The 56,379-nt window shown below is 72.1% G+C and carries 51 protein-coding genes, 2 pseudogenes and 1 riboswitch (2 of these 54 running past the window's edge); of the genes and pseudogenes, 18 read left to right on the top strand and 35 right to left on the bottom strand.

The genetic code is table 11. The features are described 5' to 3' along the window. The 19 genes and pseudogenes from OH807_RS26675 to OH807_RS26585 all read right to left on the bottom strand — a co-directional run. A protein-coding gene (locus tag OH807_RS26675; RefSeq protein ID WP_406211201.1) for a putative bifunctional diguanylate cyclase/phosphodiesterase crosses the window boundary here: on the bottom strand, window positions 1–542 show its 5' end (the start). It extends 2,389 nt beyond the left edge of the window; 542 of the gene's 2,931 nt are visible here — the first part of the coding sequence; its start codon is at window positions 540–542; its stop codon lies beyond the left edge, outside the window. Between the two features lie 470 nt (window positions 543–1,012). After that, window positions 1,013–4,045, bottom strand: a complete 3,033-nt coding sequence (locus OH807_RS26670; protein WP_406203340.1) for an AAA family ATPase — start codon at window positions 4,043–4,045, stop codon at window positions 1,013–1,015. Between the two features lie 131 nt (window positions 4,046–4,176). Then, window positions 4,177–4,341, bottom strand: coding sequence for a hypothetical protein (locus OH807_RS26665; RefSeq protein ID WP_406203337.1), 165 nt, complete (start codon window positions 4,339–4,341; stop codon window positions 4,177–4,179). 353 nt (window positions 4,342–4,694) lie between these two features. Beyond that, window positions 4,695–6,197, bottom strand: coding sequence for an Asp-tRNA(Asn)/Glu-tRNA(Gln) amidotransferase subunit GatB (gene gatB / locus OH807_RS26660; RefSeq protein ID WP_406211199.1), 1,503 nt, complete (start codon window positions 6,195–6,197; stop codon window positions 4,695–4,697). An 88-nt stretch (window positions 6,198–6,285) separates the two neighbouring features. After that, entirely contained in the window at window positions 6,286–6,525 is a 240-nt protein-coding gene (locus OH807_RS26655; protein WP_406203334.1) for a hypothetical protein, read from the bottom strand. Further along, window positions 6,522–8,015 (bottom strand): Asp-tRNA(Asn)/Glu-tRNA(Gln) amidotransferase subunit GatA, encoded by a 1,494-nt coding sequence (gatA, locus tag OH807_RS26650; RefSeq protein ID WP_406203331.1) that lies wholly within the window; start codon window positions 8,013–8,015, stop codon window positions 6,522–6,524. Before gatA ends, OH807_RS26655 begins: the two co-directional genes overlap by 4 nt. Window positions 8,016–8,021: 6 nt before the next feature. Then, the gene (gatC, locus tag OH807_RS26645) at window positions 8,022–8,318 is read right to left on the bottom strand and encodes an Asp-tRNA(Asn)/Glu-tRNA(Gln) amidotransferase subunit GatC (protein ID WP_035845952.1); all 297 of its coding nucleotides are present in this window, start codon (window positions 8,316–8,318) and stop codon (window positions 8,022–8,024) included. Between the two features lie 422 nt (window positions 8,319–8,740). After that, window positions 8,741–10,306, bottom strand: a pseudogene (locus tag OH807_RS26640) (putative bifunctional diguanylate cyclase/phosphodiesterase); the annotation flags it as partial. Window positions 10,307–10,679: 373 nt separating this feature from the next. Beyond that, window positions 10,680–13,070, bottom strand: a complete 2,391-nt coding sequence (ligA, locus tag OH807_RS26635; RefSeq protein WP_406203327.1) for an NAD-dependent DNA ligase LigA — start codon at window positions 13,068–13,070, stop codon at window positions 10,680–10,682. A gap of 18 nt (window positions 13,071–13,088) precedes the next feature. Next, complete coding sequence (locus OH807_RS26630) at window positions 13,089–14,099, bottom strand: methionine synthase (RefSeq protein WP_406203324.1); 1,011 nt, start codon at window positions 14,097–14,099, stop codon at window positions 13,089–13,091. 96 nt (window positions 14,100–14,195) lie between these two features. Then, on the bottom strand, window positions 14,196–16,466 hold the full coding sequence (locus tag OH807_RS26625) for a right-handed parallel beta-helix repeat-containing protein (protein WP_406203321.1): 2,271 nt from the start codon (window positions 16,464–16,466) through the stop codon (window positions 14,196–14,198). A gap of 361 nt (window positions 16,467–16,827) precedes the next feature. Then, entirely contained in the window at window positions 16,828–19,080 is a 2,253-nt protein-coding gene (locus OH807_RS26620; protein WP_406203318.1) for a right-handed parallel beta-helix repeat-containing protein, read from the bottom strand. A 229-nt stretch (window positions 19,081–19,309) separates the two neighbouring features. After that, window positions 19,310–19,999 carry an SDR family oxidoreductase gene (locus OH807_RS26615; protein WP_406203315.1) on the bottom strand — a complete coding sequence of 230 codons (690 nt, stop codon included), beginning with the start codon at window positions 19,997–19,999 and terminating at the stop codon, window positions 19,310–19,312. Window positions 20,000–20,011: 12 nt separating this feature from the next. Then, window positions 20,012–20,536: a TIGR00730 family Rossman fold protein gene (locus OH807_RS26610; protein WP_406203313.1), complete on the bottom strand. Its 525-nt coding sequence runs from the start codon at window positions 20,534–20,536 to the stop codon at window positions 20,012–20,014. A 75-nt stretch (window positions 20,537–20,611) separates the two neighbouring features. Then, a complete protein-coding gene (locus tag OH807_RS26605) occupies window positions 20,612–21,250 on the bottom strand; it encodes a Uma2 family endonuclease (protein WP_406203310.1) in 639 nt (212 codons plus the stop codon). After that, on the bottom strand, window positions 21,243–22,256 hold the full coding sequence (locus OH807_RS26600; RefSeq protein ID WP_406203306.1) for a hypothetical protein: 1,014 nt from the start codon (window positions 22,254–22,256) through the stop codon (window positions 21,243–21,245). Before OH807_RS26600 ends, OH807_RS26605 begins: the two co-directional genes overlap by 8 nt. A gap of 184 nt (window positions 22,257–22,440) precedes the next feature. Next, window positions 22,441–22,863 (bottom strand): annotated as a pseudogene (locus OH807_RS26595) (NUDIX hydrolase). 40 nt (window positions 22,864–22,903) lie between these two features. Then, complete coding sequence (locus OH807_RS26590; RefSeq protein ID WP_406211197.1) at window positions 22,904–23,509, bottom strand: HD family hydrolase; 606 nt, start codon at window positions 23,507–23,509, stop codon at window positions 22,904–22,906. After that, on the bottom strand, window positions 23,509–24,021 hold the full coding sequence (locus OH807_RS26585) for an NUDIX domain-containing protein (protein WP_406203303.1): 513 nt from the start codon (window positions 24,019–24,021) through the stop codon (window positions 23,509–23,511). The genes OH807_RS26590 and OH807_RS26585 overlap by 1 nt, the downstream gene beginning before the upstream one ends. 491 nt (window positions 24,022–24,512) lie before the next feature. On the opposite strand from OH807_RS26585, the gene OH807_RS26580 reads away from it, so the two are divergent. Both OH807_RS26580 and OH807_RS26575 read left to right on the top strand, forming a co-directional pair. Continuing rightward, window positions 24,513–24,647 (top strand): hypothetical protein, encoded by a 135-nt coding sequence (locus OH807_RS26580; RefSeq protein ID WP_406203300.1) that lies wholly within the window; start codon window positions 24,513–24,515, stop codon window positions 24,645–24,647. After that, window positions 24,644–25,807, top strand: coding sequence for a methyltransferase domain-containing protein (locus OH807_RS26575; protein ID WP_406203297.1), 1,164 nt, complete (start codon window positions 24,644–24,646; stop codon window positions 25,805–25,807). Before OH807_RS26580 ends, OH807_RS26575 begins: the two co-directional genes overlap by 4 nt. Here the strand turns inward: OH807_RS26575 and mnmA are convergent. Together mnmA and OH807_RS26565 are read right to left on the bottom strand one after the other, a co-directional pair. Beyond that, window positions 25,797–26,933 carry a tRNA 2-thiouridine(34) synthase MnmA gene (mnmA, locus tag OH807_RS26570; protein WP_406203294.1) on the bottom strand — a complete coding sequence of 379 codons (1,137 nt, stop codon included), beginning with the start codon at window positions 26,931–26,933 and terminating at the stop codon, window positions 25,797–25,799. The two genes, OH807_RS26575 and mnmA, sit on opposite strands and share 11 nt — an antisense overlap. Window positions 26,934–26,985: 52 nt before the next feature. After that, on the bottom strand, window positions 26,986–28,167 hold the full coding sequence (locus tag OH807_RS26565) for a cysteine desulfurase family protein (RefSeq protein WP_406203291.1): 1,182 nt from the start codon (window positions 28,165–28,167) through the stop codon (window positions 26,986–26,988). Window positions 28,168–28,374: 207 nt separating this feature from the next. Between OH807_RS26565 and OH807_RS26560 the strand changes: the two genes are divergently transcribed. Beyond that, window positions 28,375–29,130, top strand: coding sequence for an IclR family transcriptional regulator (locus OH807_RS26560; RefSeq protein WP_406203288.1), 756 nt, complete (start codon window positions 28,375–28,377; stop codon window positions 29,128–29,130). Here OH807_RS26560 and OH807_RS26555 read toward each other — a convergent pair. After that, window positions 29,066–29,725, bottom strand: a complete 660-nt coding sequence (locus tag OH807_RS26555; RefSeq protein WP_406203285.1) for a trimeric intracellular cation channel family protein — start codon at window positions 29,723–29,725, stop codon at window positions 29,066–29,068. The genes OH807_RS26560 and OH807_RS26555 overlap by 65 nt on opposite strands. A 147-nt stretch (window positions 29,726–29,872) precedes the next feature. Here OH807_RS26555 and OH807_RS26550 point away from each other — a divergent pair, with 147 nt between their 5' ends. Continuing rightward, entirely contained in the window at window positions 29,873–31,264 is a 1,392-nt protein-coding gene (locus OH807_RS26550; RefSeq protein WP_406203282.1) for an acyltransferase family protein, read from the top strand. A gap of 119 nt (window positions 31,265–31,383) precedes the next feature. Here OH807_RS26550 and OH807_RS26545 read toward each other — a convergent pair whose 3' ends face one another. From OH807_RS26545 to OH807_RS26515, 7 genes are all read right to left on the bottom strand, one after another. After that, the gene (locus tag OH807_RS26545; protein ID WP_406203279.1) at window positions 31,384–32,472 is read right to left on the bottom strand and encodes an ABC transporter ATP-binding protein; all 1,089 of its coding nucleotides are present in this window, start codon (window positions 32,470–32,472) and stop codon (window positions 31,384–31,386) included. 34 nt (window positions 32,473–32,506) lie between these two features. Further along, complete coding sequence (locus tag OH807_RS26540; RefSeq protein ID WP_406203276.1) at window positions 32,507–33,574, bottom strand: ABC transporter ATP-binding protein; 1,068 nt, start codon at window positions 33,572–33,574, stop codon at window positions 32,507–32,509. Beyond that, a complete protein-coding gene (locus tag OH807_RS26535; protein WP_406203273.1) occupies window positions 33,571–34,581 on the bottom strand; it encodes an ABC transporter permease in 1,011 nt (336 codons plus the stop codon). The genes OH807_RS26540 and OH807_RS26535 overlap by 4 nt, the downstream gene beginning before the upstream one ends. A 98-nt stretch (window positions 34,582–34,679) precedes the next feature. Next, a complete protein-coding gene (locus OH807_RS26530) occupies window positions 34,680–36,446 on the bottom strand; it encodes an ABC transporter substrate-binding protein (protein ID WP_406203270.1) in 1,767 nt (588 codons plus the stop codon). A 54-nt stretch (window positions 36,447–36,500) separates the two neighbouring features. Next, window positions 36,501–37,490, bottom strand: coding sequence for an ABC transporter permease (locus OH807_RS26525; protein WP_406203267.1), 990 nt, complete (start codon window positions 37,488–37,490; stop codon window positions 36,501–36,503). Window positions 37,491–37,996: 506 nt separating this feature from the next. Continuing rightward, entirely contained in the window at window positions 37,997–38,938 is a 942-nt protein-coding gene (locus OH807_RS26520; RefSeq protein ID WP_406203264.1) for an enhanced serine sensitivity protein SseB C-terminal domain-containing protein, read from the bottom strand. A 163-nt stretch (window positions 38,939–39,101) separates the two neighbouring features. Continuing rightward, window positions 39,102–39,902, bottom strand: a complete 801-nt coding sequence (locus OH807_RS26515; RefSeq protein WP_406203261.1) for an enhanced serine sensitivity protein SseB — start codon at window positions 39,900–39,902, stop codon at window positions 39,102–39,104. Window positions 39,903–40,062: 160 nt separating this feature from the next. Beyond that, a riboswitch (glycine riboswitch) is annotated at window positions 40,063–40,169 on the top strand. 233 nt (window positions 40,170–40,402) lie between these two features. Here OH807_RS26515 and gcvT point away from each other — a divergent pair. The 6 genes from gcvT to OH807_RS26485 all read left to right on the top strand — a co-directional run bounded on the left by gcvT (window position 40,403) and on the right by OH807_RS26485 (window position 45,688). Next, window positions 40,403–41,524, top strand: a complete 1,122-nt coding sequence (gcvT, locus tag OH807_RS26510; protein ID WP_406203258.1) for a glycine cleavage system aminomethyltransferase GcvT — start codon at window positions 40,403–40,405, stop codon at window positions 41,522–41,524. A gap of 77 nt (window positions 41,525–41,601) precedes the next feature. After that, a complete protein-coding gene (gene gcvH / locus OH807_RS26505) occupies window positions 41,602–41,979 on the top strand; it encodes a glycine cleavage system protein GcvH (RefSeq protein ID WP_406203255.1) in 378 nt (125 codons plus the stop codon). A gap of 83 nt (window positions 41,980–42,062) precedes the next feature. Then, window positions 42,063–43,331: a serine hydroxymethyltransferase gene (gene glyA / locus OH807_RS26500; protein ID WP_406203252.1), complete on the top strand. Its 1,269-nt coding sequence runs from the start codon at window positions 42,063–42,065 to the stop codon at window positions 43,329–43,331. 145 nt (window positions 43,332–43,476) lie between these two features. Next, entirely contained in the window at window positions 43,477–44,844 is a 1,368-nt protein-coding gene (locus OH807_RS26495) for an L-serine ammonia-lyase (protein ID WP_406203249.1), read from the top strand. A gap of 126 nt (window positions 44,845–44,970) precedes the next feature. After that, window positions 44,971–45,240, top strand: a complete 270-nt coding sequence (locus OH807_RS26490; RefSeq protein ID WP_406203246.1) for a type II toxin-antitoxin system Phd/YefM family antitoxin — start codon at window positions 44,971–44,973, stop codon at window positions 45,238–45,240. After that, window positions 45,230–45,688, top strand: coding sequence for a type II toxin-antitoxin system VapC family toxin (locus tag OH807_RS26485; protein WP_406203243.1), 459 nt, complete (start codon window positions 45,230–45,232; stop codon window positions 45,686–45,688). The genes OH807_RS26490 and OH807_RS26485 overlap by 11 nt, the downstream gene beginning before the upstream one ends. Before the next feature lie 126 nt (window positions 45,689–45,814). Here the strand turns inward: OH807_RS26485 and OH807_RS26480 are convergent, their stop codons facing one another. Beyond that, a complete protein-coding gene (locus OH807_RS26480; RefSeq protein ID WP_406203240.1) occupies window positions 45,815–46,186 on the bottom strand; it encodes a VOC family protein in 372 nt (123 codons plus the stop codon). A gap of 112 nt (window positions 46,187–46,298) precedes the next feature. On the opposite strand from OH807_RS26480, the gene OH807_RS26475 reads away from it, so the two are divergent. Next, window positions 46,299–46,571, top strand: coding sequence for an ArsR/SmtB family transcription factor (locus OH807_RS26475; protein ID WP_406203237.1), 273 nt, complete (start codon window positions 46,299–46,301; stop codon window positions 46,569–46,571). On the opposite strand, the gene OH807_RS26470 is transcribed toward OH807_RS26475, so the two are convergent. After that, window positions 46,568–47,302 (bottom strand): S1 family peptidase, encoded by a 735-nt coding sequence (locus tag OH807_RS26470; RefSeq protein WP_406203234.1) that lies wholly within the window; start codon window positions 47,300–47,302, stop codon window positions 46,568–46,570. The two genes, OH807_RS26475 and OH807_RS26470, sit on opposite strands and share 4 nt — an antisense overlap. Before the next feature lie 291 nt (window positions 47,303–47,593). Here OH807_RS26470 and OH807_RS26465 point away from each other — a divergent pair, with 291 nt between their 5' ends. Beyond that, complete coding sequence (locus OH807_RS26465; RefSeq protein WP_406203232.1) at window positions 47,594–48,850, top strand: helix-turn-helix domain-containing protein; 1,257 nt, start codon at window positions 47,594–47,596, stop codon at window positions 48,848–48,850. A gap of 130 nt (window positions 48,851–48,980) precedes the next feature. Here OH807_RS26465 and OH807_RS26460 read toward each other — a convergent pair whose 3' ends face one another. Beyond that, window positions 48,981–50,480, bottom strand: a complete 1,500-nt coding sequence (locus tag OH807_RS26460; RefSeq protein WP_406203230.1) for an MFS transporter — start codon at window positions 50,478–50,480, stop codon at window positions 48,981–48,983. 130 nt (window positions 50,481–50,610) lie between these two features. Between OH807_RS26460 and OH807_RS26455 the strand changes: the two genes are divergently transcribed. Further along, window positions 50,611–51,339: a TetR/AcrR family transcriptional regulator gene (locus OH807_RS26455; RefSeq protein ID WP_406203228.1), complete on the top strand. Its 729-nt coding sequence runs from the start codon at window positions 50,611–50,613 to the stop codon at window positions 51,337–51,339. Between the two features lie 231 nt (window positions 51,340–51,570). Next, entirely contained in the window at window positions 51,571–52,029 is a 459-nt protein-coding gene (locus OH807_RS26450) for a hypothetical protein (protein WP_406203225.1), read from the top strand. A 261-nt stretch (window positions 52,030–52,290) separates the two neighbouring features. Here OH807_RS26450 and OH807_RS26445 read toward each other — a convergent pair whose 3' ends face one another. After that, entirely contained in the window at window positions 52,291–52,416 is a 126-nt protein-coding gene (locus OH807_RS26445) for an LPXTG cell wall anchor domain-containing protein (RefSeq protein ID WP_406203223.1), read from the bottom strand. A gap of 31 nt (window positions 52,417–52,447) precedes the next feature. On the opposite strand from OH807_RS26445, the gene OH807_RS26440 reads away from it, so the two are divergent. Then, window positions 52,448–52,813, top strand: coding sequence for a hypothetical protein (locus OH807_RS26440; RefSeq protein ID WP_406203221.1), 366 nt, complete (start codon window positions 52,448–52,450; stop codon window positions 52,811–52,813). A gap of 964 nt (window positions 52,814–53,777) precedes the next feature. Then, complete coding sequence (locus OH807_RS26435) at window positions 53,778–54,161, top strand: VOC family protein (protein ID WP_406203220.1); 384 nt, start codon at window positions 53,778–53,780, stop codon at window positions 54,159–54,161. Window positions 54,162–54,245: 84 nt separating this feature from the next. Here the strand turns inward: OH807_RS26435 and OH807_RS26430 are convergent, their stop codons facing one another. Both OH807_RS26430 and OH807_RS26425 read right to left on the bottom strand, forming a co-directional pair. Further along, complete coding sequence (locus OH807_RS26430; protein WP_406203218.1) at window positions 54,246–54,713, bottom strand: hypothetical protein; 468 nt, start codon at window positions 54,711–54,713, stop codon at window positions 54,246–54,248. A 59-nt stretch (window positions 54,714–54,772) separates the two neighbouring features. Continuing rightward, window positions 54,773–55,198, bottom strand: a complete 426-nt coding sequence (locus OH807_RS26425; RefSeq protein WP_406203216.1) for an ATP-binding protein — start codon at window positions 55,196–55,198, stop codon at window positions 54,773–54,775. A gap of 162 nt (window positions 55,199–55,360) precedes the next feature. On the opposite strand from OH807_RS26425, the gene OH807_RS26420 reads away from it, so the two are divergent. Beyond that, a complete protein-coding gene (locus OH807_RS26420; RefSeq protein ID WP_406203214.1) occupies window positions 55,361–56,173 on the top strand; it encodes a helix-turn-helix transcriptional regulator in 813 nt (270 codons plus the stop codon). Next, window positions 56,170–56,379, top strand: the 5' portion of a protein-coding gene (locus tag OH807_RS26415; protein WP_406203213.1) for a DUF397 domain-containing protein. Its footprint extends 51 nt past the window's final position; only the first 210 of its 261 coding nucleotides appear in the window; its start codon is at window positions 56,170–56,172; its stop codon lies off the right edge, out of view. The genes OH807_RS26420 and OH807_RS26415 overlap by 4 nt, the downstream gene beginning before the upstream one ends.

The following is a 56,379-nucleotide window of genomic DNA, read 5'->3' as shown; positions in this document are numbered from 1 at the left end:
CTGACCAGCAGGATGTCCAGCACCGGGTAGGCCAGGTTGAGCGCGAGGCGCAGCGGTGAGCCGTCCTCGCCGGCGGCGATCCGGCCGAGCGCCAGGCTCCAGCTGAGGGTGAACAGCGAGCCGGCCACCAGCCAGCCGTCCAGCATCAGGCAGAGCCAGCCGGCGGCGCTGTGCGGGCGCTGGGCGAGGACCAGCACGCCGGTGATGGCGAGCGGGGCGAACAGCAGGAAGGCGTACTCGGCGAGCGAGTCCTGGGGCAGCGGGGTGCGCTCGACCAGCTCGTACCAGCCCCAGGTGCCGTTGCCGAAGGCCACCATCAGCGAGGAGAGGCCGAACAGCAGCCAGGCCGGGCGGGCGTGACCGCCGACCGTGCAGCCGTACGAGAGACAGGACAGCGCGGCCGCGAGTGCGGCCGCGGCCAGGCCGAAGTCACCCATGAAGACGGCGAGTTGACGGGAGCCCCAGCCGAAGGCCGCGCCCAGCGCGTAGGCCGCGCAGAGGCCGCCCAGGGCGGCGCCGGGCAGACTGCGGCTGGAGAGCAGGCGGCGGACCGGGCCGTTCCGGCCGGTCGCGGACACGTCGGCGTCCGGTACGCCCGGCCGTCCGGCCCCGGGCAGCACCGCATCGGTGGAGCTCACTCGGCCTCTCCCCCTCCGGCCGGGGGCCTTGCGCCCCGGCCACGGACCACCGGCCGCGCACCTGGTGTCCGTACGCGGTGACCTGCCGCCCCGTCAGGGCGGTGGCCCAGGGAGTGGACGGCCTGTCGGCCGACGCACCGCACCGATGTTCCCACTCGGGACCCTACACCACTCCGGTCACTCAATGACACGCACATTGAACTTAGAGTAATGGCGCAGGGGTGGGGAATTGCACCCGAATCGGCCGGAACGGGCCGGTTGGCGGGGGCGTGCGGGCGGGGGCTCACGCGGCGCGCACGGGAGCACACGGAGGCGCCCGCCCGTCGACGGCCGGCCGGGGCCGGGTGACGGGCGGGCGCGGGCGGGGGCGGTGGTCAGCAGGCCGCCGACGCCAGATCGTCCGGGAAGAGCCGCAACCGGTGGGCCAGCGCGGCCGCCTCGCCGCGGCCGGCCACCGCGAGCTTGCCGAGGATGTTCGAAACGTGCACGCTCGCGGTCTTCGGCGAGATGTACAGCTCCTCCGCGATCTGCCGGTTGGTCCGGCCGCGCACGAGCAACCGGAGCACGTCCCGCTCACGGGGGGTGAGGCCGAAGGAGTCGCCGGCCGGGGCCGCGGGGGCCGCGACGCGGGCGGTCAGCGCCAGGCCGGCCCGCTCGGCCAGCGCGGTGATCTCGGCCAGCAGCCAGGTGTCACCCCGGGCCCCGGCGAGCTTGCGCGCCTCGCGCAGCCGCTCCGCCCCCGCCTCGCGGCGCCCGGCCACCACCTCCGCCTCGGCGGCCCGCAGCAGCGCGAGCGCCAACGGGTACGGCAGCCCGGTCGGCCGCAGCACGTCGACGGCGGCCGCCCAGTGCGCCGGGGTGTCCGCCCCCCGGGCGCGGGCCAGTTCGGCCTCCAGCAGCCGGGCCCAGCCGTGGTGCACCGGCGCCTTGGGGGTCAGTCCGGCGGCGGTCGCGGCGATCTTCGCCAGCGCCTCGGCCCGGCCGACCTCCGCCCCGGGCAGCCCGCGGTGGTCCGCCTCGATGCCCGCGCCGAGCGTCAGCAGCGGGTACAGCGCGGCCTCGTTGCCGGCCGGCACCCGGTCGTCGATCACGGCGAGCAGTTCGGCCCTGGCCTCCGCCGGGCGCCCGCCGCGGGCCGCCACGACCATGGCGAGCTGGGAGATCGGCACGCTGTGCTGGAACTGGCAGGTGTGCTTGGAGGCCCGGGCCTGGGCCAGCATCCCGGCGGCGGTGGCCAGGTCGCCGCGCAGCAGGGCGAGGTCGCCGCGCAGCCGGTCGAGGAACTCGGCGTGGCTGCCCGGCAGGTCGTGCTGTTCCGAGCCGGCCAGCAGCTCGGCCGCCTCGCCGACCCGGCCGAGGTCGAGCAGCGCCTCGGCGAGGTTGCCGGTCAGGATGGCGCCGCTGTTGCGCAGCAGCCCGTTCCCCCCGGCCGCCTCCAGCCCCTCGCGGGCGAGCGCCACCGCCTCCTCCGCCCGGCCGAGCGACTGCAGCATGCTGGCCAGGTTGTTGATCCCGCGCAGCAGGACGTCGGGGACGCCGAGCCCGCGGGTCGCGGCGACCGCCGCCGTCAGCTCGGCGATCCCGCGGTCCGGGTCGTGGTGGAGGTCGTTGCGCAGCGAGCCGAGGGTCATCCGGGCGTGCTGCTCCACCGAGTCCGCGCCGACCTGCCGGGCGATCGCCACGGCGCGCTCGGCCAGCTCGACGTCCTCCTCGCTGGGGTCGTGCAGGATCGCGATGCCGGCGCTCAGCGCGAACACCTCGGCCTGGACGGCCGACGGCGGGAGCTGCTCGACCAGGCGCCGGGCGTAGGCCGCCTCGTCCTGGTTGCCGGACCGGTTGAGGTGGCCGAGCATCCGGGCCCGGTTCATCCGGAACCAGGCCGCCCGGGCCGGGTTCTCCCCCTCGTCGACCAGCTTCAGCGCCCGCTTGGCCAGGCTCAGCCCGCGCTCGCGGTCACCGCTGCGCCGGGCCGCGACCACCGCCTCGGCGAGCACGTCGACCAGTTGCAGCTGGTCGCAGCCGTCGTCGTGCGTCCCGGGCAGGCAGCCGCACGGCGGGTACGTCTCGGCCCAGTCGTACGGGCGCAGGGTGGTCGCGAGCACGTCCTCGGAGACTTCGTCCCACAGCTCCAGCGCGCGTTCCAGCATCCGCAGCTGCTCGGCGAAGGCGTTGCGCCGGCGGGCGGCCCGGGCGGCGTCCAACGCGCTCGGCAGGGCGCGGGCCGGATCGTGCGCGTGGTACCAGTAGTTGGCCAGCCGGGCCGGTCGGACGTCGGCGCCGACCAGGTGCGGGTCCTGCTCCAGGGCGGTGGCGAAGCGGCGGTTGATCCGCTGCCGCTCGCCGGGCAGCAGGTCGTCCGAGACCGCCTCGCGGACCAGCGCGTGCCGGAACCGGTAGCCGTCGCCGTCGGTGTCCGGGCGCAGGATGTTGGCGCCGACGGCCACCCGCAGCGAGCCGATCAGCTCCTCCTCGTCGTCCAGCACGGCGGCCAGCAGCGCGTGCTCGACGTAGGAGCCGCCCTCGGCGGCGATCCGCAGCACCCGCTGGGTCTCCTCGTCCAGCGCCTCGACCCGGACCAGCAGGATGTCCCGCAGCGAGTCGGTGAGCCCGACGAAGCAGCCGTCCTGGAAGGAGGTGGCGAGCTCCTCGACGAAGAACGGGTTGCCCTCGGAGCGGCGGTGGATCCGGTCCACCAGGTGCCGGTCGGGGTCGCTGGTGCCCAGGATGCCGGCCAGTTGGGCGGCGACCTCGCCGGGGCCGAACCGTTCCAGCTCCAGGCGCTGGACGGTGCGCAGCCGCTCCAGCTCGGCCAGGAACGGCCGGAGCGGGTGGCGGCGGTGCAGGTCGTCGCTGCGGTAGGTGGCGATCAGCAGGACGCGGGCCCGGTGCAGGGTGCGGACGAGGTAGGCGAAAAGCTCCCGGGTGGAGCGGTCGGACCAGTGCAGGTCCTCGACGGCGAGGACGAGGGTACGGTCCGTGCCGAGCCGTTCGAACAGCCTCGCGGTGTGCTCGAACAGCCGGGCCCGGCCGTACTCGTCGTTGGGTTCGCCGTCGGCCTCGCCGAAGTCGGGCAGCAGCCGCGCGAGATGGCCCTCCAGGCCCGCGGCGGCGGCCTCCAGCTCGCCGCCCAGGCTGCGGTGCAGCCGGCGCAGTGCGGTGGCCAGCGGCGCGTACGGCAGGCCCTCCGCGCCGACCTCCAGACAGCCGCCGACGGTCACGACCACTCCCCCGTCGGTGCCGGCCCGGGCGAGGAACTCCTCCAGCAGCCGGGTCTTGCCGACGCCGGCCTCACCGCCGATCAGGACGGCCTGCGGGCTCCCGGCTCCGGCCCGGCGCAGCGCATCGGTCAGTTCGGTGATCTCCGTGCCGCGGCCGACGAAGACAGGACTCACCGATATCTGCTGCATGGAGGCGAGCATGCCATAAGCCGACCGGCCCGGCCGAGGGGTTATCACGCCCCCGGAACGCCCGGAAGGGGAGGCGCTGGTCGGCGCCTCCCCTTCCGGAATCCCCCCGGCACCCTGCGGGTGCCGGTCCCTCAGCATTCGCGCAGACGCGCGGCGCGCCGGTCGGTGCGGGTGGTGACCAGCCGGCGCAGGCCGAGGCCGGTGCGCGGGGCGGCGGCCTCGCGGACCATCCGCTCGTGGTCGGCGCGGTGGCGCAGTTCGCGCTGCTGCTGCTGGATGAGCTCGTACTCGATCACGGTGTTTCCCCTTTTTGCGGTGTGTCCTTCGTTCTGAGGTAAAGATTCCTCTCCCAGTGGGGGGTGCCGCATCGGCCGCTTGCCGCATGTTCGGCGCGCCCCCTGCCCTAGATCGGGCCCCGGACACGACGAAGGCCCGGACCCACCCCCCTTATGGGGGGTGAATCCGGGCCTAGACCGACCTAAGGTGCCTTAGATGGCCTTAGATGCCTTAGATCCCCAGCCATCTGAGCCTCAGACGGCTGGCTTTCACAGGCTGTGCACGCTGCGTTCCCGGGCAATGCCACTGCCGTTCCTCCGACCGTGCCCACCGCCGTTCGCAGGCGGTGGGCACTGCCGTTCCCGGGCGGTGCCTACTGCCCCGTGACGCCGAGCTTCTCCAGGATGAGGTCCTTCACCCGGGCCGCGTCGGCCTGGCCGCGGGTGGCCTTCATGACCGCGCCGACCAGCGCGCCCACCGCGGCGACCTTGCCGTCGCGGATCTTGGCGGCGATCCCCTCGTTCTCGGCAATGGCCTGGTCGACGGCCGCACCGAGCGCGGAGTCGTCCGAGACGACGGCCAGGCCGCGCTTCTCGACGACCTCGTCCGGCTCGCCCTCGCCGGCCAGCACGGCCTCGATGACCTGGCGGGCCAGCTTGTCGTTCAGCTTGCCCTCGGCGACCAGCGCGGCGACCCGGGCCACCTGCGCCGGGGTGATCGGCTGCTCGCTCAGGTCGGTGCCGGTCTCGTTGGCCCGGCGGGCCAGCTCGCCCATCCACCACTTGCGGGCCTGGTCGGCCGGGGCACCGGCGGCGATGGTCTCCAGGATCGGCTCGACGGCGCCGGCGTTCAGCACCGACTGCATGTCCTTGTCGGAGAGGCCCCACTCGCCCTGCAGCCGGGCCCGGCGCACCCGCGGCAGCTCGGGCAGACCGGCGCGCAGCTCCTCCACCCAGGCGCGCGCGGGCGCGATCGGGACGAGGTCCGGCTCGGGGAAGTAGCGGTAGTCCTCGGCGTTGTCCTTGATCCGGCCGGCGGTGGTGGAGCCGTCCTCCTCGTGGAAGTGCCGGGTCTCCTGAATGATCGTGCCGCCGTCGCCCAGCACCGTGGCGTGCCGCTGGATCTCGAACCGGGCGGCCCGCTCGACGCTGCGCAGCGAGTTCACGTTCTTGGTCTCGGAGCGGGTGCCGAAGGTCTCGGTGCCGTTGGGGCGCAGCGACAGGTTGACGTCGCAGCGCATCTGGCCCTTGTCCATCCGGGCCTCGGAGACGCCCAGCGCCTTGATCAGCTCGCGCAGCTCGGCCACGTACGCCTTGGCGACCTCGGGGGCGCGCTCGCCGGCCCCCTCGATCGGCTTGGTGACGATCTCGATCAGCGGGATGCCGGCCCGGTTGTAGTCGAGCAGCGAGTGCGTGGCGCCGTGGATCCGGCCGGTGGCGCCGCCGACGTGGCTGGACTTGCCGGTGTCCTCCTCCATGTGGGCGCGCTCGATCTCCACACGGAAGGTCGAGCCGTCCTCCAGCTGCACGTCGAGGTAGCCGTTGAAGGCGATCGGCTCGTCGTACTGCGAGGTCTGGAAGTTCTTCGGCATGTCCGGGTAGAAGTAGTTCTTCCGGGCGAACCGGCACCACTCGGCGATCTCGCAGTTCAGCGCCAGGCCGATCTTGACGGCCGACTCCACGCCGATCGCGTTGACGACCGGCAGCGAGCCCGGCAGGCCGAGACAGGTCGGGCAGACCTGGCTGTTCGGCTCGGCACCCAGCTCGGTCGAGCAACCGCAGAACATCTTGGTCTTGGTACCCAGCTCGACGTGGACCTCAAGGCCCATCACCGGGTCGTACGACGCGAGAGCGTCCTCGTAGGAGACCAGGTTCATGACGCTCACAGCGTCCCCTTCGCTAAAAGTCTGTGGAGGTACGGGCCCGGCCGCGCACCGCGGGTGCGTGGCCGGGCCAAGGGCTTGCTCAGCCCAGCAGCACGTCGTCGTCGCCGAGGCGGCGCAGCTCGCGCACCAGCAGGGCGGTGCCGGTGACCAGCGCCGCGGCGCCGACCAGGGCGTTGATCAGCTTCAGGGTGTCGCTCTCGTCGCGGGCCTTCCGGACGTCCTTCACCACGGAGAACGCGCCGAAGGCGCTGGTGCCGATGGACAGCCAGAGACCGGGCTTGGAGTGCTTGAAGCCTTTGGCCTTCTCGATCTTGCTCACAGTGCCGGTGCCTCCTCCAGCAGGGTGTGCCCCCACTTGTCGTTGAGTGCGGCCTCGACGGCGCCGCCCACGCGGTACAGGCGGTCGTCCGCCATCGCGGGTGCGATGATCTGCAGGCCGACCGGGAGATTGTCCTCCGGGGCCAGTCCGCAGGGCAGCGACATGGCCGCGTTGCCCGCGAGGTTCGACGGAATCGTGCAGAGGTCGGCCAGGTACATCGCCATCGGGTCGTCGGCGCGCTCGCCGATCGGGAAGGCGGTGGTCGGCGTGGTCGGGGAGACCAGCACGTCCACACCGGCGAAGGCCGCGTCGAAGTCCCGCGAGATCAGGGTGCGGACCTTCTGGGCCGAGCCGTAGTAGGCGTCGTAGTAGCCCGAGGAGAGGGCGTAGGTGCCGAGGATGATGCGGCGCTTCACCTCGGGGCCGAAGCCCGCCTCACGGGTGAGGGCGGTGACGTCCTCGGCGGAGCGGGTGCCGTCGTCGCCGACCCGCAGGCCGTAGCGCATCGCGTCGAAGCGGGCCAGGTTGGAGGAGGCCTCGCTCGGCGCGATCAGGTAGTACGCCGGCAGCGCCAGGGTGAAGGACGGGCAGGAGACCTCGACGACCTCGGCGCCCAGCTCGCGCAGCAGCTCCACGGACTCGTTGAAGCGCTGCATCACGCCGGCCTGGTAGCCCTCGCCGGCGAACTCCTTGACCACGCCGATCCGCATGCCGCGGACGTCGCGGCGCCTGGCGGCCTCGACCACGGCCGGCACCGGCGCGTCGATCGAGGTGGAGTCCAGCGGGTCGTGCCCGGCGATGGCCTCGTGCAGCAGGGCCGCGTCCAGCACGGTGCGGGCGCAGGGGCCGCCCTGGTCCAGCGAGGACGAGAACGCGACCAGGCCGTAGCGGGAGACCGAACCGTAGGTCGGCTTCACGCCGACCGTGCCGGTGACGGCGCCGGGCTGGCGGATCGAGCCGCCGGTGTCGGTGCCGATCGCCAGCGGCGCCTCGTACGCGGCCAGCGCGGCGGCCGAACCGCCGCCGGAGCCGCCGGGGATCCGGCTGAGGTCCCACGGGTTGCCGGTGGCGCCGTAGGCCGAGTTCTCGGTGGAGGAGCCCATCGCGAACTCGTCCATGTTGGTCTTGCCGAGGATGACCACGCCGGCGTCCTTGAGACGCGTGGTCAGCGTGGCGTCGTACGGCGGGATCCAGCCTTCGAGGATCTTGGAGCCGCAGGTGGTCGGCACGCCCTTGGTGGTGAAGACGTCCTTCAGCGCGAGCGGGACGCCGGCCAGCGGGCCGAGCTCCTCGCCCTTGGCGCGCTTCTCGTCGACGGCCCGGGCGGCGCTCAGCGCGCCCTCGGTGTCGACGTGCAGGAAGGCGTTGACCTTCTTGTCGACGGCGTCGATGCGGTCCAGGTGCGCCTGGGCGACCTCGACCGCGGAGACCTCGCCCTTGGCGATGGCGCTCGCGGTCTCGGCCGCGGTGTACTTGATCAGCTCGGTCATCTTCGGTCAGTCCTCCCCGAGGATCTGCGGCACACGGAAACGCTGCTCCTCGGCGGCGGGGGCACCGGCCAGCGCCTGCTCGGGAGTGAGCGACGGCCGCACCTCGTCCGCGCGCATGACGTTGGTCAGCGGGAGCGGGTGGGAGGTCGGCGGGACGTCCTGTCCGGCGACCTCGGAAACGCGGGCGACCGCGCCGATGATCACGTCGAGCTGCTCGGCGAAGTGGTCCAGCTCTTCGGCCTGCAACTCAAGACGCGACAGCCGAGCGAGGTGGGCGACCTCCTCGCGCGTGATGCCAGGCATGCAGCGATCCTCAGGGTGAGTTCTGGTGAGGCCCGGCGGCGGTGACGCAGTGCCGGGCCCGGGCAGGAGCAGCCGGCTCGGCGCTCCCGTCCTCTTGGTCTGTGGGCCCCATCCTATGGGGCCCGGCCCGGCCACCGGCCAACGAGTGACGCGCGGGCGCGGTCACTGCGGCCCGCCGCGCCGCCGCGCCGCGGTGCCGGCGGCCGCTACTGCGGCCTGGTCGGTGCCCAGTTCGGGGTGCAGGGCGTCTGGATCTCCAGTTGCGCGGCCTGCGCGGCCTGGATCACCGGCGGCAGCACCGACGGGGCGACCGGCTGGATCACCTGGGGGATCACTTGCGGGATCACGGGCTGGATCATTTGGGGGAGCACCGGCGGGACGACCGGCTGGATCACCGGCTGGACGATCGGTTTGATCACCGACGGCAGCTGCTGGACGGCGGACGGCAGCCGCGCGGCCGTTCCGAGCCGCTCCACCGGCGGGGCGCCGGTCCGGTGCACCCGCAGCCAGGCGGTGGCCTGGTCGGCCGGCAGCGCGGCCGAGACCAGCCAGCCCTGGACGGCGTCCACCCCCATGCAGTGCAGCCGCTCCCAGGTCTCGTCGTCCTCGACGCCCTCGGCGACCACGGTCAGGCCGAGCGAGTGCGCCAGCTCCACCGAGCAGCGGACCACCGCGGCGTCGTGGTCGTCGGCGACCATCCGGGAGACGAAGGAGCGGTCGATCTTCAGCTCGCCGACCGGCAGGCTGCGCAGCCGCACCAGCGAGGAGTGGCCGGTGCCGAAGTCGTCCAGGGACATCCCGACGCCGTAGCCGCGCAGCTCGGCCAGGGTGTCGGCGGCGCGCCGGGAGTCGTCCAGCAGCAGCCGCTCGGTGATCTCCAGCTGGAGCGCGTGGGCCGGCACCTGGTGGCGCACGAGGTGGCCGGCCACCCGCTGGGCGAAGCCCGGGTTGAGCACGTCGCGCGGCGAGACGTTCACCGCGACCTGCACCTGGAGGCCCTGTTCGCGCCAGTAGGCGAGCTGGCCGACGGCCGCCTCCAGCACGTAGTCGGTCAGCCGGGGCATCAGGCCGCTGGACTCGGCGAGGCCGACGAACTCGTCCGGCGACACCTTGCCCTGCCCGGGCCGCTCCCAGCGCAGCAGCGCCTCCAGGCCGACCACGCGGCCGTCGAAGGCCACCTTCGGCTGGTAGTGCAGCTGCACCTCGCCGGTCTCCAGGGCCCGCCGCAGGTCGCCGAGGAGCCCGATCCGGTAGGGCGTGTCGGCGTCCTGGGTCTCGTTGTACTGCTCGACGGACGTCCGGCCGCGCTGGGCGTGGCCCATCGCCACATCGGCCCGGCGCAGCAGCGATTCGGCGTCCTGGGCGTGCTGCGGGTACACGCAGACGCCCGCGCTGGCCTCCAGGACGAGCAGCAGCCCGTCGAGGCGGATCGGCGCGGCCAGTTCGGCGATCAGCGCGTTGGCGACCTTCTCCAGGGTGTCCGGACAGCCGACCCCGGGCAGCAGGACGGCGAACTCGTCGCCGCCCATCCGGGCCACCAGCGGCCGGCCGGCCCGGTAGTGCCGGGGCAGCCCGGCGAAGATGTCGTCGATCGACTCCCGGGTGGCGCTGCCCGCCGGGCCGCCGGAGCGCAGCGCCCGGTGCAGCCGGCGGGCGATGTGCACCAGCAGCCGGTCGCCGGCGGTGTGGCCGAGCGTGTCGTTGAGCGACCGGAACCGGTCGAGGTCGAGCAGGATCAGCCCGACGCTGTACCCGGGGCTGTGCTCGGCGATCGCCTCCTGGGCGGCCAGCAGTAACGCCTGACGGTTGGGCAGGTCCGTCAGCGGGTCGGTGAGCTGGTCACGGGCACGGTCGCGGGCGATCCGCCAGGCCGCGACCAGCACGGCCAGCGGCACCGCGAACAGCGGCAGCAGCTCGGGCTCGTACCGGTAGACCAGGACGGCCAGCGGAATGAGCGGCGCGGCGCCGGCCAGCAGCACGCCGAGCAGCAGGACCGCACCCGCCACCCCCTGCGGCGGGCGTGTGGGCGCACCGCCGGTCGTACGATCCATAAGCCCTGTCCTCCGTCGGGCCCGCCCCGGTCAGGCCGCCTTACGGTGAGGCACCGTGCTGGTGCCGGCAGCTGCCGGGCATGAGCGACCCCGCGGAGACCGGCTCAGCCGGTGCCCCCACCCCTGCTGACACTCTGTTGCGCTCCAGGGTATTCCGGGGTCCACCCGGCGGGCAGACTTTCGGACAACCGGGAACGCGCCACCGCGTTCGGGTGTCGCACAGTGACACAATGCCCGCTTTCACTGTGCAGCACCGGGTGACGTTGCATCAGGACGATAACAAGACGGATTCGGCGCTTCCGCGCGCGGGTCAGTCTTCGGCGGGCGCCTCCTCGGCGGGGATCTCCTCCGCGCCGCTCCCGGCGTCGCCCTCGGCACCGCTCTCGGCACCGCCCTCGACGGGCTTCTTGGCGGCCTTCTTCGCAGGTGCCTTCCGCACCGGCTCGACGACCTCCGGCACCTCCGGCAGCCCGAGGTGCACCCGGGCCGCGCCCGGGCCGCGCTCCAGCAGCACGGCGAAGCCGGCGTCGTCCAGCACGGGCAGCCCGAGCTGCACGGCCTTGTCGTACTTGGAGCCGGGGTTGTCGCCCGCCACCACGAAGTGGGTCTTCTTCGACACCGAGCCGGTCACCTTGGCGCCCCGCGAGGTCAGCGCCTCCTTGGCGCCGTCCCGGGTGTGCCCGGCGAGGGTGCCGGTGACCACCACGGTCAGGCCCTCCAACGGGCGCTCGCCCTGCTCCTCGGCGGCCTCCTCGGTGAACCGGACGCCGGCCGCGCGCCACTTCTCCAGCAGCTCCCGGTGCCACTCCACCTGGTACCACTCGACGACCGAGCGCGCGGTGCCCGGGCCGACGCCCTCGGTGGCGGCCAGCTCCTCCTCGGTGGCGGCGAAGATCCGGTCCAGGTCGCGGAACTCCCTGGCCAGCTCCTGTGCGGCGACCGGGCCGACGTGCCGGATGGACAGGCCGTTGAGAAAACGCCAGAGCGGGCGGTCCTTGGCCTGTTCGATGTTGTCGAGCATCAGGCCGGTGTTCTTCTTGGGCACCCCCGCGGTGGTCGCGAAGAAGAACACCTCCTTCTCCTCGCCGGTCTCGTCGTCGAGCTTGGGCATGCCGGTCTTCGGGTCGCGCACCAGCACCTTGATCGGCAGCAGCTGCTCGACGGTCAGGCCGAAGATGTCGCCCTCGTTGCGCACCGGCGCCTCGGCCGGCGCCAGCGGCTGGGTCAGCGCCGTCGCCGCGACGTAGCCCAGGCCCTCGATGTCCAGCGAGGAACGGCCGCCCAGGAAGGCGATCCGCTCGCGGATCTGGGCCGGGCAGTACTGCGCGTTCGGGCAGCGCAGGTCGATGTCCCCCTCCGCCATCGGCCGCAGCCCGGTGCCGCACTCCGGGCAGTGCGAGGGCATCACGAACTCCTGCTCGGTGCCGTCCCGCAGGTCGTAGACCGGGCCGAGGATCTCCGGGATGACGTCGCCGGCCTTGCGCAGCACCACCGTGTCGCCGAGCAGGACGTCCTTGGCCTTGACGATCTGCTGGTTGTGCAGCGTCGCGTACTGCACCATCGAGCCGGCCACCTTCACCGGCTCGGCCAGCACCGCGTACGGGGTGGCCCGGCCGGTGCGGCCGATGCCGACCTTGATCGCGGCCAGCCGGCCGGTGACCTCCTCCGGCGGGTACTTCCAGGCGATCGCCCAGCGCGGGGACTTGGAGGTGGCGCCGAGCCGGCCCTGCAGGGCGATCTCGTCCACCTTGACCACGACGCCGTCGATCTCGTGCTCGACGGAGTGCCGCTGCTCGCCGAAGTGCCGGACGAACGCGCGGACCTCGTCGAGGGTGCCGACCACCCGGTTGTGCCGGGCGGTGGGCAGGCCCCAGTCGTGCAGCAGCCGGTAGGCGTGCGACTGGTTGTCGATGTCGAAGCCGACCCGGGCGCCGATGCCGTGCACCACCATGTGCAGCGGCCGGGAGGCGGTGACGTGCGGGTCCTTCTGGCGCAGCGAGCCGGCGGCGGCGTTGCGCGGGTTCATGAACAGCCGGATCATCGCCCGGGGCCGTCTGCCCTCCTCGGCGCGCTCCTCGTTCTCCTGCCGGCGGCGCTCGTTCTCCTCCGCGAACGAGGCGTTCAGCGCCTCGAACGCCTCGGTCGGGAAGTACACCTCGCCGCGGATCTCCACCAGCTCGGGGAGGTCCTCCCCCTTCAACTGGTGCGGGATCTCCTTGATGGTGCGGACGTTGGCGGTGATGTCCTCGCCCACCCGGCCGTCGCCGCGGGTCGCGGCCTGCACCAACTGGCCGTTCTCGTAGGTGAGGTTGACGGCCAGGCCGTCGACCTTGAGCTCGCACAGGTAGTGGTAGTCGATGCCGTCCAGTTCGCCCGCGACCCGCTCGGCCCAGGCCGCCAGCTCCTCGTCGTCCATCGCGTTGTCGAGGCTGAGCAGCCGCTCGCGGTGCTCGACCGCGGCGAACTGCTCGGTGACGGCGCCGCCGACCTTCTGGGTCGGCGAGTCGGGGGTGCGCAGGGCCGGGTGCGCGGCCTCCAGCGCCTCCAGCTCGCGCATCAGGGCGTCGAACTCGGCGTCGCTGACGACCGGGGCGTCCTGCTCGTAGTAGCGGGCCCGGTGGTCGGTGATCTCGGCCGCCAGCTCGGCGTGCCGCCCGCGCGCCTCCGCCGGAACGTCCTCCCAGCCCTCGACAGCGACCACCGCAAGCCTCCTGTGTTCCTACTCCGGGTTGTCCACCAGGCTCTGCGCCGCCCGCGCACTGAGCGACAGCGCCTCGCGCGCGTACGCCGGGGAGGCCCCGGCCAGCCCACAGGTCGGCGTCACCAGCACACGGCGGCCCAGCAGCTCCGGGGCGAACCCGAGCCTGCGCCACAACGTCCTGACACCCTGGACACTACCGGCCGGGTCGGACAGTCCCTGGTCAGTGGGGGGGACGACACCCGCGAGGATCGCGGTGCCGCCCTCGACGGCCTCGCCGAGGTCGTCGTCCGCCCGGTCCGTCAGGAGCGAGAAGTCCAGCGAGATCCCGGCCACCCCGGCCCGGCGCAGCAGCGGGATCGGCACGTTCGGCGCGCAACTGTGCACGACGACGGGCGCGTCCAGGCTGCGGATCAGCTCGCGCAGGTTCTCCTCGGCGACCTGCCGGTCGACCGAGCGCAGCCGCTGGAAGCCGCTGGCGGTCCTGACCTGGCCGGTCAGCACGGCGGGCAGCGAGGGCTCGTCGAGCTGGAGCACCACCTCGGCGCCGGGGATCCGGCGGCGGACGTCCTCCAGGTGGCGGCGCAGGCCCTCGGCGAGCGAGCCGGCGATGTCACGGCAGGCGCCCGCGTCGGCGAGCGCCTTCTCGCCGTGCTTCAGCTCGATCGAGGCGGCCAGCGTCCACGGGCCGACCGCCTGCACCTTGAGGGCGCCGCGGTAGCCCTGGGTGAACTCCTCCAGGGCGTCGAGGTCCTCGCCCAGCCAGGAGCGGGCGCGCCGGGTGTCCCGGCCGGCGTGGTCGGTGAACCGCCAGCCGCTCGGCTCGGTCTGCGCGAACAGCTCGACCAGCAGGCCGGCGCCGCGCCCGATCATGTCGGCACCCGGGCCGCGGGCGGGCAGCTCGGGGAGGAACGGCAGGTGTTCCAGCGCCCCGGTGGCCGTTTTCGCGGCCTCCCGCGCGTCGGTGCCGGGAAGCGAGCCGACGCCGGTCGCGGCGCCGATCAGGTCGGGGAAGGCGTGTCCGTTGCTCACCCCGGAAGCCTACGAGATCGGGAACGCCCGCGGCCCCGGTGCCGAGCGCGGGGCTCGGCACCGGGGCCGCGGGGAGAGCGGTAGTCAGCGGGTCGCTCAGTACCCCTGGTAGCCGAACATGTCGACCACGACGTGCACCGGGGCGCCGCTGTTGTTGCGGATCGAGACCCCGCCGTTCTTCACCGACACGACCACCTGGTTGGGGATGGTCTCGCCGGGCAGGAAGTTGAGGTTCGAGGCGTTCGGCGCCTGCTCACCCTTCGGGTACACGGTGAGGAAGCCGTCGCGGCCGGGCTCGGTCACGGTCACGTTGAGGGTGACCGCGGTGGAGTTCGGGGCGTCGATCGGGATGTCCAGCGTCTCGCCGGCCCCGACGGTGCCCGCCGGGCGCGCCCCGGACTCGTAGTTCATGTCCTGGCGGGTGTCGGCGATCCGCCACGGGCCGACCGGGTGGTAGCTGACCTCGCCCTGGGCGGAGTAGTAGCCGGCCAGGTCGGCGATCACCTCGACGGTGCCGCCGGAGGAGTTGTGGAAGGACACCTTGCCGTCCTTGACCGGGACGGTCACCAGGTTCGGGATCGTCCGCCCGGCGGTCCAGTTCAGGTTGGAGGCGTCCGGCAGCGCGTCACCGTGCGGGTAGACGGTCAGGAAACCGGCCTGGGTCGGCTCGGTGACCGTGACGTTCATCGTCGCGGCGGTGACGCCGGAGGCCGGGACGCCCGCCACGCCGGCGACCTGGAGGTCGACGGTGCCGCCGGCCGGAACGGGCTGCTTCTGCGCGACGCCGATCGGCTCACGGGTGTCCAGCAGACGGGTCGGGCCCTGCGGGTGGAACAGCTGGCCCTTGGCCGAGTAGTAGCCCGCGAGGTCCGCGACCACGTGGGTGGTGCCGCCCGAGGCGTTGCGGAAGGAGACCTTGCCGTCCTTGACCGGGACGGTCACCAGGTTCGGGATCGTCCGCCCGGCGGTCCAGTTCAGGTTGGAGGCGTCCGGCAGCGCGTCACCGTGCGGGTAGACGGTCAGGAAACCGGCCTGCTGGGTGTCGGTCACCGTCACGTTCAGGGTGACGGCGGTGACGCCCTCGGCGGGGACGCCCGCGACGCCGGCGACCTGGAGGTCCACCGTGCCGCCGGCCGGAACGGCCGTCTTCCCCGGGACGCCGATGGCCTCACGGGTGTCCAGCAGACGGGTCGGACCGGCCGGGGTGAACGCCGAACCGAGGTCGAGGTCCTCGTAGGCGCCGCGGTCCCGGTAGCCCTTGCCGGTACCCGTGTTGGGCACCAGCGGGTTGTCCGCCGGGGTCCAGTTGCCGCGGTCGGTCGGCAGCATGCCGGGCGCGTTCTCGTCGGCCGAGTCGGCGCGGTGGTCGACCGGCGCGCCCGGGCCCTTCTGGACGTGGTCGAGCGCGATGAAGTCGTGTGCGCCCTGGCCGCTGGCCGCCGTGAACTCCGGCTGGCTCCAGAACTTGCCGCCGCCCCACTGGTAGCCGGCGCCGCCACTGCGCGGGTCGATCAGGTTGTAGTCGACCTTGGTGCCGGCGGTGGCACTCGCCTCGACGGCGATGGCGGTCGGCCGGGCGGTGTCACTGCACTTCTGGCTGGAGTACTGCGCGGTGTTGACCACGTTGTTCTCGACCACGGCGCCGCCCGAGGCGCCGCTGAGGACGATCCCGGCGAAGCAGGAGGACGTGACCGTGTTGCTCACCACGACGGTGCCCGGCGCGTCCTTGACCAGGATGCCGGTCATCTCCGGGACGTAGTTGGCCTGGACCGCGTTGGTGGTCACGACCGTGCCGGTCGAGCCGCCGTCCACGGTGAAGGCCGGGCCCTGCACGTAGCCGAAGTCGCCGCGGCCGTAGGTCACCTTGCTGGAGTTGTTGGTGATGCGGACGCCCGAGCCGCCGCCGACGGCCACGTTGTTGAACGTGATGTCCTGCGCGCCGTCGACCAGCACGGTGGGCTTCTGGAAGGCCGAGTTCACCCGGAGGTTCTCGAACCGCAGGTGCTGGGCGCCCTTGACCTGGATGCCGCCGCCCGGCTTGTCCCACGACCCGAGCTGCGCGAGACCGCCGGAGGAGTTCTCGACCGGGGTGCTGCGGAAGGTGATCGGCGCCTCGGCGGTGCCGGAGCGGGTGAACGCGAGGTCCGGCTCGATGTAGGCGCCCTCGGCGATCTCCACCGTCTGGCCGGGCTGCGCCACGGCCGCCGCGGCACCGACGGTGCAGTACGGCGCGGCCTGCGTGCCGCTGCCGCCGTCGGTGCAGTTCGCACCCGCGGCGTTGTTGACGTACAAGGTGCTGCCTGCGGCAACCGCACCAACCTGGCCGAGGGCCGGAAGTCCGACCGAGCCGATCAGCGCGGCGCCCACGGCCAGCGCTATGCGAGTCCTGGAAATGGGATGCCCCCCTGGGCAGGAAAGCGGCAGAACGCCGCATACGGGCCCTCGACTTCCGGAGCTGTCCCGGTGGAGGGCGAAGCGGATCATCCCACATCGGTTCGCGTGCCGCCAACCCCTTTGTCAGGCCCACTGGCCTGGGGAAACGGCCGCGGCCCCGGCTCCGGGCGGAAGGCTCGGAACCGGGACCGCGAGGGCGTGCTCAGCGTGTCCGGGGGGCTGCCCACAGTCATCCGCGGGGCCGTTCCCGGTCACCCACGGGGCTGTTCTCAGTACCCCTGGTAGCCGAAGAGGTCGACCACGATGTGCACCGGGGCGCCGCTGTCGGGCACAGTCAGTACATCTCGAAGCCGAAGGTGTCGACGACGATGTGCACCGGGGCGCCGCTGTTGTTGCGGATGGAGATCTTGCCGTTCTGGCCGATCGGCACGACCACCTGGTTGGCGATGGTCTCGCCGCGCTCGAAGTTGAGGTTCGAGGCGTTCGGCGCCTGCTCACCGAACGGGTAGACCGTCAGGAAGCCGCCGGTGCCGGGCTCGGTCACGGTGACGTTCAGCGTCACCGAGGCCAGCAGGTTGACGTCGGCGACCGGGATGTCCAGCGTGCCGCCGGCCGGGACGGTGCCCGCCGGGCGCTCCTCCAACTCGTACCGGATGTACTCGCGGGTGTCCGCGACGCGCCACGGGCCCACCGGCATGAAGGTCAGCCGGCCCTCGGCCGTGTAGTAGCCGGCCAGGTCGGCGATCACGTGGACGGTGCCGCCCGAGGAGTTGTGGAAGGAGACCTTGCCGTCCTTGACCGGGACGGTCACCAGGTTCGGGATCGTCCGCCCGGCCGGCCAGTTCAGGTTGGATGCGTTCGGCAGCGCGTCACCGTGCGGGAACACGGTCAGGAAGCCCTCCTGCGTGGGCTCGGTGACGGTCACGTTCATCGTCACGGCGGTGACGCCGGACGCCGGGAGGCCGGCCACGCCCGCGACCTGGAGGTCCACCGTGCCGCCCGCCGGGACGGCCGTCCGCCCGGGGACGCCGACCGCCTCACGGGTGTCCAGCAGCCGGGTCGGGCTGTGCGGGTGGAAGAGGAAGCCCTTGCCGCTGTGGTAGCCGGCGAGGTCGGCGACCACGTTCACGGTGCCGCCGGAGGAGTTGTGGAAGGAGACCTTGCCGTCCCGGACCGGCACCGTCACCAGGTTGGGGATGGTCGTCCCCGCGGTCCAGTTGAGGTTCGAGGAGCTCGGCAGCGGGTCCCCGTGCGGGTAGACGGTCAGGAAGCCGGACTGCTGGGTGTCGGTCACCGTCACGTTCAGCGTGACGGCGGTGATGCCGGACGCCGGGACACCGGCCACGCCCGCGACCTGGAGGTCCACCGTGCCGCCCGCCGGGACGGCCGTCCGCCCGGGGACGCCGACCGCCTCGCGGGTGTCCAGCAGCCGGGTCGGACCGGCCGGGGTGAAGGCGGAGCTGAAGTCCTGTGCCTCGTAGGCGCCGCGGTCCCGGTAGCCCTTGCCGGTACCGGCGTTGGGCACCGTCGGGTCGTCGGCCGCCTCGACCCCGTAGGCGTCGGCGGTCAGCATGCCCGGGGCGTTCTCGTCGGCCGAGTCCCGCCGGCGGTCGAGCGGCGCGTCCGGGCCCTTGGAGACCCAGCTGTCCGCGAGGAAGTCGTGCGCGCCCTGGCCGGTGGCCGCGGTGAGGGCCGCCTGCGTCGGGTACGCGGTGCCGGCCCAGCCGTACGGCAGGCCGCCGCTGCGCGGGTCGATCAGGTTGTAGTCGGCCTTGGTGCCCGCGGTGGCGCTCGCCGCCACGCTGATTCCGGTGGCCCTCACCGGGTCGGCGCACGGCTTGTCGTAGCCGTCGGTGGTGTCGACCACGTTGTTCTCGATCACCGCGCCGCCCGACGCGCCGCTCAGCGCGATTCCGGCGTTGCAGGACGAGTGGACGGTGTTGCTGACGACCACGGTGCCGGGTGCGTCCTTGACCGCGATGCCGGTGACCCCCTCGGGGCCGGCGCTGATCGAGTTGGTGGTCAGGAGCGTCCGGCTGGAGCCGTCGTCCACCAGGATCGGCGACCGCCCGTGCACCGGGCTCAGCGCACCTGCGGCGAACCGGACGTCGCTGGAGGCGTTGGTGATGTGGAGGTCGGCACGGGAGAGGTCGACGCGCATGAAGTCCACGTCGTGGCCGCCGTCGACCACCACGCTGCCGTCGATGCCCGGCGCCACCGAGAGGTGGTCGAACCGGAGGTTGGACGCGTTGCGCACGGTGATGCCGTCGCCCGCGGTGCTCCGCAGGCCGATCGTGGCGTAGGAGGAGCCGTCGCCGCCGCTGCGGAAGGTGATCGGCGCCCCGACGTTGCCGGAGCGGGTGACCAGAACGGCCTCCCGGTAGGTGCCCGGCTGGATCTCCACGGTCTGGCCGGGCTGGACCACGGCCGCCGCGGCGTTGACCGTGCAGTACGGCGCGGCCTTGCTGCCGTTGCCGGCGTCGGTGCAGTTGGCACCGTCGTTGTTGTCGACGTAGAGGGTCGCGATGCCACCGGCGACCGCGTCGGCCGATCCGATGGCCGGCAGGCCTATCGAACCGATCAGCACGGCGCCGACGGCCAGCGCTGTACGAGTCCTGGAAATAGCAGTGCCCCCCTGGGCGGAAGAGCCGGACGGACCGGCTGGACGGCCCTCGGGACACCGGGTCACGGTGGAGGGCGAACGGATGATTCCACAGGGGGATTCCGTGCCGCCACTGGGATTTGCGGGGCAGCGGAGGAGCGGGAAGCCGGCCGGGCCGACTTCCCGCTCCGGGCGTGGACGGAGGCGCGGTGCGTCAGCGACCCGGGCGGACGGTGATGTCGGTGATCTCCGCGTCCCGCGGCAGGTCGATCGCGGTGAGCAGGGCCCTCACCACCGACTCCGGCTCGATCCAGCGGGCGGCGTCGTACTCCCGGCCCTCCTGCTGGTGCACCTTCACCTGCATCGCGGTGGCGGTGCGGCCCGGGTAGACGGAGGTGACCCGGACGCCGTGGCCGTGCTCCTCGTGGCGCAGCGAGTCGGCGAGCGCCCTGAGGCCGTGCTTGCTCGCCGCGTACGCCGACCACTCGGCGTGCGCGTTGAGCCCGGCCCCGGAGTTCACGAACACCACGTGGCCCTTGACCAGCCGCAGCGAGGGCAGCATCAGGCGGGTCAGCTCGGCGGGCGCGACCAGGTTCACGTTCAGCGTCTCCTGCCAGGCCTTGACCGGCAGTTCACCGACCTGCCCCAGCTCGACGACGCCCGCGACGTGCAGCAGGGAGTCCAGCTCGACCGGCAGCGCCTGCTGACCGAAGGCCCAGGACAGCTTGGCCGGGTCCTTGAGGTCTCCCACGAGGGTCCGGGCCCCGGGGAACCGCTCGCGCAGCGCGGCGGCCCGGCGGGCGTCGCGGGCCAGCAGCCAGAGGTCGTCCCCGCGCTCCGCGAGACGCTCGGCGAGGACGGAGCCGATGCCGGAGCCCGCGCCGGTGATCAGATGTGCAGCCATGGGGTGATCCTCTCAGGCCTTGAGCTGCTCGAAGACCTGGGCCGGGGTGTCGGCGAAGGTGATCAGCTCGCCGAGCGGGCGCGGCAGGAAGCCCTCGGTGTCCATCCGCTCCAGCTGGGTGCGCAGGCCCGCGTAGAAGCCCTCGGTGTCCAGCACGATCACCGGCTTGTCGTGCAACGCGTGCTTCTTCAGCTCCAGCACCTCGGTCACCTCGTCCAGCGTCCCGAGGCCGCCGACCAGCACGACCACGGCGTCGGCCCGCATCAGCAGCTGCGCCTTGCGCTCGGCGAGGTCGGCGGTGGTGATCAGCTCGTCGGCGCCCTGGTACGCCTTGTGCCGCAGCAGCTCGACGGAGACCCCGACCAGCCGGCCCCCGGCCGCCTTCACGCCGTCCGCGAGCAGCCCCATCAGCCCGGCGTGGGAGCCGCCCCACACCAACGTGTGCCCGCCCTCCCCGAGGAGCCGGGCGAACTCGGCGGCGGGGGCGGTGTAGCGGTCGTCGAGGGAGTACGCGGAGCAGAAGACAGTGATGTTCATAGTGCTCCCCGGTCTATCACGGCCCGAGGATCCTTCTCACCGGCATTACGCGCTGCTGTCGGCCGGGCGGCGGGGTCAGTCCTTGTACGGGACGAGCTTCGACAGGCCCAGCGTGAAGCCGAACGGCTCCGGGATGCCGATCGCGTCGCCGAACTTCCGGTTGCTCCGGGTGTGGTACCGGTCGTGGTTGGGCTCGGAGAACAGGGTCACCGTCTGCTGTCGCGGGTCCACGATCAGGTACAGCGGGATGCGCATCGCGGCGTAGTCGTGGAGTTTGTCCATCCAGTCGTTGCCCGGATTGGACGGCGAGACGATCTCCACGGCGATCAGGGCCTCCTCGGCAGGGGCCTGGTTGCCGGACCGGAAGAGGACTTCCAGCGGCAGGTAGGTGAGGTCCGGCTCGCGCCCCTTGGAGACGTCCGGGCTGACGATCTCGCCCCGCTCGCTGGGGAGGTAGCCGTCGGGAGCGTGCTGCTCGAACTGCCTGCGCACCTGCGCGACGTTGAGCTGATGGATGTTCGACGGCGACGCCTGGATGATCAGCGCGTCCCCGGACCACTCGATCCGGACGCCTTCCGGCGCGATCCGCTCCAACTCCTCGACGAAGTCGCGGTGCTGCTCGTAGAAGCTCATGCCGCCCTCGCGTACGACGACCCCTGCGACGGACACCGAGTGGAGCGGCGTCGGCGGGGGCTCGCCGGCGCCGTCACTCATGCGCAGGACGACGGAAGCCCCGGCCCGCGCGGGCATGCCGGTCCGAGAGGGCGCACAGGACGGCCACCAGAGCGACGGCGAGCCGGTCCGCCGGGGCCGCGTCGGGGGCATCCTCCAGCCGGTGGGACGCCAGGCGGGCGGCGAGCCGGCCCGGGGACGCCCAGCCGTCCCGGAGAGCCGTGGTGGTGACCCGGCGCAGCAGGTCGTCCTCCGGGACGGCGCGGGCGGGTGCCTGGAGGTCGGGCGGCAGGTGCTCGGTCATCCGCCCCCAGCCCGAGAGGTCGGGCGGCGGCGTGACCCGCGCGGGCGCTTCGCCCGCGCGCGGAGTGGCAGCTGTCACCACAACAGCAACCATCTGCTCTACCTGGTAAGGGACTTCCTGGTTGTGTCCGCACGTGCGGAGCGTCGATCCCGTACGTGCGGACTTCGCCGACTCCGCACCTGCGGACTTCCGCTCGCCGCAGCGGGGTTGCGGCAACACCGCACGTGCGGACCTAACCGACTCCGCACGTGCGGGCTTCCCGGCGTCGCAGCGGAGCAGCTCCTGCTTGACGCGCCGGGCGTCGGCGCGCAGGACGGCGAGGGCGGCGTCCCAGTCGGGGACGCCGCCCAGGGGCATGGTGACGGCGTAGCCGCGCGCCCGGGTGCCGGAGGGGCCGTGGACGAGGGCCAGCACTCCGGCCGCCTCGGCGGCGCGGTAGAAGCCGGGGACGGAGTCCTTGGAGACCCGGCAGGCGCGGGAGAACCAGAGGTTGGACGGCGGGCAGTGGAGGTTGGTCCCGTCCGCGTCGGCCTTCTGCGCGGCGTGCATGAGGAAGAGGACGAAGGACGGACCGAGGGACTTCCAGGGCCCGCCGGTCGGGACGCTCTGCATCCACTGCCCGACCCTGATCCGGAACTCGTTCGCGGGCGGGGTGCCGGTGGGACGGGCGAGGGCAAGAGCCTCGGTGGTGACGACGTGCACGTTCAGCCTTTCGTGGCCGATATGCGAGCCGGAAGACAGCACGGCTGGCATACTGGCCGAGTGAAGTGAGCGTGCGCCGGAACCGCCAAGTTGTAGGCGTACGCGTTTAGATGGCCACCGCCCGACTGGGCGGTGGCCATTGAAGTTTATGCCACGAGAGCAGCAGATTTGACGGACAGTCATAGATTCGCTGCGGTGAGTGCTCGCGCATACTGCCTCGTTGGCTTCAGTTGCCGCTCTGCTCACCGAGCAAGCGCCAGCCGTCGTGCGTGCGGATGGCTGGCTCGGCATCGCCCCGAAGCGCGTCCAGGACGCGCGCGGCGTACACCTCGGCCATGCGGCCGGAGACTTCGGCCGGCGTGAGCCAGTCGATTGCAGTCGATTCGGCCGAGAGCTGCTCGACACCGCCCTAAGGACGGCAGCGGAACACCAGCACAACGATGCCGCGCGCCACGTTCTTGCACACGCCGGTCAGCCGCTCCACGCCGACCTTGATCCCGGTCTCCTCGTGGATCTCTCGGCGCACCCCATCCTCGATGGTCTCGGTCAGCTCCAGCACACCGCCCGGCGGCTCCCACGTGCCGTTGTCAGCTCGGCGGATCACCAACACCCGGCCGTCCTCGCGCACCACCGCGCCCGCGACAGACACCGAGTGAAGCGGAATCGTGACACCTTCCTCCGGGTCGCGGTCAGGGGAGATATACCTTCTGCCACTCCAGCGAGGTCATCGAGAGCGCCGCCTCGGCAAGCTGCCGAGCGGACTCGGTCTTGAGGCTGCCAAGACTGCTGTCGATCCAGGGCTGGACGTTCTGGTACCCCTGTTCCCGGTACTCGACGGCCTGGAGCAGGCATTCGAGCTTGTCGGCATCGTGCGCCACAGTGACTTCTCGGCTGTCCGCGTTCTCGTACTCCTCCACGATTGCCTGGACGCCGGAGACCACCGCCGGGTGCGCGGCGCTGACCTGGTCGGCCGTAACCCGCTCGTTCGAAGCGGTGGTCAGGTATCGGCGGCCGATGTGCGGGATGTCGCCGATCCGCGTTTCCTGTGTGTCGTGAAAGAGACACAGCAGCGCGACCTTCGCAGGGTCGGCGCCCTCCATCATCGCGAGCACCGCGCCGACGACCCCGGTGCGGAAGGAATGCTCCGCGATGGTCTCCGGATCCTTCACCCCAGCGATCCACCAGCCCGACCGCTTGGCGCGCTTGAGCATGCCCACCTCGAAGAGGTAGCCCGCAGTGCCCTTCGTCTGCCCGTCCTCCGACATGGCTGCCCCATTCCCATCCGCCGGCTCCATCACCATGCCTCCACCCCGTCACGCAGATAGCGCGTACTGCCGTCGTTGAGCGCCCTGACTGCGGCGTTCAACCGCTTCTGCTGGCGAGGTCGGAGCCGGTCGGCAACGTCCGTCTCCGACAGGAACACCGCCTCGGACAGCTCGTCGTCGTGTGGGCGCACCTTTACCGCCAGCTCGGGCGTGAGGGTGCCCGCGTCGAAGATGAACGCGATCTGGTCGTCCCAAGGACCGTGCGGCGCGACCCAGTCCACCACCAGTAGACGGTGAACAGTGATGTCCAGCCCCAGCTCCTCGCGCAGTTCCCGCACGGCCGCCTCGTCCGGCGGCTCATTGGCCTCCGCCATCCCGCCAGGCAGGTCCCAGCCCTCCTTGTAGGTGGGATTGACCGTCAGGATGCGACCGGCCTGGTCGCGAATGATCACGTCCGCCGAGACGCGCTTCCGTGCCTGCCGGGCATTGCCCTCGGCGAGGTAGGCGTTCCAGGCGTTGGTATCGGTGGGTGCAGGCCTCACAGTGAACCTCCCCGGGGCGACGGGATGATGTCGGCGAGCAGGAGCAGCCAGGTTCTGCGTGCCTCGTCGAACCGTGCCAGGTACTCGCACACCGGACCGTACTCCCGATGCCGCGCGAGCAGCTCACCAAGGTCGTCGACGTTCGGCAAGGTCGTCCACGCCGACATCTCCCGGTGACGGAACCGCCGGCGCGGCAGGGCTCCGAAGCCGCCGCCCCCTCCCGCTCTGGACCGCCTGCGCCGTGTCGGCGGCGGCCCTGTTCCACCTCATCGCGGCCGCGCTCGTGCTGGTCGAACACACCCGCTGATGCCCCGCGGGCGCCGCCGTCGCGGCGGCGCCCGCGGGATCCCACCGATCGAGAGGAGCACCAGCATGTCCGCCACCGAACCCCCGCCGCCTCGGCCGAAGCCCGACAACCGGCCGTCGCCCCGGCCACCGGACCGGTAGCACCGCACACGACGACCAGCGACGAAATCAATCAGGAGGACCGAATGGCTTGGGAAACCGACAAGGACAGCGGCGGCAAGCACGGGGGCAAGAAGGACCCGGGCACCAGCAAGCCGTCGCCCGACAGCGCGCGGCCGGTGCCCGCGCCGAAGCACAAGAAGGACGACGAGAAGAAGTGACGGACCCTGTGAACACCTCGCAGCAGGCCGCCGTGGGCGGTCTGCTGCGGGCCGTCGGCGATGCGCTCGGCGGCCCCGTCCCAGCGAAGTGGGGGGATGCGATCGGAGCTGTCCCGCGCCACCGCTTCCTGCCGGAGCGGATCTGGCTGGAGGACGGCAAGGGCGGCTACGAGCCGTGCGACCTTCAGGCCGACAGCGGCCGCTGGTTCGAGGCGGCCTACGCGGACGTGCCGATCGTCACCCAGGTCAACGACGGCGAGACGCCCGAAGACCCGGCTGATGCCTGGCCGTCCTCGTCTGCGTCGGCGCCCTCGATCGTGGTCAGGACGCTCCGCGAGCTCGACGTCCGACCGGGCATGAACGTCCTGGAGATCGGCACCGGGACAGGATGGAACGCGGCGCTGCTTGCGCACCGCCTCGGCGCGGGGCGCGTCGCCTCGGTCGAGATCGATTCCGACGTTGCTCGTCAGGCGTGGGCCTCGCTGAATGCGGCGGGTCTGGACGTGGACGTGCGCTGCGGGGACGGCGCAGAGGGCTGGAACCGCCGCGGGCCGTACGACCGGATCATCTCCACCTGCTCGGTCCGACACGTGCCGTGGGCGTGGATCGAACAGACCCGGTCCGGAGGCATCGTCCTCACGCCCTGGGACAATCCGATGCTCTGCTGGGGGCTGCTCAGGCTCACCGTCGAGCGTGACCGTGCGCAGGGGCGGTTCAGCCCGCACTCCGCGTTCATGCTGATGCGCGACCAGCGGCACGACCTGAGGATCTTCCGCGATGTCGTGCGGGACGAGCACGTTCCGGCGGAGTCCGGGACGGCGCTGTCGCCGTGGAAGGTCACCGGCGACCAGTGGGACGCCCGGTTCGCCCTCGGCCTGCGGCTCGGCGATGTGTGGACGGCCTGGGAGGACGACGAGGAGCGTCTCTGGGTCGCGACGACGGACGCTCGGTCGTGGGCGGCCGTCGACCGCAACGGCGGACAGTTCACCGTCGGGCAGTACGGCCCGCGTCGGCTGTGGGACGAGGTCGAGGCCGCCTACCGGTGGTGGGAGGGGCACGGAAGACCGGCGCCCGAGCGCTTCGGCCTGACCGTCACCGGCAGACGGCAGTGGACCTGGCTGGACCACCCGAGCCGGGTGGCCGGCGCGGTCAGGCGCTGACGCCGGCGCGCTCCGTCGTCGCGATGGTGGCGGAGCCGACGACGCGGGTGCCGTCGTACAGCACCACGGCCTGGCCGGGGGCGATGCCGCGGACGGCGGTGTCCAGGCTCACGTGCAGCTCGCCGTCGACGACCGAGGCCGTGACCGGGACCTCCTCGCCGTGGGCGCGGAGCTGGGCGGCGTAGCGGCCGTCGGCGGCCGGGGAGCCGCCGCACCAACGGGGGCGGATCGCGGTCAGCGCGGTGACATCCAGGCCCTCGACCGGGCCGACGGTGACGGTGTTGTTCACCGGGGAGATGTCGAGCACGTAGCGCGGCTTGCCGTCGGCGGCCGGCCGGCCGATCCGCAGGCCCTTGCGCTGGCCGATGGTGAAGCCGTGGGCACCGTCGTGCTCGCCGAGCTTGGTGCCGTCGGTGTCGAGGATGTCGCCGGTGGCGCTGCCGAGGTGCTTGGCCAGGAAGCCCTGGGTGTCACCATCGGCGATGAAGCAGATGTCGTGGCTGTCCGGCTTCTTGGCGACGGCGAGGCCGCGGCGCTCGGCCTCCTCGCGGATGACGTCCTTGGTGGTGTCGCCGAGCGGGAAGAGCGAGTGGGCGAGCTGGCCGGCGTCGAGCACGCCGAGCACGTAGGACTGGTCCTTGGCGGCGTCCGCGGCTCGGTGCAGCTGGCGCTCGCCGGACGGCAGGTCGACGATCCGGGCGTAGTGGCCGGTGCAGACGGCGTCGAAGCCGAGCGCGACCGCCTTGTCGAGCAGCGCGGCGAACTTGATCTTCTCGTTGCAGCGCAGGCACGGGTTGGGGGTGCGGCCGGCCGCGTACTCGGCGACGAAGTCGTCGATCACGTCCTCGCGGAACCGCTCGGCGAGGTCCCAGACGTAGAACGGGATGCCGATCACGTCGGCGGCGCGGCGGGCGTCGCGGGAGTCCTCGATCGTGCAGCAGCCGCGAGCGCCGGTGCGGAAGGACTGCGGGTTGGCCGAGAGCGCCAGGTGCACGCCGGTCACCTCGTGGCCGGCTTCGGCGGCACGGGCGGCGGCGACGGCGGAGTCCACTCCGCCGGACATCGCCGCGAGCACACGCAGGCGGCCAGTGGAGGGAGCGGTCGGGGCACCGGGGAAGTCAGTCATGATGCCCACAAGAGTACGTGGTCGCGCCCGCCGGGCGGCCTGGGTTTCCGGGCTACCGGCGGACGGCGGCGAGCCCCGCGTTGCGGGCCCGGAGAACGGCCGGCCCGATGGCGCCGGCCAGTGCGGTGACGTCCTCCCGGGTCGACGTGTGGCCGAGCGAGAAGCGCAGCGAGGCGCGGGCGAGCAGCGGGTCGACGCCCATCGCCAGCAGGACGTGGCTGGGCTGCGGAACTCCGGCCGAGCAGGCCGAGCCGGTGGAGCACTCGATGCCCTGGGCGTCGAGCAGCATCAGCAGCGCGTCGCCCTCGCAGCCGGGGAAGGAGAAGTGCGCGTTGGCGGGCAGCCGGCCCGCGGCCGCCGGGTCGCCGTTGAGCACGGCGTCCGGGACGGCGGTGAGCACCGCGGCGGTCAGCTCGTCGCGCAGGGCGCCGAGGGTGACGGCGTGGTCGGCGCGCCGTTCGACGGCGAGGGCCGCGGCGGCCGCGAAGCCGGCGGCGGCGGGCGCGTCGAGGGTGCCGGAGCGGACGTCGCGTTCCTGGCCGCCGCCGTGCAGCAGCGGGACGGGGGTGGCGCCGCGGGAGAGCAGCAGGGCGCCGATGCCGTACGGGCCGCCGATCTTGTGGCCGGTGACGGTGAGCGCGGTGAGGCCGGACTCGGCGAAGGAGACCGGCACCTGGCCGAGTGCCTGGACGGCGTCGGCGTGCATGGGGATGCCGTACTCGGCCGCGACGGCGGCGAGTTCGACGACCGGCTGGACGGTGCCGACCTCGTTGTTGGCCCACATCACGGTGACCAGCGCCACGGACGCCGGGTCGCGTTCGATCGCCTCGCGCAGCGCCGCCGGGTGGACCCTGCCGAGGGCGTCGACCGGCAGGTACTCGACGGTGGCGTCCTCGTGCTCGGAGAGCCAGTGCACGGCGTCCAGCACCGCGTGGTGCTCGACCGGGCTGCTGAGCACCCTCGTCCGGGCCGGGTCGGCGCCCCGGCGGGCCCAGTACAGGCCCTTGACGGCGAGGTTGTCGGATTCGGTGCCGCCACCGGTGAGGACGATCTCGCTCGGGCGGGCGCCCAGCGACTCGGCGAGCGACTCGCGGGACTCCTCGACCACGCGGCGGGCCCGGCGGCCGGCCGCGTGCAGGGAGGAGGCGTTGCCGACGACCCCCAGGTGCGCCGTCATCGCGGCGATCGCCTCGGGCAGCATCGGCGTGGTCGCCGCATGGTCCAGGTATGGCATAACCAGTCGATTGTAGGGGGCAGCCCGCCACCGCCAGGGCCATCGGCGCAATCCGGCCACGGCACCGCCCCCGGGGCACCGGCCGGCGGGCGCCGGCGCACCGACCGGACGTCCGCGTCCGGTTCCGGTTTGGCCGGTCACCGGGGCGAGCGGTTAGCCTTGCGGCCCACCGCAAAAGAGGCCGAACGGGACAGGACTGGGGGCGCCATGTCGCAGTCGGTCGATCGCGCGCTCACCCTCCTCGGCTCCCTCGGCGACGGCCCGGTGACCCTCGAACAGGCCGCGAACAGCATCGGTGTGCACAAGTCCACCGCGCTGCGGCTGTTGCGCACGCTGGAGGAGCACGGCTTCGTCCACCGCCAGTCCGACCGCCGCTACCGGCTCGGCGGCCGCGTCCTCTCGCTCGCGCACCGGGCGCTGGAGGAGATCGACGTCCGGCAGATCGCGGCGCCCTACCTGGCCGCGCTGAACCGCCGGTTCGGGGTGACCGTCCAGCTCGCCGTGCTGCAGGACGGCGAGGTGCTCTACCTGGACGAGCTGGCCGGCCGGTGGCGGGCGGGGGCGGCGCGGCCGTCCCGGATCGGGCGGCGGGCGCCGGCGGCCGGCACCGCGATCGGCCGGGTGCTGCTGGCGGGGCTGCCCGAGGACGGGGTCCGCGAGGAGGAGCTGCCGGCCGAGCTGGCCGCGGTGCGCCGCCAGGGCTGGGCGGCGGAGTCGGCGGAGCACCGGGAGCCGGTGGCCTGCGTGGCCGCGCCGGTGGCCGGCAGCGCCGGGCTGCCGGTGGCCGCGTGCGCGGTGAGCGCCCCGACGTACGAGATGGCCCCGTTCGAGCTGGTCCGGCTGCTGCCGGAGCTGCTCTGCACGGCCGAGGCGATCTCGCTGGCGTACGGCGGCTCGCCTACTCCTCGCTGGTGCGCGAACCATTGCGGTGCCACGCCCGCGGTGCGCGCCAGCCGTACTTGAGGGCGAACATCCGGAGCAGGAAGGCGGTCAGTGCGGCGGCCGTGCCGGTGAAGGCGGTGAGCCGGTCGAGGCCGATCAGCACGACGACCATGGCGGAGCCGACCAGGGCGGGGACGGCGTAGATCTCCCGGTCCCAGCGGAGCAGCGAGGGGATCTCGCCGGCCAGGACGTCGCGCATGACGCCGCCGCCCGCGGCCGTCACCATGCCGAGCGCCATCGCGGCCACCGCGCCGAGGCCGTAGTCGTGCGCCTTGGCGGTGCCGGTGACGCAGAACAGGCCGAGGCCGAGCGCGTCCAGGGTCTGCACGGCGCGGTTGATCCGCTCGACCTCGGGGTGCAGGAAGAACACCACCAGGCCGGCGCCGAGCGGGGTGACGAAGTACCCGAGATTGGTGAAGGCGGCGACCGGGGTGGCGCCGATGACGAGGTCGCGCATCACGCCGCCGCCGAGGGCGGTGACCTCCGCGAGTACACAGATCCCGAAGATGTCCATGTTCTTGCGGACGGCCAGCAGGCCCCCGGAGAGGGCGAAGACGAAGATGCCGACCAGGTCGAGGGACTGCTGGACGTCGGAGGGGAAGATCTGCGAGCTCACCGTCCATGTGTACCTGATCGTCCGGGAGGCCCCCGGCACCGGACGGCACCCGGGGCCTCGTCACGTTCCGGACACGATGTAGTGGAGGCGGCGATTCCGCGGCTTCCCGCTCGTTGGCACCGGTTCGATTTCGGCTAGCCTCCGCCTGTGAACCTGATCGAACGCGCATCTACCTGGCGTAATGGCCGCGCGGCGGCCTCCGGCGCTCCCTCCCCCGCCTCGGCGCGGCTCGGCTGGCTCGACGCCCTGCGCGGGATCGCCGCCCTGTCCGTCGCGGTGTACCACCTGGCTCTGCCGTTCCTCTGGATACCGCACGGCCGCCGGGTGCCGTACTACCTCGACCCGGGCATCTTCGGCGTGATGCTGTTCTTCCTGGTGAGCGGATACATCATTCCCGCCTCGCTGGAGCGGCGCGGTGACGTCCGGGGCTTCTGGGCGGGCCGGTTCTTCCGGATCTACCCCGTGGTGATCCTGACCGTGGTCGGCAGCCTGCTGATCCTGCCGCGCAACTACGCGGTGGTGCAGGGCTGGGCGTTCGACCACCCGCTGCTGACGCTGGCGGGCAACGGGATGATGATCCAGGACATGATGGGCGTCACGAACGTCATCGGGGTGATGTGGACGCTCACCTACGAGATGCTCTTCTACTACTTCGTGACGGCCCTGTTCGTGATGGGCTGGCACCGCCGCAGCGCCCCGATCGCGATCGGCTTCGCGGCCTTCGCGCTGGTCCTGGGCTCCTGGCTGGCGCTGGGCACGATCTCGGTCGACCTGGCCGCGACCAGGCACCTGGTGGCGGCGGGCGGCGCCGTGGTGGTCATGGCGATGGTCTGCATCTTCTCCGGCCGGGCGGACCTGGCCCGTTGGGGCGGGATCCTGCTGGGCTCTCTCGGCCTGGTGCTGATCCTGCTCAACAGCCGGTCCACCGCCTTCGAGACGATGATCATCTTCGCCACGATGTTCGCCGGGACGGTGCTCTACCGGATGGAGCACGGCCAGATCGACCGGCTGCCGGCCATCCTCTGCTGCGTCTTCGTGGCCGCCGCGGGCTTCCTCTCCGGCTACCTGTACAACTTCGGTCCGGCGCTCTGGCGGACGTGGAGCGAGTCGTGGATGTCCTTCTCGTACGCCTACCTGGCGGCGTGGGTGGTGTTCGCGGTCGGCATGCTGCTGCGCAAGCGGCGGTTCCCCCGGGCGCTGAGCTGGCTGGGCGCGGTCAGCTACTCGGTCTACCTGCTGCACAACCCGCTGATCCACGGGATGAACTGGATGCTGGAGGGCCACGCCCCGATCACCGGCTGGAAGGACAGGAGCCTCCAGCTGATCGGCTTCACGGTGGCACTGCTGGTCATCAGCTACCTCAGCTACCGGCTGGTCGAGATCCCGTTCCAGAACCTCGGGCGCCGCGTCATGAAGGCCGTCAACCGGCGCTTCCCGGCGGAGCTGCCGGCCTCCGCGGCCACGCCCGCCGCCGCCCGGACCGCCGTGGTGCCGGCCGCGGCCACCGAGCGCGAGCCGGAGCCGGCCGGGCGCGGCTGAGCGCGGCCGGGACGCCGGAAGGCCGTCCGCCCGGAGCTTCGGTGCTCCGGGCGGACGGCCTTCGTGTGTCGGTACGGGCCCCCGCACTTGGCCCCGGCGCTGGGGCCCCGGCGCTGGGCTCAGGCGTGCGCCGCGACGGCCGCAGCACCTGCCGAGGGCGCGTTCTCGGGGAAGTGGCACGCCACCTGGTGCCCGGTCTTGAGCGCCGCGAGCGGCGGCTCCTGGCTGGCACAGATGTCCTGGGCCTTCCAGCAGCGGGTGCGGAACCGGCAGCCGGACGGCGGGTTGATCGGGGACGGCACGTCGCCCTTGAGCAGGATCCGCTCACGCCCGCCGCTCTGCCGGCGGCGCGGGTCCGGCACCGGCACCGCGGACATCAGCGCGTTGGTGTACGGGTGCATCGGGGTGGCGTAGAGCGAGTCCCGGTCGGCGATCTCGACGACCTTGCCGAGGTACATCACGGCGACCCGGTCGGAGACGTGCCGGACGACCGAGAGGTCGTGCGCGATGATCAGGTAGGTCAGGCCGAGTTCGCGCTGGAGGTCGTCCAGCAGGTTGACCACCTGGGCCTGGATCGAGACGTCCAGGGCCGAGACGGGCTCGTCCGCGACGACCATCTTGGGCCGCAGGGCGAGCGCCCGGGCGATGCCGATGCGCTGGCGCTGGCCGCCGGAGAACTCGTGCGGGTAGCGGTTGTAGTGCTCGGGGCTGAGCCCGCAGAGCTCCAGCAGCTCCTGGACGGCCTTCTTGACCCCGCCGGCCGGCGCGGCCTTCTGCAGCCTGAACGGCGCGCCGACGATGGTGCCGACGGTGTGCCGGGGGTTCAGCGAGGAGTACGGGTCCTGGAAGATCATCTGGATGTCGCGGCGGAGCGGCCGCATCCTGCCGACGCCCAGGTGGGTGATGTCGGTGCCCTCGAACTCGATCTTCCCGCCGGTGGGTTCGTCGAGCCTGGTGACGAGCCGGCCCATCGTCGACTTGCCGCAGCCGGACTCGCCGACCACGCCCAGGGTCTCCCCCGCGTTGACGGTGAAGTCGATGCCGTCGACGGCCCGCACCGCACCCGTGCGGCGGCGCAGCAGGCCGCCGTGGATCGGGAAGTGCCGGGTCAGCCCGGTCACCCGGAGCAGCGGCTCGCGGTCGGAGGCGGGCGCGGGCGCGGGCACCTTGTTGAGGGGTTCGGGGGCCGCCGCCTGAGTGTCCGTCATCGGTTCTCTCCAGAATGGTGGTACGAGGCCGGGCTCACAGCCGGGGCGCGATCTCTTCGGTGAAGATGCGGTGCCGGTCGGCGGCGGCGAGGTGGCAGGCCGCGTGGTGACCGGGCGTGGCCTCGGTCAGCACCGGGGTCTCGCTCGTGGAGCGCCCGCCGGTCAGCTCGGCGTAGGGGCAGCGCGGGTGGAAGGCGCAGCCGGACGGCACGTTGATCAGGCTGGGCGGGGTGCCCTTGACCGGGACGAGCCGGTCCTGGAGCTCGCGGTCGAGGCGCGGCATCGAGCCGAGCAGGCCCCAGGTGTAGGGGTGTTCGGGCGCGTCGAAGAGGGTGTCGGCGGGGCCGCGCTCGACGCACTTGCCGCCGTACATGACCAGGATGTCGTCGGCGAGTTCGGCGACCACCCCGAGGTCGTGGGTGATGATGATGACCGCCGAGCCGAACTCCTGCTGGAGGTCGCGGATGAGGTCCAGGATCTGCGCCTGGACGGTGACGTCCAGGGCGGTGGTGGGCTCGTCGGCGATCAGCAGCGAGGGGTCGTTGACCAGTGCCATGGCGATCATGGCGCGCTGGCGCATGCCGCCGGAGAACTGGTGCGGGTAGTCGTCCACCCGGCGGTCCGGCTGCGGGATGCCGACCCGGTCGAGCAGTTCGATCGCGCGGGCCCGGGCCTGCTTCTTCGTGGCCTGCGGGTGGTGCACCCGGTAGGCCTCGATGATCTGCGCGCCGACCGAGTAGTACGGGTGCATCGCGGTCAGCGGGTCCTGGAAGATCATCGCCATCTCGCGGCCGCGCAGCTGGCGGACCCGGTCCGGGCCGGCCGCGATCAGCTCCTCGCCGTCGAGGTGGATCTCGCCGGTGATCCGGGCCCGCTTGGAGCGGTGCAGGCCCATGATGCCGAGCGAGGTGACGGACTTGCCGGAGCCGGACTCGCCGACGATGCCGAGGGTCCGGCCCTTGTGCAGGTCGAAGCTGACGCCGTCCACCGAGCGGACCAGGCCGTCGTCGGTGTCGAAGTGGATCCGCAGGTCCCGGACGGAGAGGAACGGGTCCCCGGTGGGGGCGGCCGCGGGTGCCGGGGTCTTCTGGAGCTCGGTCACGACAGCCTCACCCGGGGGTCGACAGCGGCGTACAGGAGGTCAACCACGAGGTTGCAGAGAACGATGAAGAAGGCGGCGAGCAGCGTGACGCCGAGGATCTTCGGGAGGTCGTTGTCGGCGATCGCCGAGACGGCGAACGCGCCGACGCCCTGGAGCGAGAAGACCTGCTCGGTGATCAGCGCACCGCCGAGCAGCAGGCCGAGGTCCATGCCGAAGATGGTGACGACCGGGGTGAGCGCGGAGCGCAGCCCGTGCCGGACGACGACCTTGCGCTCGGCCAGGCCCTTGGCCCGGGCGGTGCGGATGTAGTCCTCGCTCATCGTCTCCAGCATTCCGGCGCGGGTGAGCCGGGCGTAGAGCGCGGAGTAGAGGAAGGCCAGCGAGATCCACGGGAGGATCAGGTTGCGGGCCCACATCAGCGGGTCGGCGGTGAAGTCGACGTACTGGAGGTTGTCCAGGATCGGCCACTCGTAGCTGAACAGCGTGAGCAGCAGCGCGCCGGTGAAGAAGACCGGCAGCGAGACGCCGGCGAGGGCGACGCCCATGGCGAGCCGGTCGAAGATCGAGCGCGGCTTGAGCGCGGAGACGACGCCGGTGGCGACGCCGGAGACCAGCCAGAGCACGGCCGCACCGACGGCCAGCGAGAGCGTGATCGGGATGCGCTTGGTCAGCTCGGGCCAGACCTCCAGGTGGTTCTTGAAGGAGTAGCCGAAGCAGGGCACGTGGCAGGTGGCCGCGTCCGGGCCGAACTTGTACTCGGCGCCGGTGACGAGGGCCTTCAGGAAGCGCCCGTACTGGACGTAGATCGGCTGGTCGAAGCCGAGGTTCTTCTTGACCGCCAGGACCGCCTCGGGGGACGGGTTCTTCCCGATGTACTGCGTGGCCAGCTGGTCGGTGGTCTCCCCGGCCAGGCGCGGCAGCAGGAAGAAGATCGCGAAGGTGACCGCGCTGACCACCAGCAGCAGCACCACGGCCGCGAGCGTCCTGCGGATGATGTAGGCAAACACAGTTGGGCGGCTCCGGCGGCCCGCCGCCGTCCGGGATCTTCCGGACGGCGGCGGGCGCCGCTGCCTTCACCTGCCTTCAGGGATGTGGAGCCAGGCTCTTACTTGGTCGTACCGATGTTCAGGTAGTCGTACTCACCCGAGAAGGCCGAGGTGGACACCAGGTTGGTGGCGTTGTCCGGGCGGTACAGGAAGACCTTGAAGTAGGTGAGCGGGACGTAGACCGCGCTCTCCATGACCTTCTTGTCGATCTCCGCGTAGATCTTCTCGCGGGCCGCCTTGTCGGTGTTGACCGCGGCGTCGTCGATCAGCTTGTTGATCGCGGGGTCGTTCAGCGAGGCCAGGTTGTTGTTACCGGCCTCCTTGATGGCGCGGCCGTCGACGATCTGCTGCAGGAAGCCGTAGCCGGTCGGCCAGTCGGCGCCCCACTGCATCATCATCAGGCCGATGTTCTTCTCCTTGTTCTTCGCCGGCACGCCGACGTTGTCGGAGAGGTACTTGCCCTGCGGGAACTGCTGGATCTCGGCGTTGATGCCGACCTTCTTCAGCGCGGCCTGGATCGAGGTCGCCGCGGCGATCTCGGTGGCGCGCTCGGTGCGGGCGCTCAGGACGGTCGAGAAGCCGTCGGGCTTGCCGCAGGCCTTGAGGGCCTCCTTGGCCTTGGCCTCGTCACCCTTGTTGTCCTTGGTGGCGTACAGGTTGGTGTCCTGGTGGCCCGGGATGTCGGCCGGGAGCACCGTGTTGGCGATCTGGCCGCGGACCGGGCCACCGATCGCGGTCTGCACCGAGACCTTGTCGATCGCGAACTGGACGGCCTTGCGGCAGTCGACGTTGTCGAACGGCGCCACGTGGCTGTCGATCGCGGTGTAGACCAGGCGGCCGCCGTAGGCGTTGTCCGTCTTGGCCTTCAGCTTCGGGTTCTGCAGGATCTGGGCCTGGGTCTGCGGGTCGACGCCGCCGCCGACGAGGTCCACCTGGGCGTTGCCGGCCAGCAGGTCCTTGTCGATGGTGGACTGCTCGATGTTCATCTTGAGCACGATCTTGTCCGCGAGCTGCTTGCGGATCGTGTCGGTGCCCTGGTCCCAGTTGGTGTTCGGCACCAGCGTGAGCTGCTTGCCGTCCTCGTAGGACTCGAACTTGTAGGAGCCCGAGGCGAGCGGGTGCTTGACGTAGTCGGCGCCCTTGTCCTTGTCCTTGGGGACGGGGACGGTCTGCGGGGCGGAGACCAGGTAGTCGAAGTCCGCGAAGGCGTGCTTCAGGTGGAAGACGACGGTGGTGTCGTCCGGCGTCTCGATCGACTTCAGGTCGCCGGAGGCGTCCTTGTACGGGCCCTCGTAGGGGGTCGGGTTGTCGACCAGCAGCTCCTTGAAGTACGTCGGGCCGTTGGAGAACACGTCCGGCGCGAAGTTGGAGCGCTCCACGGCGTACTTGACGTCCTTGGAGGTGATCGGGCTGCCGTCCTCGTACTTGAGGCCCGCGCGCAGCTTGTACGTCCAGGTCAGGCCGTCGGCGCTGGGCTGGCCCAGGGACTCGGCGAGGTCCGGGACGAGCTTGTTGCCCTCGTCGCCGGGGCCCGGCGCGAAGGTCGTCAGCGGACGCCCGTACAGGCGCGAGAAGTTGTAGATGTAGGCGTAGTACGTGTTGCCCGGGTCGAGGGAGTCCGGGGTGCCCTTCATCTCGTAGGTGACCGTCCCGCCCTTCTTGTCCGAGGCGTTGACGACCCCCTTGGTGGCCGCGTCGGCGCCGGCACCGGAGGCGGCGGAGGACGAGCTGGAGTCCCCGCTCTTGGAGGAACTGGAACAGCCGGTGACGACCAGGACAGTGGCGGCGGCCACTGCGGTCAGCGCGACGGTACGAGACCTACGCATGGTGGGATCAACCCCTTGAGGAGTGGTGGCGTATCGGAGGGTCCTGACGAGAGGTCAGTTGCTCTTGGGATCGAGGGCGTCACGCAGCCCGTCGCCGAGCAGGTTGAAGGCGAGCACCGTGAGGAAGATCGCCATACCGGGGACCACCATGTACTGGGGGTCCACCTGGTAGTACTTGATCGCGTCGTTGAGCATCCCGCCCCAGGAGGCCTGCGGGGCCTGGATGCCGACGCCGAGGAAGCTGAGGCCTGCCTCGAAGAGGATGTTGGTCGGGATCAGCAGGGTCGAGTAGACCAGGATCGGACCGACCAGGTTGGGCAGCAGCTCCTTGAACAGGATGAACGGCCCGCGGGCGCCCAGGCTGCGGGCGGCGTAGACGAATTCGCGCTCGCGCAGCGAGAGGGTCTGGCCGCGCACGATCCGGCCCATGTAGGGCCAGTTGAAGAAGCCGATCACGAAGATCAGCACCATGATGTGCAGCGGGAGGCCGTGCAGGCCGAACGCGCCGCCCTGGAGCGAGGCGGAGATCGCGATGGCGAAGAGCAGCAGCGGGAAGGCGAGGAAGACGTCCATCACCCGGCTGATCAGCCCGTCCACCCAGCCGCCGTAGTAGCCGGCCATCACGCCGAGCACGGTGCCGATGGTGTTGGAGAGCAGGGTCGCCCCGAAGGCGACGAGCAGCGAGACCCAGGAGCCCTCGATGACGCGGGAGAGCAGGTCACGGCCCTGGAGCGGGTCGACGCCGAGCGGGTGGTCCATGCTCATGCCGCCCCAGTCCCCGAACGGCAGGCCGCCGAGGTTGGCGTCGAGCAGGTCCTGGTTGAGCGCGTCGGGGTCGAGGCCGAAGACGGACTCGATCGGCTTGGCCAGCACGGCGAGCAGGATCAGCAGGATCACCACGACGCCGCCGGCGACGGCGGCCTTGTCCCGCTTGAAGCGGGTCCAGGCGATCTGGCCGAGCGAGCGGCCCTCGATCTTCTTGGCCGGGCCTGCGGTGGCAGCTGCCTCCGGTGCGTTCCCGGTGGTCTTGATGGGTGCGGTCATGGTCAGTTCGGTCCCCTCGCCGACGGTGGCCGGCCCACGGGTGCCGGTCGCCGGATCGGCGCTACGGCTGGTGCGGACGTGCGGAGGTGCAGAGGTGCGGACGTGCGGAGGTACAGGGCGTCGTTCACGGCGGTACGTCGTGCGGTGCTGCGTGCTCGGGTACTGCCGCCACGCGGGATGGGCATCGCGTGGATCAAGCGGTCCGCCTGCGCGTTCGCCTTTGTGAGGCGCCAACCACGCGCGGTGCGTTGCGCAGAACTCTCTGCCATGCGAACTGGCTTGCGCCAGCCCTGACAACCGACAGATGCCCAACTGTGATCTGTGGGCATGCACCTCCGGATCTTCGGCATATCGGTCTTCACACAGGTGTTACAAGCATGTCAAGAGGTAGGACTGAACTTCCCCGGGAATGGCGCGGAAAACACCACGGGGCCGGTCCGACATGACGTCAGACCGGCCCCGTGGAGGGGGTTTCGCGGTGGTACACCCTGGCGGGGCGGCGGCGCTCAGCGCCCCGGGTAACCGGGCCACGGCTGCTGCGGCGGCGCCTGCTGCCCCGGCCAGGCCGGGCCGGGCGGCTGGGTGCCGTAGGCGTACCCCGGCCCCGCCTGCGAGGCGTAGGGCGGCGGCGGCACCGGCGGGTAGGTGGCGGCCGGCGGCCGGCCCTGGCCGCCCGCCTCGCGGTCGTAGAACGGCCGCGCGTTGGCGCGCATCCAGAGCGCCACCGGGTCGTACTCGTCCCCCATCGCGACCGTGGAGACGGCCAGCCCCTCGGGCGCGACCGCGATCGCGCGCTGCATCAGGGCCCGGACGGCCTCCACCGCCGGCGGTGAACTCTCGTACAGCTCAAGGCCGATGGCCAGGTACGGTTCGCCCACGGAGGGCTGTACCCAGGCCCGGCGCAGCGCCTTCACGGCGCGCACCTCGACGGCCTGCCGCTCCAGCAGCGCGAAGAACTGCTGGGCCGGCACCTGCGGTTCGCTCAGCTTCAGCGGTCCGGCCGGCAGCCGGTCCAGGCCGGCCGCGATCCGCCGCAGGTCGGCCCAGGGCACGCCGACCCCGCCACCGGGCGCGTGCGGGTTCAGCCAGAGGCCCCAGCGGGTGCGGTACAGCGAGGCGGCGATCTCGCGCCCCGGGATCACCTCGTGCGCCCGCGCCCAGCCCGACGCCGCGAGCTGCTCGGGCGAGGTGACCGCCGGCGCGTACCCGTGGCCGCCGATGTCCATGTTCCCGTACTGGGCGTCCGGGCTGCCCGGCGTGCCGTGCCAGAGCAGCATCCAGACCTGCCCGTCGGCCAGGGCGTGCAGCAGCGCCTCGTACGCCTCCCAGCGTTCGGGCGCGACCTCGCGCAGGGCGTGCTCCAGCGCTCTCGGATCCGCGCCCGGGCGCCCGGCGGATGCCTGGCCCCAGGGCCCCGGTGCACCGCCCGCTACCGCTCCCGCACTCATGCGCCCACCTCGCTGCGCCTCTTCTTTCCCTCGCCTGCCGCCGGCCCGGCGGGTGTCTGCACGCACCCTATGGGGCGCCACCGGCCACCGCCACGCCGACGTGCTGCCCGGACCTCTCCGACCCGTCCGCGGGCCGCCCGGCGACGGGCCGGGAGGGTCGGGCTCACATCCGTGCGTAGAACGGCCGGACCTGGTTGAGCATCCACTCGACCACGGGGTCCTCCACGAGGTCGAGCAGTACGAGGTGGACGCCGCCGGGCAGCGGCGCGGTTCCCAGCGCCCGGCCCAGCGCGTCGTTCACGGCGGCCGGGTCGGCCGGGGCCGACCGGTCCAGCTGGACGCCGAGGAACATCACCGTCGGCTCGCCCTCGACGCTGGCCAGCGCCCGCCGGGCGGTGAGCACGCCGGGCAGCAGGGAGAGTTCGGCGCGGCAGGCGGCGAGGAAGGCCTCCGGGTCCTCGCCCGGCACCGGCTCGCGCAGCGCCACCCGGCCGCCGGTCGGGCCGCCCGCCTCCTCGGCGGCCGCCCAGCGGTCCTCGCGCGGCCCGCGCCGCAGCTCGGCCACGCCCTGCGGCGGCACCGGGATGCCGACCGCCGCCTCCGGGTTCACCGCGATGCCCACGCCCAGCGGCAGGCCGCGGGCGAACTCCCAGACCGGCGCGACCGCGAAGGCCATCCCGGGCGCCTGCTGCAGGAACACCTCCTGCGAGGAGAAGACCGGTACGTACGGCTCGCCGGCCAGCTCGACCGTCGGCAGGTTCAGCGCCTGCCCCTGCGGGTCGGCCCCGGCCGGCAGCGGCACCCAGACGTGGCTGCGGGCCAGCACCTCGAACACCCGCGGCGTCGCGCCCGGATCGCCGAGCGCGGCGGTGAGCACCTGCTCCAGCTCGTTGGCCGGCCATCCGCCGCCCGGCACGGACCCCTCCGGGCCGCCCCACCCCTGCTGCTCCACCGGGTACCCCATGCGCCCCTTGTACCGCCTCACTGGCTCGTCGACGCGTGCAGCCTAGCGGGCCGCCCGGGGCCCCTCTCCCGCACGGGCGCCGGACGTGCCATGATGTCCGCGTCCCCGCGTGCTTCCGTGTGTTTCGCGCAGGGGCCCTCCTAACTCCATACCGGCCGTTCGAACCCGCGCGGGAGAGTCCGGAGTGCCGCCCCCAGGCGGCAGGACCGGCGCCGAAGGAGCAAGTCCTCCCCGGAATCTCTCAGGCACCCCTACCGCACGGATTAGGCACATCTGGAAAGTGGCGCACGGCCCTGTCGTGCACCCACCCACGGTGCAAGCCGCCATGCTGTCCTGTTAGCTGTAAAGAGCTGCGGGCCCGCGTGCGGTGAAGCTCTCAGGTACGACGACAGATGGGGAGACCCAGCCGCCGCATGCCCGCGCGCAGGCCAGGTCCCTCTCCGAGCGGGGCCGGTCCGGCGTGCGCACCCCTGAGTGCCCAGACCGAGGAGTTCCAGGCCATGTCGTCCCTCCGCCTCACCGCGCTCGACGCGCTGCACCGCAGCCTCGGCGCCACCATGACCGACTTCGCCGGCTGGGACATGCCGCTGCGTTACGGCAGCGAGCGCGAGGAGCACCTCGCCGTCCGCACCAAGGCCGGTCTCTTCGACCTCTCGCACATGGGCGAGATCACCGTCACCGGCCCGCAGGCCGGCGAGATGCTGGACCACGCGCTGGTCGGCTTCGTCTCCGCGCTGGGCGTGCTGCGCGCCCGCTACACCATGATCTGCGCCGAGGACGGCGGCATCCTGGACGACCTGATCGTCTACCGCCTGCGCGAGGACGCCTTCCTGGTCGTCGCCAACGCCTCCAACGCCCAGCTGGTGCTGGACGAGCTGATCGCCCGCGCCAAGGGCTTCGACGCCGTCGTCACGGACGACCGCGACACCTACGCGCTGATCGCCGTCCAGGGCCCGGAGGCGACCGGCATTCTCGCCGACACCACCGAGGCCGACCTGCCGGGCCTCAAGTACTACGCGATCCTCCCGGCCCAGGTGGCCGGCCGCGACGTGCTGCTCGCCCGCACCGGCTACACCGGTGAGGACGGCTTCGAGATCTTCTGCAACCCGGGCGACGCCGAGCACATCTGGCAGGCGCTGACCGGGGCCGGCGCCGACCGCGGCCTCGTCGCGTGCGGCCTGTCCTGCCGCGACACGCTGCGCCTGGAGGCCGGCATGCCGCTGTACGGCCACGAGCTCTCCACCGAGCTGACCCCGTTCGACGCCGGTCTCGGCCGGGTGGTCCGCTTCGACAAGACCACCAACGAGGGTGCGTTCGTCGGCCGCAAGGCGCTGGAGAAGGCCGCCGCCGAGGCCGAGGCCAACCCGCCGCGGGTGCTGGTCGGCCTGGTCTCCGAGGGCAAGCGCGTGCCGCGCGCCGAGTACACGGTCGTCTCCGCCGACGGCGAGCCGATCGGCCGGATCACCTCCGGTGCGCCGTCCCCCACCCTGGGCAAGCCGGTCGCCATCGCGTACGTGGACGCGGCGCACGCCGCTCCCGGCACCGCCGTGGCGGTCGACGTCCGCGGCAAGCACGAGCCGGTCCAGGTCGTGGCGCTGCCGTTCTACAAGCGCGCCCGCTGACCCACACCCCTTCCCGAGGCACGTCCGGCTCACGGGCCGCTTCGTCGTACCCGCTTCCCATCCTGGAGAATGACGCCATGAGCAACCCCCAGCACCTGCAGTACACCAAGGAGCACGAGTGGCTGACCGCCGCCGAGGCCGGTGTCTCCACGATCGGCATCACCGCCCACGCGGCCGACGCCCTCGGTGACATCGTCTACGTGCAGCTTCCCGAGGTCGGCGACGCCGTGACCGCCGGTGAGACCTGCGGCGAGCTGGAGTCCACCAAGTCGGTCAGCGACCTGTACTCGCCGGTCACCGGTGAGGTCACCGAGGTCAACCAGGACGTCCTGGACGACAACTCGCTGGTCAACAGCGCCCCCTTCGAGGGCGGCTGGCTGTTCAAGGTGCGCGTCGAGGCCACCGACGAGCTGCTGAGCGCCGACGAGTACAACGCCCTCACCAACCCGGCCTGAGCCTCCCGCCGGGGCGGCCGCAGCGCGGCGGCCGCCCCAGCACCGGCCGCCCCCGTACTCCCTCCTCCCGGGAAGACCACACCATGAGTGTTCTCAACCAGTCCCTGCACGCTCTCGACCCCGAGATCGCCGCCGCGGTCGATGCCGAGCTGCACCGCCAGCAGACCACCCTGGAAATGATCGCCTCCGAGAACTTCGCCCCGGTGGCGGTCATGGAGGCCCAGGGCTCGGTGCTGACCAACAAGTACGCCGAGGGCTACCCCGGCCGCCGCTACTACGGCGGCTGCGAGCACGTCGACGTGGTCGAGCAGATCGCGATCGACCGGATCAAGGCCCTGTTCGGCGCCGAGCACGCGAACGTCCAGCCGCACTCCGGCGCGCAGGCCAACGCCGCCGCCATGTTCGCGCTGATCCAGCCGGGTGACACCATCCTGGGCCTGTCGCTGGCCCACGGCGGCCACCTGACCCACGGCATGAAGATCAACTTCTCCGGCAAGCTCTACAACGTGGCCGCGTACCACGTCGACGACAAGACCGGCCAGGTCGACATGGCCGAGGTCGAGCGCCTCGCCAAGGAGCACCAGCCGAAGCTGATCATCGCCGGCTGGTCCGCCTACCCGCGCCAGCTGGACTTCGCCGCGTTCCGCCGGGTCGCCGACGAGGTCGGCGCCCTGCTGATGGTCGACATGGCGCACTTCGCCGGTCTGGTCGCGGCGGGCCTGCACCCGAACCCGGTGCCCTACGCGGACGTGGTCACCACCACCACCCACAAGACCCTGGGCGGCCCGCGCGGCGGCGTCATCCTCTCCAAGGCCGAGTGGGCCAAGAAGATCAACTCCGCGGTCTTCCCCGGCCAGCAGGGTGGTCCGCTGGAGCACGTGATCGCCGGCAAGGCCGTCGCCTTCAAGGTCGCCGCCACGGAGGAGTTCAAGGAGCGCCAGCAGCGCACCCTGGACGGCGCCCGCATCCTCGCCGAGCGCCTGCTCCAGGCCGACGTGGCCGAGGCCGGCGCCTCGGTGCTCTCCGGCGGGACGGACGTCCACCTCGTCCTGGTCGACCTGCGCAACAGCCAGCTGGACGGCCAGCAGGCCGAGGACCGCCTCCACGAGGTCGGCATCACGGTCAACCGCAACGCCATCCCGAACGACCCGCGCCCGCCGATGGTCACCTCCGGCCTGCGGATCGGCACCCCGGCCCTGGCCACCCGCGGCTTCCGGGCCGAGGACTTCCGCGAGGTCGCCGACATCATCGCCGAGGCGCTCAAGCCCGCCTTCGACGAGACCGTCGCCGCTTCGCTCAAGGCCCGGGTCACCACCCTCGCCGACAAGTACCCGCTCTACCCGAACCTGTAGTTCGGCCGCAGGTGACCGGCCTCACCCCGCCGGGCCACCTGGGATTCCGGGGCACCGCGCACACTGGAGAGTGCGCGCGGTGCCCCGTTCCGTGCCGGTACCCCGCCTGCTCGCCCCTCCACGAGACCAGACAAGGACGTCCTCCGTGGCCATCAGCGTCTTCGACCTCTTCTCCATCGGCATCGGCCCGTCGAGTTCCCACACCGTCGGCCCGATGCGCGCCGCCCGGATGTTCGCCCGCCGGCTGAAGTCCGAGGCCCTGCTGACCGAGGTGGCGGGCGTGCGGGCCGAGCTGTTCGGCTCGCTGGGCGCCACCGGCCACGGCCACGGCACCCCGAAGGCCGTCCTGCTCGGCCTGGAGGGCCACTCCCCGCGCACGGTCGACGTCGACCGGGCCGACCAGGACGTCGAGCGGATCACCGCCGAGAAGCGGATCAACCTGCTCGGCGTGCACGCCATCGACTTCGACCGCGACACCCAGCTGATCCTGCACCGGCGCCGCTCGCTGCCGTACCACGCGAACGGCATGACCCTCTGGGCCTTCGCCGCCGACGGCACCACGCTGCTGGAGAAGACGTACTACTCGGTCGGCGGCGGGTTCGTCGTCGACGAGGACGCCATCGGCGCCGACCGGGTCAAGCCCGACGACACCGTGCTGAAGTACCCGTTCCGCACCGGCGACGAGCTGCTCCGGCTCAGCCGCGAGACCGGCCTGTCCATCTCCGGCCTGATGCTGGAGAACGAGAAGGCCTGGCGGACGGAGGAGGAGATCCGGGCCGGCCTGCTGGAGATCTGGCGGGTCATGCAGGAGTGCGTCCGGGCCGGCATGTCCCGCGAGGGCATCCTCCCCGGCGGGCTCAAGGTCCGCCGGCGCGCCGCCTCGGGCGCCCGCGCGCTGCGCGCCGAGGGCATCGGCCCGGCCAACGCGATGGAGTGGGTCACCCTCTACGCGATGGCCGTCAACGAGGAGAACGCCTCCGGCCGCCGCGTCGTCACCGCGCCCACCAACGGCGCCGCCGGCATCATCCCGGCCGTCCTGCACTACTACCTGAACTTCATCCCCGGCGCGGACGACGACGGCATCGTGCGCTTCCTGCTCGCGGCCGGCGCGATCGGCATGCTCTTCAAGGAGAACGCCTCCATCTCCGGCGCCGAGGTCGGCTGCCAGGGCGAGGTCGGCTCGGCCTGCTCGATGGCGGCCGGCGGCCTCGCCGAGGTCCTCGGCGGCAGCCCCGAGCAGGTCGAGAACGCCGCCGAGATCGGCATCGAGCACAACCTCGGGCTCACCTGCGACCCGGTCGGCGGCCTCGTCCAGATCCCGTGCATCGAGCGCAACGGCATGGCGTCCGTGAAGGCCGTCACCGCGGCCCGGATGGCCCTGCGCGGCGACGGCCGGCACCACGTCTCCCTCGACAAGGCGATCAAGACCATGAAGGAGACCGGCGCCGACATGAAGATCAAGTACAAGGAGACGAGCCGCGGCGGCCTCGCCGTGAACGTCATCGAGTGCTGATCGAGGCTCACCGCTGATCCTCACCAGCCCCCCGGACGCGTGCCGTCCGGGGGGCTCGTGCGTTCCGCTCCCCGCACGGTGTGCCACCCCGTAGCACACCGTGGCACACCCGGCTAGGCTGATCCCATGACCGTGCAGCCTGAGATCACCCAGCGGGACCTGCGCAGCAGGTCGAGAGAGATCATGGACGCCGTCGAGGCCGGCCAGTCGTTCACGGTCACCCGTGACGGCCACCGCATCGGCGAGTTGATCCCACTGAAGCGCCGGAGGCGCTTCGTCCCCCGGGCGGAGTTCGCCGCGATGTCACGCAGCGCGCCCGGGATCTCCCTGGATGCCTTCCGGGCGGATCAGGACGCCACCGCCGCACAGGAGACGGACGATCCCTATGCCCGTTGAACACCCGCGGGGTCTGCTCGACACCAACATCATGATCCTTCGCCGCTGGGTGGACCCGGCCGAGCTCCCGATCGAGATGGCCATCAGCGCGATCACCCTGGCCGAGCTCTCCGCCGGACCGCACGAGGTCCGGCGGAACGAGGAGCAGCCGGGCTACGACGAGTACGCGGAGCGGGCCCGCCGGCTCGATGTCCTCCAGCGTGCCGAGAACGAGTTCGACCCCATCCCCTTCGACGCCGAGGCGGCACGCGTCTACGGCCGGATCTGCGCCGCCGTGATCGGTGCCGGACGGAAGCCCCGAAGGCGCGTGGCCGACCTGATGATCGCCGCGATCGCCGTCGCCGAGGACCTCCCGCTGTTCACCACCAACCCGGACGACTTCAAGGGCCTGGAGACACTCCTGACCGTCGTCCCGGTGACGCGCCCGGCCGTTCCGCACGATCGCTGAGCAGGCGCCGGTTCGCGCTGCCACCGGAGCGGCTGCCGGGCACCTGCGGAAGCCCTCGGGACGTCGCACTTGCGCCCCCGGACGCGTGCCGTCCGGGGGGGCTGGTGCGTTCCGCCCCCCGCTCCCTCAGGCCAGGGTGGCGGCGGCCTCGGCGTGGAACTCAACGTACTCGACGGTGGCGCCGCCGGGGTGGCGGGCGGTGAGGTTGCGGCCGGTGGGGACGGCGTTGGGCCCGTCGAGGATCTCGCCGCCGTGGGTGGCGACGAGGGCGAGGACTTCGTCCAGCGAGGTGACGATGACGGTCGCGTGGGTGCCCCGGTAGGGGGCGAGGGCCTCTTCGGTGCCGGCGATCAGGAGATGGCCGCCGATGCTCGCGAGTTCGAGGTCCCGGTACGGGAAGCGCAGCGACGGCTGCTCGCCGGTGAGCCCGACGAAGGTCGGCAGGGCGGCGTCGAGGTCGTCGACGTAGACGCGGGTCAGGGTGCGGACGACCGGCATGGCGGGGCTCCTCCTGGGTCGGGCGGGCGCTCGATCATTTCGATATTCCCGAAACGTCGAATCGAGCCGCATACTACGGGGAGCCGACGATCAACGGGAAGGGAGGAGCCGTATGGACCTGCCCGTCGTCCTGCACGCCCTCGGCGACCCCGTCCGGCTGGACCTCGTCCGCCGGATGGCCGCGCACGGCGAGTGCGCGTGCAGCCCCGAGGGCCTGAGCGTCCCGCGGTCCACGCTCTCCAACCACTGGCGCATCCTGCGCGAGGCCGGCCTCACCGACACCCGGGCGGACGGCAAGGCGCGGATCATGTCCCTGCGCCGCGCCGAGCTGGACGCCGCGTTCCCCGGCCTGCTGCCGGCCGTCCTCGGCCCCGCCGGGGCCTAGGCCAGGAGCTCCGCGGGGACATCGGTGGCGCGGGTGAAGACCGAGACCGGGTGCTGGTCGTCGCAGTACTTGTTGCCGGTCGAGACGATGCCGATCACCACACCGCCCGCCACCAGCGGGCCGCCGGAGTCCCCCTTGCAGACACTGTCGGCGCGGCCGGGCTTCGGCAAGCCGCAGACCCTCTCCCGCGGCGAGTCGGTGGGCCAGACGTAGGGCTCGCAGTCGGCCAGGGGCGCCAGGGTGAGCGCCGCCTTCTTCAGACGGGTACCCGGGCCGCTGTCGGGGCCGGTGCGGCCGTAGCCGTAGAGGGTGGCCGTGCCGCCCTCCCGGTACAGCGCCTCGTCGGCCTGCCGCGCCACCCGGACCGGGCGCTGGGTGAGCGGCCGGTCCAGGGTGAGGACGGCCGCGTCGTGCTCCAGGCCCGGGGTGTACCGCGGGTCGATCCGGTAGCTCCGGACCTTCCGCACCTGGCCGGCGGAGCCGTTCAGGTCCGTCCGCCCGGCGATCACCCGCAGGGTGGTCGGGTCGTCCGCCTCGGCGGCGCAGTGGCCGGCGGTGAGCACCTTGGTGGGCGCGATCAGGGCGCCCGTGCACCACTGCTCGCCGGTCGCCGTCTCCAGCGCCACCACGAACGGGTTGGCCGCAGTGGTGGCGCCGGCCCCGCCGTGCACGGCGGCGGCCGGCGGGGCCGCCGCCGCCACCAGGCCGGCGGCGGCGAACAGCATGGTCATGTGACGTCGCTTCGGCTTGCGCATCGGGAGGGCTCGCTTTCTCGGTTTCTCTGTCCGTACGTCGGATCACTGCCGGCGGCTCCCCAGGGCCGGCGCCACCCGGACGGGGCGACCGGACGACCGGGGGACGGGCGACCGGGCTCCGGGCCACCGCCGGACCGAAGCGTGGCCCGCCGCCCGTCCCGGCCGCCACCCCCGGCGGGCGGATAGGGACGCTGGAACGCCGGCGGGTACCGTGAGCTGGGGATTCGGCGGGGCCTGGAACGCCGTACCGGGACGAGGGCGGCGGGGATGAGCGTGGAGACGGACGAGTTCGCGGCACTGCTGCACGAGCTGAAGGAGCGTTCGGGCCGCAGCTACGGCGCGCTCGCGGCTCGGCTCCACGTCAGTACGTCCACCCTGCACCGCTACTGCAACGGCGCGGCCGTCCCCACCGAGTACGCGCCGGTGGAGCGGTTCGCGCGGGTCTGCGGGGCGGGCGCCGACGAGCTGGTCGAGCTGCACCGCCGCTGGATCCTCGCGGACGCCGCCCGCCGCCGGGAGCCGGCCGCGGCCGCGCCCGTACCGCCGCCGGCGCCCGCGCCCCTGCCGGAGCCCGCGCCCGCTCCGGGGCCGCTGCCCACGGTGGCCTCCGGGCCGGCCGGTGACGTCCGGAGGCCCCGGCGCCGTCCGCGCACGCCGGTCCTGCTGATCGTGACGGCCGTGGCCGTGGCAGCGGCCGTGGTGATCCCGGCCGTCGCCCTGAACGGCCGGGCGGACACCCCGCGGGCGAGCCCGCCGTCGCCGGCGGCCCTCGCCACGACACCCCCGGCAGCGGCGGCCGCCGCGGCGCCCGGCCCCGCGGCGACACCTTCGACAGCACCCCCGGCCGCGCCCCCGGCACCCACCACCGCCTCCGCCCCGCCGCGCACCGAGGACGACCCGCCGCCCTTCCAGGTGAACGTCATGACGGACAACTGGGGCAGCGCCTGCGGCCAGTGGTTCCTGAGCCCGCAGCCCCCGCGCGCCGTGGCCGCGCCGCCGGAGAACGCGCAGACGGACAGCTGGGCCGCCGCTCAGCACGCCGTCCCCGGCGGGCACCTGCGCCTCCAGGTGACCGCCCAGGGCGCCGACGCCAAGCCCGTCGTCCTGCACTCCCTCTACGTGCACGTGGTCAGCACGAAGCCCGCCCCGAAGTGGAACGCCTACATGATGGGATCCGGCTGCGGCGGCGCCATCACCCCGGCCGCGTTCACCGTCGACCTCGACGCGGCGGCACCGCGCCCGGTGCCCGTCCCGGCCATGGAGGGGAACACCAGGGGCAGGAGCTCGGCCTTCCCCTACACCGTGTCGGCCACCGACCCGCAGGTGCTGAACGTCGACGCGGGCACCGTCTCCCAGGACGTCTCCTGGTACCTCAGCGTGGCCTGGAGCAGTGGCGACCTGCACGGCAACCTCAAGATCGACGACCACGGCCGCCCGTTCCGCACCGCCGGCCTGAAGGGCGCGCCGGCCTACTTCTACCAGGACGACCGCGCCGGCTGGGCTCCCACCACCCCGGACGCGTGAGCCGCACCCCGGCAGCCGCGGGGTGCGGCTCGCCGGGCGGTTCCACCGCGGACGACGAAGGTTCCACCGCGGACGACGAAGGCCGGCACCCCCTCCTCGGGGTGCCGGCCTTCGGGTCGGGCGGGGGGGGTCAGGCCGCGAGCCGCGCCTCGTCGGCCGGGGCCTCCTTGGCGGCGGGCTTGGTGTTCCGCATGACCAGCGTGGCCAGGACGGCCGCGCCCAGGATGCTGATCGCGCTGATGGTGAGGGTGCTCGCCATGGCGGAGGTGAAGGCCTCCCGGGCGGCGTGGACGAGGCCCGCGTCACCGTGGGCGGCACCGAGCGCGTCGACGATCGAGCGCTTGGCCTGCTCGCTCGAACCGGCCGGCATCTCGTGGGCGAAGCGGCTGGAGAGCAGCGAGCCGAGGATGGCGATGCCGAGCGCGGTGCCGGCCTGCTGGATGGTGTCGTTGAGGGCGGAGCCGACGCCGGCCTTGTCGGTGGGGATGGTGCCCATCAGGGCGCCGACGGCGGCGGGCATCGCCAGGCCGGCGCCGAGGCCGAGCAGGCCGAGGGCGACGGCCGGGACGGTGAAGCCGCTGTCCGCGGAGACGGTGGTCAGCAGGCCGAACGAGGCGGCCATGACGAGCATGCCGACGAGGATCAGGGCCCGGTGGCCGACCTTCGCGGTCAGCCCGGCGCCGGCGCCGTTGCCGATCAGTGCGGCGACGGCGAGCGGGACGAAGGCCATGCCGGCCTTGACGGGCGAGTAGCCGAGCACGAACTGCAGGTACTGGGTGAGGACGAGGAGCAGGCCGCCGTTGCCGACCTGGACGAGGGTGAGGGAGAGCGAGCCGCCGCTGAAGTTGCGGTGCTTGAAGAGGACGAGCGGCACCATCGGGGCGCTGGTGGTGTTCTCCCAGACCACGAACCCGCCGAGGGCGGCCACGGCCACCGCGAGGGTGACCAGGGCCCGGCCGCCGAAGGCGCCGTGCTGCGGGATCTCGATGATCCACCAGATCAGGGCGGTCATGCCGACGGCGGAGAGGACGGCGCCCAGCGGGTCCGGCTTCTGCCACGGGCCCTTGGACTCGGGCATCAGGGTGAGGGCGGCGGCGACGGCGAGGGCGACGACGGGCACGTTGACGAAGAAGATCGAGTGCCAGGAGAAGTGGTCGATCAGGAAGCCGCCGAGGACGGGGCTGCCGACGAGGCCGAGCATCGAGACGGAGCCCCAGGCGGCCATGGCCTTGCCGCGCTCGTCCTCGTCGAAGACGGTGATGAGGATCGAGAGCGTGGAGGGCATGATCAGCGCGCCGCCGACGCCCATGGTGACGCGGGCGGCGATGACCTCGCCCGGGTTGGTGCAGTACGTCGCGGCGAGCGAGGCCGCCCCGAACAGCAGCAGGCCGACGACCATCACCTTCCGGCGGCCGAACCTGTCCCCGAGGCTGCCCGAGGTGAGCAGCAGCCCGGCGAAGACGAGGACGTAGGAGTCCAGGATCCACTGGATGTCCTGGGTCGTCGCCCTGATGTCCTCCGTCATGGCGGGGACGGCGACGGTGAGCGCCATGCTGTCGATGACCAGGACCAGCGTGCTGAGGCAGAGCACGACAAGGATCCACCAGCGACGTGGGTTGCGGGTATTCATGGGGTTTCCCTCCGAGCTGCGCACGCTGTTCCTTCGATGCGCACACTGTACGCAGAGCGGAACAGTGTGCGCAACACTCGGCACATGTACGCTGAATGCGCACGGTGTACGCAGCAGAGTGGAGGACACCATGGCCGCAAAGGCGAGCCCCAGCCCGATCCCGTCCGTATGGGCCCGGCAGCAGCGCGAGCCCGACCAGCCCTCGCTGAGCCGCGCCGCGATCGTCCGCGAGGCCGTCGTCATGCTGGACGCGGACGGCGTCGAGGCGCTCAGCATGCGCAAGCTCGGCGCCCGCCTGAACGCCGGCGCGACCTCCCTCTACCGGCACGTGGCCACCAAGGACGAGCTGATGGAGCTCGCGGTGGACGAGGTCTTCGGCGAGATCGCCATCCCGCCCGCCGACACCCCGGACTGGCGGGCGGCCGTCGTCGCCGCCTCCGAGGCGTTCCGCGCGACGACACTGCGCCACCGCTGGCTGGCCACCGTGCTCGGCCAGGCGGGGCTCGCCTACCTGGGCCCCAATCTGATGGCCTACTCCGAGCGGCTGGCCGCCCTGTTCGCCGCCGCCGGCTTCCCCGAGCCCGAGCGCGCGATCGAGACCGTGCTCTCGTTCACGATCGGCATGAGTACGACGGAGGCGGCCTGGCTGACCACGGTCGCCCGCTCCGGCGAGACCGAGGCCGAGTTCGTCGCCCGCCTGATGCCCGCCGCCAAGGAGGCCGTCGCCGGCACCGACCACCTCGCCCACGCGTACGACGCGGTGGAGACCCTCGACCCGGAGGCGCTGCGCGACTCCAAGTTCGCCTACGGCCTGGAGGTCATCCTCGACGGCCTCGCCCTGCGACTGCCCCGCGCCTGACGCCGGCGCCCTCGGCCGGAGCGGCCGGGCGGCGGTGCGGACCTCCCGGAGTAGGCGCGGACGCGCGGGGCCGCGGGGCCGCCACCTGCGGCGTCCGGCCTCGCGCGCGAGCGAGCGCCCCACGCCCTGGAGACAAAGCCGGGGCGGGTTCGTATCCTCGGCGCCATGACACCCTTCCGGATGAGAAGACTCGCCACAACTCTCGCACTGTTACTCGGAGTTGGGCTCGCCATGGTGACCACGCCGGCCTCCGCCGCCGGTGGCGCCGCGTTCTCGGTGGACAAGCACACGGCCACGGGCGGCGACACCCTGACCGTCACGCTCTCGCTCACCAACAACGAGTCCACCGACATCTACTTCGCCTACCAGTTCATCCAACCCGTCTGGCCGCTCAACTCGACCCCCGGCTTCATCGTCGTCACCGGCTGCGGCGGGGACGTGGTGGACTGCTCGATCGGCGAGATGACCGCGCTGTTCCACCCGCGCCTGCCGATCACCCCGGGCGCCACCCGGACGATGACGATGACCGTGAAGATCGTCGAACGCGGCGTCGGCACCGGCATGCTGGGGATCAACTGGTCCCCCTACAGCTACTACGAGTACGGCTCCCCCGCCGCCAACCCCGCGCTGAGCCGGCAGGAGGGCTCCCAGACGGGCACCCCCGCGCTGGAGACCGTCGTCACCTACTAGACGAGTGCGTCCGATGTGATCGGTGAGCGGTAATCAGTGAGCGGTGATCGGCGATCGGCGATCGAGGGCAATCGGTGAGCGGGTGACCGACGCGCCGATCCTGTTGTTGTGTCGGACGCCGGTCGCCAGTGCGAGGACGCACCGGGCGGCCCGGACCGCGACGCCCTCGTTCTCGCGGTCGGCCTCCAGCAGCTCCGGGTGGTGACGGCGGGGCGGGCCGCTCGGCCCGCCCCGCCGTCACCGTGCCCGAAGGCGGTCAGGTCAGTGCCGGCCCGCCTTGCGGCGACGCATGACCAGGACGGTGCCCGCCCCGACCAGCCCGAGGGCGGCGAACAGGGTCAGGCCGATGTTCGCGCCGGTCGAAGCCAGGCTGCCCGAACCGTTCACCGCCGCAGACCCGGAAGCCGAGGGCGAGGGCATGCCGCCGGCAGCCGCGTCGACCGCCGAGCCGGTCGAGGAAGTGGACGCCGCGGTGGGACCGGAGGAGGCCCCGGCGGTGACCGACGCCGATACGGACGCGGACGTGGTGGCGCTCGGTGAGCCAGAGGTCGACGACGTCGGCGCGGACGGCGTGGTGGAGGTGGACGACGTCGGCGTCGACGGCGTGGTGGACGTCGACGGCGTCGGCGTGGTGGAGGCGGACGACGTCGGCTTGGACGGCGTCGGGCTCGGAGAGGTGCTCACCGCCGGGCAGGTGTGCGAGAGGTTGAACCACTTCACCTCGCCGCCCTTGACCTCGGCGCTGGCCGAGGTCAGCGTGGCGCCCGGAGCCGACCCGACGTAGGCGTGCTTGGTGGTGGGCGGCCCGAACACGGTGACCACCTGCGGTGCGCCGTGGTCGAAGGCGACCGTGAGCTTGACGAAGTCCGTTGAGTTGCCCGGGAGAACGAAGTGCCAGCCGTCCTGGTCGGTGCCGATCGACCCGCACTTCGCCTCGTGCTCGCCGAAACCGGAAGCCGTGAGGGGCAGGTCCTGGTGGACCGGGACGGTGTAGGTGCCGGCAACGGCGAGGGCCGAGGGCGCCGCGGGAAGGATCAGGAGGCCGGCAGTCGCTGCCGTGAAAACGGCGCGGGTGATGGGAGAAGCGCGCATGGTTACCGTTCACTGTGAGAGGTGGGGGCGGAGGGGCCGGCCGGTCCGATCGGACCGAAACGTGGCCGCCTCATGCCCCTCAGCGCCACCGCCGCCCCACATGTCACACCCCGGACGCAACTTTTCGGCATCGATCCGCGCACTACCCACCGAACGCCCGGCACCCGGCACCCGGGCTACCGGCGTCCGGATGAATGCGTCCGACGTGCTCGGTGGTCCTGGGCGATGAGTGATCGCTTGAGCGCGGCGTCGGCGGCCCAGTTGTGCCGGCTCGCGGCGGCGGGGGCGAGTAGTCGATGACCGGTGCGGGCGAAGACACCGGCCTCGGTGCGGGCGCCGTGCTCGTCTTCACAGACCGACCGACGGACACCCTTCGTCATGGTCGGGGCCGGTCCGGACATCGGACTCATTCAGCTCGGGCCGGCGCCTGTTCCTGCACGACGGCGAACAGGTCCGCGCGCGCTCGGCCTGCATGCGGCGGACGTCTGGCAACTGCGCCGCCAACCCCGCGCTGAGCCGGCAGGAGGGCTCCCGATCGGGCACCGCCGCACTGGAGACCGTGGTCACCTACTAGGACGGCAACGGCCTCCCGGCCGGGACGGAGCCGCAGCCCGCGAGCGGTGGCCCCGTCGCCGCGCCTCCGTAGACTGACAGGCATGGCATGCCGCATCAGTGAGCTCGTCATCGACTGCGCCGACCCCGAGGCGCTCGCCGCGTTCTGGAGCGCCGTCCTCGACTACGTCGAGCTCGACCGGGAGGCGGACGGGAGCATCGAGATCGGGCCCGCCGGCGCCGGCTTCGGCGGCCCGCAGCCGACCCTCGTCCTCAGCCCCAGCAGCGACCCGCGGGCCGGGAAGCTCCGGCTGCACATCGACGTCAACCCCACCGACCGCGACCGCGACGCCGAGCTGGAGCGACTGCTCGCCCTCGGCGCCCGGCCCGTCGACGTCGGCCAGACCGGCGCCGAGGGCTGGCACGTCCTGGCCGACCCGGAGGGCAACGAGTTCTGCCTCCTGGACTCCCGGATCCCACCCGTCTGAGCACCCACGTGGGCATGGCGGCACCGCTCCCGCCTGCGCAGGAAGTCGGCCGGTCCGACTTCCTGCGCGGCCGGGAGTGGCGGATCAGACGTCGAAGGCCTTCACCCGGACCACTGCGGTCGTGTCGTCCTCGTAGGTGACGTCCAGCTCCAGGAACATCGCCTGCCCGTGCGGACGCGACTCGTTCGTCTCCTGGGAGTTGGCGAAGTGCAGCCCCGGCCCGTACTTCTCGACCGGCCGCACGCGGGGGAAGGCCGTGGCCAACCGGTCGGCGAGGTCGGCACGGGGCATCCGGAACTCGGCCGTGTAGCCGCGGTCCATCAGCGAGTTGGTGTCCATGCAGTTCGCCCCGGTGGCCTGCGCGGGCATCGAGGCGCCCGCGAACTCCAGGACCTCCGAGCAGTCGGCCCTGGTCGGACTGCCGTCCCTGGTGGTGAGCGCGTACGCGAAGAGGGCCAGGCCGAGCAGGGGCGCGAGGACGACGCCGGCCCCGAGGGCGATGGCGGCCCACTTGAGCCACCTGCGGCGTGCGGGAACGCGTTCGGCCTGCATGAAGGAACCCCCTGGCTGCCCTGATGTACGGCGCGACGTCGCCGCCATATTGAACACGTTCAACTCGCCGGATCGGTTCCCACCCTCAGCTCGAACCAGACAGTCTTGCCGATCCGGCCAGGACCGCGGAGCCGGGCGCCCCAGGAGAAGGCGAGCGCGGCGACCAGTTCGAGGCCGCGCCCGCCCTCGTCCTCCGGGCCGGCGCACCGGGGCTCGGGGAAGTCGGGGTCCGCATCGGAGACCTCCACACGGAGCAGCTCGCCCGGATGCAGGGCGACGCGGACGCCGATCAGCCGGTCGTGAGGGGCGCGCGCGTGCCGGCAGGCATTGGTGACCAGTTCGCTCAGGAGGAGCAGGGCCGTCTCGGTGGTGTCGTCGGGGACGCCCCAGGCGTAGGCCTGCCGCAGGAGTTGCAGGCGGGCCCGGCCGGCACTGCGGGGGTGGCGGGGGAACATCCACTCGATGTCGGAGAGCTGAGTGATCATCACGGTCCTTGGTGCGGAGAGGCTTTGGCATCACTCACAGGAGCGGAGTTCAGCCATTTCACGCTCCGAGAATCGGCGTTCGGGCTTAGCCTCAGGAGTGACGACGGCGGTTCGACGACGGAATGACCCGCTGGTCGACCGCATGAGGATGGGGGTCCAGTGATGAGTGCGCCCGCGCAGCCGCCGATGGCCTGGAAGTACTGCGGCGACCAGATCAAGCGCTGGCGCGAGCAAGCGGGCGTGACCCGGGAGCAGTTGAGCCAGGCGGCGAGCTACGACATCGAGAGCGTGCGGTCGATGGAGGCGGGGAGGCGGAAGCCCTCGTTCAAGCTGCTGTCCACGGCCGACGAGCTCTGCAACGCCCGCGGGATGCTTCTGGGCGCACAGGACTTCCTGAAACCGGAGAAGTTCCCGTCCTACTCGAAGGGCTTCACCCAGGCCGAGAGCGAGGCCATCGCCCTCCAGGCGTATGCATCTCTGGTAATTCCGGGGCTGCTGCAAACCGAAGAGTACGCGCGCGAGTTGATCAATAGCGCCTATCCGCCACTGGACGACGAGACGGTCGAGGTTCGCGTCGCAGGTCGGATGCAACGGCAAGAAAGATTGAGGGCAGCACCAACCACGATGTACGGCTTCGTGATCTACGAAGCCTCCTTCCGCGCCATCGTTGGCAATGCAGATGTCATGAAGCGCCAGCTCAGTCACCTGCTCACCGTCGGCAAGCTACGCAATGTCTCGATCCAGGTGCTACCCATCGACCGAGCGGCCCGCGCCGCTCTCGACGGCCCGATGGTCCTCCTTGAGACCCCCGACCACGAGCAGCTCGCCTATGTCGAGGGGCAGTACACAGGCATCCTCTACGCCGATCCCGAGCGCGTGAACGTCATCGCGCAGCGCCATGGCATGATCCGCATGCAGGCCCTCAGCATTGAGGAGTCGGTAGCGTTCATCAGAAGGACCGCGGAGGAGCTATGAGCGACAGGCTCGCATGGTTCAAGTCCAGCTACAGCAACAGCGACGGCGGGGACTGCATCGAAGTCGCCCTCTCGTGGACCAAGTCCAGCTACAGCACCACTGATGGCGGCGAGTGCGTCGAGGTCGCCGCCTCCCCTCTCGCCATCCACGTCCGGGACTCCAAGGACAAGGCCGGGCCGCAGCTCTCCTTCTCCCCCTCCGCCTGG

The organism is Kitasatospora sp. NBC_01560 (assembly GCF_045208415.1).
Taxonomy (GTDB): Bacteria; Actinomycetota; Actinomycetes; order Streptomycetales; family Streptomycetaceae; genus Kitasatospora.
This window is presented reverse-complemented; position numbering and strand designations above follow the sequence as displayed.

Excerpts from the sequence above, each read along its gene's own strand:
- OH807_RS26670 (WP_406203340.1), bottom strand. The coding sequence starts at position 4,045 with ATGCAGCAGATATCGGTGAGTCCTGTCTTCGTCGGCCGCGGCACGGAG.
- gatB (WP_406211199.1), bottom strand. The coding sequence starts at position 6,197 with ATGAACCTGGTCTCCTACGAGGACGCTCTCGCGTCGTACGACCCGGTG.
- gatA (WP_406203331.1), bottom strand. The coding sequence starts at position 8,015 with ATGACCGAGCTGATCAAGTACACCGCGGCCGAGACCGCGAGCGCCATC.
- gatC (WP_035845952.1), bottom strand. The coding sequence starts at position 8,318 with ATGCCTGGCATCACGCGCGAGGAGGTCGCCCACCTCGCTCGGCTGTCG.
- OH807_RS26615 (WP_406203315.1), bottom strand. The coding sequence starts at position 19,999 with ATGGCTGCACATCTGATCACCGGCGCGGGCTCCGGCATCGGCTCCGTC.
- OH807_RS26610 (WP_406203313.1), bottom strand. The coding sequence starts at position 20,536 with ATGAACATCACTGTCTTCTGCTCCGCGTACTCCCTCGACGACCGCTAC.
- OH807_RS26605 (WP_406203310.1), bottom strand. The coding sequence starts at position 21,250 with ATGAGTGACGGCGCCGGCGAGCCCCCGCCGACGCCGCTCCACTCGGTG.
- OH807_RS26590 (WP_406211197.1), bottom strand. The coding sequence starts at position 23,509 with ATGGAGCCGGCGGATGGGAATGGGGCAGCCATGTCGGAGGACGGGCAG.
- OH807_RS26580 (WP_406203300.1), top strand. The coding sequence starts at position 24,513 with ATGGCTTGGGAAACCGACAAGGACAGCGGCGGCAAGCACGGGGGCAAG.
- mnmA (WP_406203294.1), bottom strand. The coding sequence starts at position 26,933 with ATGACTGACTTCCCCGGTGCCCCGACCGCTCCCTCCACTGGCCGCCTG.
- OH807_RS26565 (WP_406203291.1), bottom strand. The coding sequence starts at position 28,167 with ATGCCATACCTGGACCATGCGGCGACCACGCCGATGCTGCCCGAGGCG.
- OH807_RS26560 (WP_406203288.1), top strand. The coding sequence starts at position 28,375 with ATGTCGCAGTCGGTCGATCGCGCGCTCACCCTCCTCGGCTCCCTCGGC.
- OH807_RS26545 (WP_406203279.1), bottom strand. The coding sequence starts at position 32,472 with ATGACGGACACTCAGGCGGCGGCCCCCGAACCCCTCAACAAGGTGCCC.
- OH807_RS26530 (WP_406203270.1), bottom strand. The coding sequence starts at position 36,446 with ATGCGTAGGTCTCGTACCGTCGCGCTGACCGCAGTGGCCGCCGCCACT.
- OH807_RS26525 (WP_406203267.1), bottom strand. The coding sequence starts at position 37,490 with ATGACCGCACCCATCAAGACCACCGGGAACGCACCGGAGGCAGCTGCC.
- OH807_RS26520 (WP_406203264.1), bottom strand. The coding sequence starts at position 38,938 with ATGAGTGCGGGAGCGGTAGCGGGCGGTGCACCGGGGCCCTGGGGCCAG.
- OH807_RS26515 (WP_406203261.1), bottom strand. The coding sequence starts at position 39,902 with ATGGGGTACCCGGTGGAGCAGCAGGGGTGGGGCGGCCCGGAGGGGTCC.
- gcvT (WP_406203258.1), top strand. The coding sequence starts at position 40,403 with ATGTCGTCCCTCCGCCTCACCGCGCTCGACGCGCTGCACCGCAGCCTC.
- gcvH (WP_406203255.1), top strand. The coding sequence starts at position 41,602 with ATGAGCAACCCCCAGCACCTGCAGTACACCAAGGAGCACGAGTGGCTG.
- glyA (WP_406203252.1), top strand. The coding sequence starts at position 42,063 with ATGAGTGTTCTCAACCAGTCCCTGCACGCTCTCGACCCCGAGATCGCC.
- OH807_RS26490 (WP_406203246.1), top strand. The coding sequence starts at position 44,971 with ATGACCGTGCAGCCTGAGATCACCCAGCGGGACCTGCGCAGCAGGTCG.
- OH807_RS26485 (WP_406203243.1), top strand. The coding sequence starts at position 45,230 with ATGCCCGTTGAACACCCGCGGGGTCTGCTCGACACCAACATCATGATC.
- OH807_RS26480 (WP_406203240.1), bottom strand. The coding sequence starts at position 46,186 with ATGCCGGTCGTCCGCACCCTGACCCGCGTCTACGTCGACGACCTCGAC.
- OH807_RS26475 (WP_406203237.1), top strand. The coding sequence starts at position 46,299 with ATGGACCTGCCCGTCGTCCTGCACGCCCTCGGCGACCCCGTCCGGCTG.
- OH807_RS26470 (WP_406203234.1), bottom strand. The coding sequence starts at position 47,302 with ATGACCATGCTGTTCGCCGCCGCCGGCCTGGTGGCGGCGGCGGCCCCG.
- OH807_RS26465 (WP_406203232.1), top strand. The coding sequence starts at position 47,594 with ATGAGCGTGGAGACGGACGAGTTCGCGGCACTGCTGCACGAGCTGAAG.
- OH807_RS26460 (WP_406203230.1), bottom strand. The coding sequence starts at position 50,480 with ATGAATACCCGCAACCCACGTCGCTGGTGGATCCTTGTCGTGCTCTGC.
- OH807_RS26455 (WP_406203228.1), top strand. The coding sequence starts at position 50,611 with ATGGCCGCAAAGGCGAGCCCCAGCCCGATCCCGTCCGTATGGGCCCGG.
- OH807_RS26450 (WP_406203225.1), top strand. The coding sequence starts at position 51,571 with ATGGTGACCACGCCGGCCTCCGCCGCCGGTGGCGCCGCGTTCTCGGTG.
- OH807_RS26440 (WP_406203221.1), top strand. The coding sequence starts at position 52,448 with ATGCCGCCGGCAGCCGCGTCGACCGCCGAGCCGGTCGAGGAAGTGGAC.
- OH807_RS26435 (WP_406203220.1), top strand. The coding sequence starts at position 53,778 with ATGGCATGCCGCATCAGTGAGCTCGTCATCGACTGCGCCGACCCCGAG.
- OH807_RS26430 (WP_406203218.1), bottom strand. The coding sequence starts at position 54,713 with ATGCAGGCCGAACGCGTTCCCGCACGCCGCAGGTGGCTCAAGTGGGCC.
- OH807_RS26425 (WP_406203216.1), bottom strand. The coding sequence starts at position 55,198 with ATGATCACTCAGCTCTCCGACATCGAGTGGATGTTCCCCCGCCACCCC.
- OH807_RS26420 (WP_406203214.1), top strand. The coding sequence starts at position 55,361 with ATGAGTGCGCCCGCGCAGCCGCCGATGGCCTGGAAGTACTGCGGCGAC.